We start from the raw sequence: 57,671 nt of genomic DNA, 5'->3' as shown, positions 1-57,671 counted from the left end.
GCTGCATCCGCAGGCCCGCGTACAGGGAGCGGCCTGGTCCCGGCTCGTAGTACCGGCCGCCGAAGGCGTTGATGACCACGGACGTGTTGTAGGCTCGATCCAGCAGGTTCGTTACGCCGGCGAACGGGGAGAACTCCACGCTGGCGACGCGGGCACCCTCCCATCCCCCGCGCACGTCCACCAGCGCGTACGCGGGCGACGCGAACCGCGCGTCGGTATCCGTATCCGCCACCGGCGTGGACGACACGTACCGCGCGTCGATCCCGGCGAACGGGCCGCGCGGGGGCGAGGCGAGCAGCGACAGCTCCCACCGGTGCGGCGCGATGCCGGGAACGCGGTTGCCGGCGCGGTCGTCCGCGCCCACCACGTAGCGGCCGAAGCGCGCGTCGGTGTGCGTGTAGGCCGCGCGCGCCGTCCATCCCGCGCGGGGCGTCAGCACGGCGGCGGCTTCGATGCCGCGGTGGTTCGCCTGGCCCGCGTTGCGAAAGAAGGTGCGCCCCGGCGCGCCCGGCACCTCGAACGGGATCAGCGCGTCGTCGATCCGGGCGCGATACGCCGCCGCCTCTACCCACACGCCGGGCGCCACGCGTGCCTTGCCGCCCACCTCCAGCGATACGGTGCGCTGCGGGTTCAGCTCGGGGTTGAAGCCGCCCGCGCCGCTGGGCCGGTTGGCCAGCTCCGTGGTCGTGGGCGTCTCGAAGGCGGTCGCCAGGTTCGCGTACACGGTGGCGGATGGCGTGACCGCCACCGATACGCCAAGCGCCGGGCTCACCTGGTCCATCGTCCGCGCGCCGGAGTCGTCCGGGTTGGCGGCGGATACCAGGCGGTCGTTCACCCCGAAGCGGAAGCGGTCGTAGCGCACGGCGGCCAGCACGTCCACCCGCGCGAGCGGCGTCGCCGTCGCCTGGGCGAACACGCTGGACGAGGTGACGCGCTCCCGCTGGTCCAGCGTCAGGCTCCCTCGAGTCCCCGCCGTGTTGGCGAAGTTGCGGCGCTGGTCGCGCTGCCCCTCCATCTCGCCGCCCACCGTCCAGCGGAGCCTCCCCACGCCGCCGTTCCACGCGGCGCGCGCGCCCCGGACGCTGCGGTCCAGGTCGATGATGGACGTGGGGATGGGATTGTCGATGGACCGCATCAGCCCGTACGCCGACACCTCCAGCGCGCCGGGGCCCATCGCGCGCCGCCACCACACCCCCAGCTGCCCCTGCCGCCCCTCCTCGCCCGTGGCCTGCTGCACGTTGCGCGCGAACGCCCGCCGCCGGTCCACGCGCAGCAGGGAGTCGGACAGGGAGCCGGGATTGAGCGCGTCGTAGTTCACCAGGCTGAACGTGAGCCGCGCCTCGTTCGCCCCGCGCGCCATCGACACGCTGCCGCCGGCCAGCGTGTTGCGCGCCCTGGAGTGCTCGCGATAACCGCCGTATCGCAGGTGCGACACCCAAGCGCGGTACCCTAGCGCGCCCATGCGGCCACCGGCGCTCGTCTCGCCGCGCAGCAGCCCGTCGCCGCCGGCCAGCACGCGGTGCTCCGTCGCGAACGGCGCATCGGGCGGGGGGGCGCTGCTGAAGCGGATCACCCCGCCTGACGCGTTGCCGTACAGCGCCGACGCGGGGCCGCGGATGACCTCGGCACGGCCCAGCTGCGAGGGATCCACGTGGTTCAGCGTGGTCTGCCCGTCCGGCAGCGTGGCCGGAATGCCGTCCACCAGCACCCGCACGCCGCGCACGCCGAACTGCGCCCGCGCGCCGAAGCCGCGGATGGAGATGCGCTCCCCCAGCGCGTAGTTGAAGCGGTTGTCCACCTGCACGCCAGGGATGGCAGACAGCGCGTCGGTGAGCGCCAGCCCGGGGCGACCCTGCCGGATCTCGGCCTCGCGCACCGCGGTGACGGCAAAGGGCGCGCGCAGCTGGGGAACGCTGCCGCCCAGCACCTGCACGGTGACGGTATCGAGCGGGACGGTCGTCGTATCGGTCTGCCCGGCGGCGGGCGCGGCGGCGCACAGGCACGCAAGCGAAAAGGCGGCGCGCAGGGGCACGGCCGTGATCGGCTTCATCTGCAACGGCTTTTCTGGAACGGAGTTAGGCTATGCTCTCGCGCTCCGAAGCCGCAGAAAACGGTCCATGGCGGGAATCGGCCTCACACGGTTTCGCCGCGTCAGGGTTGCAGCGCGAACGCCACGATGGCGTCGCTCCGCCCGAACGCGCCTCCGTCGCCACCCGCCGCCACCACCACGAACTGCCGTCCGCCCACCGCGTACGTCATAGGCGTGGCCTTGCCGCCCGCGGGGCAGCTCGCCCCGCCACACTTCGCGCCCGTTCCGTGTGTCGAACGCGCGAAGAAAGCGGTCCAGCGTGCCCGCCATGAACACCAGCCCTCCCGCGGTCGCGATGGGGCCGCCCAGGTTGGGCGAGCCCATCCCCGCCCCGCCGTCCGGGAGCGCCGCGCCCAGCGGCCCCGGCGAGCCCAGCGGCACCTCCCACACCTTTTCGCCCGTCCGCAGGCTCAGCGCTACCAACGCGCCGAACGGCGGAGGCGTGCACGGCGTCATGCCGGGCCCCAGCAGCAGGCGCCGCCGCATCACGTACGGCGTGCCCCGCATGTCGGTGATCTCCCAGTCCACGGACGCGCGCTGGGCTGCCTCCCGCTCCCGCACGGCGCTCACCTGCTCGCGCGGAATCAGCTGCACGATGGCGCCGATGCGGTTCACGGGGACGATGGCCACCTCGTCCGTGCGGTCGAACGCCACGCCGCCCCAGTGCGCCCCGCCGATGTTGGACGGCACCGCCAGCGTGCCCTCCAGGCTGGGCGGCGTGAAGATCCCCTCGTTGCGCAGCCCGGCGATGATGGCCCGGCATGCCGCGCGGCCCTCGGGCGTGGGAGCCCACGCGTCGTCCGCCGTGATGCGGTGAGGCGAGAGGGGCGGAAGCGCGCTGAAGGGCTGCGTGGGGGAGGCCTGCTCGCCGGGGACGGTGCTGGCGGGGACGGGCCGCTCGGTGACGGGAAACAGCGGCTCCCCCGTTTCCCGATGGAGCACGAACAGCTGCCCCGTCTTGGTGGCCTGGATCACGGCCGGGATGGCGCGTCCGCCGCGGTGGATGGTGACCAGCGCCGGGGGCGACGCGTTGTCGTAGTCCCACAGGTCGTGATGCACCGTCTGGAAGTGCCACACCACCTCGCCCGTCCGGGCCCGCAGGGCCACGATGGAGTTGGCGTAGCGGTTGTCGCCCGGCCGCGCGCCGCCGAAGTAGTCGGGGCTGGGGCTGCTGGTGGGGACGAACACCAGCCCCCGCTCCGCGTCCGCCGCGATCACGGACCACGCGTTTGCGCCGCCCGTCCGGTGCGACTCGGGCGTCTGCCAGGTGGCGTACGCGGGGTCCGCCGGGTCCTGCGGAACGGGGTCCCACGCCCATAGAAGCGCGCCGCTGCGGGCGTCGAAGCCGCGCACCTCGCCGCTGGCGGCCTCCACCCGGTTGTTGTCGGCGACGGCGGAGCCTACCACCACCACGTCACCCACGATGGCGGGTGGAGAGGTCACCTGGTACTCCGCCGCCTCGAACGGAGCGTTCCGCAGCCCGCGGCGCAGGTCCACCGTGCCCGCCGCGCCGAAGCTGGCGCAGGGCCGGCCGTCGCGGGCGTCCAGGGCGATCAGCCGTGCGTCGATGGTGGCGACGTAGATGCGGCGGCGGCACGCGGCGTCACCAGCGGTTCGCCCGTCCACCCAGGTGGAAACGCCGCGGCTGGTGAAGTCGCCCCAGCGGACGGAGCGGTCGACGCGCGGGTCGAACACCCACCGCTCGGTGCCGTCCGCGGGGTCCAGCGCGATCACCCGGCCCAGGGGCGTGCTCAGGTACAGCGTTCCGTCCACCATCAGCGGCGTCGCCTCGAGTGCAGTGGGGCGGGCGGTGGCGTATTCGGGCGCGGTCTCCCCCGTGTGGTAGGTCCACGCCACCGCGAGCGCGCCCACGTTGCCGCGGTTCACCTGGTCCAGCGCCGACCAGCGGCTTCCCCCCGCGTCGCCGCCGTACGCCGGCCACTCCACGGCATCGTTCGGCGAGGGAAGCGGCGGACCGGACGTCGGAATGCAGGCCGCGAGGGTGAAAACGCCTGCGTACAGCCACCCGCTATGAATCGTCATGGTCGGGTTCTGGTGGATCGGGTGAGACGGCCGGGTGCCGCGGGGCGCGAGGGAGGGGCGCTCCGCCACGAAAGGGTGCGGCTCAGGGCGTCGGAAGCGCCACGAGCACCGCGGTGACCAGCAGGACGGCGGCGGCGATGGCCAGCTCCACCCGCGCGGAGCGCTGCAGCCGGCGCGTGCCCGCGTCGTCCGCCCCCAGGCCGGGGAGCACGCGCCGCCAGTTGTAGAAGCCCGTGGCCCCGACGAGCGTCAGCAGCGCCACCTTCAGCAGCAGCGCGCGCCCGTAGCCCGTGCCCCACAGGTTGTCGACCGCGCCGATGTGAAGGAGCGCGCTGACGACGCCCGTGGCGCCCACCACGGCGCCGGAGATGAGCGCCATCGGCGAAAAGGCGCGCACCATCATCGCGACGGCCCCGTACGCCGCGGCCGTCGTCCCCAGCGTGGCCGGAATGCCGATGGCCAGCACCATCAGCAGGCTGCCGATCCACGCGCCAGCCGCCAGCACGTGCAGCGCATCGCTGACGATGGCCACCGCGGTCAGCCCCTCGACGCCCGCCGCGTGGCCGGAGAGCCCAGGAACCGCGGCCAGCAGCACCACGCTTCCCGCGGCGCCCATCCACCCCGCGGTCCGTCCGTGCGGCGCCCGGGCGATCAGCATTCCCATCACGAACGCGCAGGTGGCGATGGCCTGCAGCAGCCAGCCCAGCCCCCACACCGTTCCCGTCACCAGCGCCGTCAGCTGCTCCCCGCTCCAGTCCTCCGTCCGCATGCCCAGCGCGGCCGCCTGCAGCCACAGCCGCCCCGCCAGCGTCAGCATGGAGAGCGACGCGGCACCCAGGGCAATGGTCCACGCGCCTGCCTCCGCCCGCGCCGCCACGGGACGGAATGCTTCGTCCTTAGCCAGCCGCGCCAGCACGCCGAAGCGGAAGGCCACCACGCCGATCATCGCCAGCAGCGCGGCGAACCATCCCCAGCGCACGGCGACGGAAAGCGGGCTCGCCGCGGCCGACGTGGTGGTGCCGACCGCGTCGGGGTCGCCCGGAACGCCCGCCGCCAGGCTGGAGTCCACCCGCGCGGAGTCTTTTGCTGCCTCCGTGGGCAGCGGTCCGCTCGTCACGGGAGTCGCGGGTGCGGCGACGACGAAGCGGAACGTGCCCCGCAGCACGTGTCCATCCGCCCCGGCCGTGGTCCACTGCGCCTCGTACGCGCCGGGGGCGAGCGGCTGCGCCAGTTGTAGGACGTACTCGCGGTTGCCCTCTCCATCCACGGGTGCGCCGCCGGTGAGGACGGTGCGCCCGCCCTGCCGCAGCTCGATGCGCGTGAGCCCGGGCGCGACAGCGGTGCTGAACCGGACGCGCACCTCCGCCAGGACGCTCGCGACCGTGTCGCCGTTGGCGGGCTGCGTCGACTGGATCTTGGTGTGCGCGGCCGCCGGAGCCGCCAGCAGCGCGCAGGCCAGCACCGGAAGCAGGGCGCGGCGGGCCAGCAGGGCGATCAGAGAAAGGATCGAAGGCATCCGTGTGAGTTCCAGGGCCGCCGGGGAGCATGCCGCGGTTTTCATCCATCCAGCACGCCGCCACGCGCGCGTGTCCGGTCGATGCGGGGAAGATACGGCGGACAGGCGCCAGTCTCCAGAAGCGGACCCGTAGGGCAGCAGGGAGCCCTGGACGGACACGCACCCTCCCGCCGCCGCACGCCGCGGCGCCGAAGTGGAGAGTAAACGCCGTTCCTTCATCTACTTCCACGTCCGCGCCAGCCCTCGCGCGGAGCGCCGTGGGGGTGCATCTTTCCCGCTCGTCGCCGAGAGCGGAATCGTGAGAAGGAGAATGGATGGCGCAGGGCGGATCGGGGGAGCGGCTGATGGCGGACCGCGTGTTCGGGATCGTCGGGGGGGTGATGGTGCTGCTGGGGCTGGTGTTCCTGGTGAGGTCGTTCATGGAGGGCGGATCCGACACGGGCTCCGGGCCCGCGTCCGCCGTGCCGCAGATCCGGATCGTGAGCCCCGCCGCCGGGGCCGCGCTCCCGCAGCCGGCCTCGGTGGAGTTCGACGCGGGCGCCCCGCTGGTGCTGGGCCCCACCGGGTGGACGGCGGCGGGGCGGCACCTTCACCTGTTCGCCGGAGGCACGGAGCTGATGGCGTCCGCCACCGAGATCACCGCCCTTCAGGGCACCCGCTACCGCTGGGCGCTCCCCCGCCTGCCCGCGGGCTCCACCACCCTGCGCATGACCTGGTCGGGAGAGAACCACCAGTCCATCCCGCAGGGCGCGTCGCAGACCATTCCCGTCACCCTGCGGTAAATCCCGCTCCGGTCCTCTGGCGCCAAAACAGGCGTTGCACGTAACGTGGCAGATCAGTACCTTGTGCTAGCCCGAGGACTTCCCCGCCGTACCTCCATCCCACGCGACCGCTCACCATGCCTGTTCCCAACCTCCGGCCCCTGGGCTTCGGCGAGATCCTGGACGGCGCGTTTTCCCTGTATCGGCGCAACCTGACGAGGTTCATCCTCACCGCGCTTCTGCCGCTGGCGGGGCTGGCCGTAGGCGGCGTGCTGATGCTCATGCTCGTCGGCAGCGGAAACGAGGCCCTTGCGGGGATCGGGGGATTCGGGCTGATGATCCTGCTCGCCCTTTCGGTGATGGTGCAATGGGGCGCGCTCGTGCACCAGGCGTCGCAGTCGTTCATCGCGCAGCCCGTCGGTCTCAAGGAGGCGCTGCGCACCGGGATGCGCTCCATGTTCACGCTGCTCGGGTCCGCCTTCGTGAACAACGTCGGGATGTCGCTGGTGATGTTGGGCGGCATCCTGCTGATGGCGCTGGTCGGAACCGTCGTGGGCGCGCTGGGCGTTCCGGCGTTTTCCCTCGTGCTGGGCGCGGGAGTGATCTTCGGCTTCGTCTTCGTGTACGTGGGCGGCGCGGCGGTGCTGGCCGGCGCGGGCCCCGCGGTGATCGTGGAGGGCAAGGGGCCGGTGGAGGCGCTGAGCCGCTCGGTGGAGCTGCTGCGCGGGGTCTTCTGGCGCACGGTGGGGCTGGTGACGGCGACCATCGTGTACCTTCCGATCGTCGCCGTGGTGTGGGTCTCCGGTCTTTCCGAGGGAGTCTCGGGCGCCGAGGGAGGCGCCGCGGAGGCCTGGGCCGGGTTCGCGATCCTGGCGGGGGGCATCGCCGCCGCGCCGTTCATCGCCTCCGTGTTCGTGCTGGCCTACTACGACCGCCGCGTGCGCACCGAGGCGCTGGACGTGCAGCTGATGACCGAGTCACTGGCGCTGGCCGGCGACTGACCCGCCCCGGCGCCCCGATTGCGCCGCGAACCATCGTTGACGCGCCGGTGGCCGGCGGGTACGTTGTCCGCGCCTCTCCGGCTGTTTCCCCTCGCTTTCCACGTCCTCCCCCAAGCCATGCCCATTCCCAGCCTTCGCCCCCTCGGCTTCGGCGAGATTCTCGATGGCGCCTTTTCGCTGTATCGCCGCAACTTCACGACGTTCGTCCTGACTGCCCTGGTCCCCTCCATCGGGTTGCTGGCGGGCGGGCTGATCTATGCCGTCGCCCTGGGCGGGTACCTTCGCGAGGGGGGGGACCCGACGACCGCGGGGGCGGCCATCGCGGGCCCGTTCCTGCTGTACATCGTCCTTACCGGCCTGGCGACGTTCGTATCCTGGGGCGCGCTGACGCGCCAGGCGACGCAGGCGTTCACCGGCGCGCCCGTGTCCGTGCCCGACGGCCTCAAGGTGGGGCTTCGCGCCCTGCTGCCGATGCTGGGGGCCGGTTTCCTGGCCGGCCTGGTGATCGGGGCCATCTCCATTGCCGCGGGCATCCTCGGGGGCATCTTCGCCGTGGTCCTGGGCGTGACCGGTGCGATCGTGGTGGGCATCGGCTTGCTGCTGGTGTCCATGCTGGCGATCACGATCTTTGCCGGCGTGGCGCCCGCGATCGTGGTCGAGCGGAAGGGCCCGATGTCGGCGCTCAGCCGCTCGTGGGACCTGGTGAACGGCGCGCTCTGGCGGACGATGGGGCTGGTGGTGGTGTCGGTGCTGATCGGCTACCTGCCGGTAGTCGCCGTGGCGTTCGTCACCGGGAGCACCGGGATGATGACGAACCCCACCTCGGCCGCGGCGATGCCCGGCGCGAACGCGCTGATCGCCCAGCAGGTGCTGGCGTGGATCGCCGGCGTGCTGACCACGCCGTTCATGGTGTCGGTGTTCGTGCTGACCTACTTCGACCGCCGCGTGCGCACCGAAGCGCTCGACGTGCAGGTGATGACCGACTCGCTGGCGCCCGCCGCCCAGTAACCGCCCGCGCCGACCGTTGCAATCCACCACCCTGCCTTCTGCCCCCGACGTAGCCCGGGCGGTGGAAAAGGTGTACGCCCGCCCGGAGCTGGCGCCCCCGCCCAAGGGGCCGCTGGCCCCGGTGTGGGAGGCCATCGGCCGGTTCTTCTCGCGCATCGGCCAGGCGCTGGACCGGCTGTTCGGAGGGGTGGCGTCGGAAAGCCCCGTCCTGTTCTGGATCCTCGTCGCCATTTTGGCCGCGCTGGGGCTGGCGCTGATCGTGGCCCTGCTCTACACCATCCTGGGCCGCCTTTCCGCCGCGGACGCCGCGCCCGCTCGACAGGCGGCCGGCGCGGCCCAGGCGGCGCGCCGCCCCCGCGACGCCACGGGATGGGAAGAAGAGGCCCGGCGCCTGGCCGCCGGGGGCCAGTACCGCGACGCGGCGGTGGCGCTGTACCAGGCCCTGCTGCTGCGCATGGAAGCCGCGGGCGCCGTGCGCTACGATCCCGCCAAGACGCCCGGCGACTACCGCATGGAGGCCCGCCCCCACGCGCTTTCGCGGCCCCTCGCCGCGTTCCTGCGTGCCTTCGAGCCCGCCGTGTTCGGCGGGCGCTCGCTCGACGCGGGCGTGTACGAGCGCCTGCGCGGCGCCGCGGCCGAGGCGGGTGCCCATGGGTAGGCGCGAGTCCGGGATGCTGGTGGCACTGGTGCTGGTGCTGCTCATCCTTTCCACCCTGGTGGGCACGCAGGCCCCGGACGACCGCGAAGACCCGCGCGCCTCCACCTTCCTCACCTCCACCGGCGGGCTGCAGGCGCTGTACTGGACGCTGGAAGAGGTGAAGGTGCCCGTGGCCCGGCGCACCGCGCCGCTGGTGGACGCAGGCGGCACCGACTCGCTTCCCCGCGCCCTCGCCATCATCTCCCCCGCCGAGCAGCCCACCCCCGCCGAGATGCACGCACTGGCGGAGCACGTTCGCGGGGGCGGAACGCTGGTGTTCGCCGTGAGCCCGTGGGGGACGGCGGGGCCGGCGTACGACACGCTGGGGCTGGACGTCAGCCGCCTGTCCGGCGCGGTGGGCGGTGACTTCGGCGAAGGGGTGGCGGCCACCGCCCGACCGCATCGCTGGACGGAGGGCACGGGCACGGTGAAGGGTTTCCGCCGCGGGTTCGACGACAGCTCGCGCGTGGTCCGCGAGCGCCGCGCGACCGTGCTCCTGGAAGCGGGGGGAAAGCCGGTCGCCATCGCGTACAAGATGGGCCGGGGGAGGGTCGTGGCGTTCAGCGATGCGCGGCCGCTGACCAACGAGCGGCTGCGCACCAGCGGCGCCGCCCCCCTGTTCGCCCGGGCCGCGGCGGAGCTGGCCGCGGGCGGGCCGCTTACGTTCGACGAGTACCACCACGGCTTTCAGGGCGACGGAAGCGTGTGGAAGGCGCTGCGGCGGTTCCTGGGCGAGCACCCGGCGGGGCACGCCTCGCTGCAGCTGTTCGCCGTGCTGCTGCTGCTGATGCTGGCGGCCGGACGGCGCTTCGGCGCGCCGCTGCCGCCCCCGCCGGCGCGGCGGCGGTCGCCGCTGGAGCACGTGGAGGCGCTGGCTGGCGCGTACCGGCAGGCGGGGGCCAAGCGCACGGCCAGGCGGCTGCTGGTGGCGGGGATGGCGCGGCGGCTGGGGAAGCGCGCGCCGGCCGACGAGGCGGGCGCGGCGGAGTTGCTGGGCCGCATGGCCACCGCCAGCCCCGTGGGCCGCGATGCCGCGGCGGCGCTGCAAACGGAATGGAAGCGCGGGACCGACGCCGAGCTGGTGTCGGTGGCCCGTCGCGTCGACGATCTACTGGACGAGGTAAAACGGTGAGCGAGCTGACGACGAACGGGGTGGCGGCCGAGCGGGCCCAGCGGGTGCTGGACGAGCTGGGCACGGTGGTGCTGGGCCAGGAAGACCTGCTCAGGCAGATGATGGTGGCGCTGCTGGCGGGGGGGCACGCGCTGCTCGAGGGGGTGCCGGGCACCGCCAAGACGCTTTCCATCCGCTCGCTGGCGATGGCGCTGGAGCTTCGCTTCGGCCGGGTGCAGTTCACCCCCGACCTGATGCCGACGGACCTGATCGGCGTGAACGTGCTGGACCAGATGAAGCGCGAGTTCTCCTTCCACTCCGGGCCGGTGTTCACCGACCTGCTGCTGGCCGACGAGATCAACCGCGCCCCCGCCAAGACGCAGGCGGCGCTGCTGGAAGCCATGCAGGAGCGGCAGGTGACGGTGGACGGGCAGACGCGCCCGCTGCCCGCCGGCTTCACCGTCTTCGCCTCGCAGAACCCGGTGGAGTACGAGGGCACCTATCCCCTCCCCGAGGCCCAGCTCGACCGCTTCCTGCTCAAGATCACCATCGGCTACCCGGGCGCCGAGGCCGAGCGCGCCATCCTGGACCGCTACGTCGCGGGCTTCAGCGCCGACCGGGCGGAAACGTACGGCATCAAGCCCGTCCTTTCGTCCGGCGAGCTCGTCGCGCTGCGGCAGTCGGTAGCCACGGTGCACGTGGAGCCCACGGTGCGCGACTACATCACCCGGATCGTCCGCGCCACCCGCGAGGAGCCCAGCCTGGCGCTGGGCGCGTCGCCCCGGGCGGGCGTGTCGCTGTTCCTGGCCAGCCGCGCCGAGGCGTTCCTGGCCGGGCGCGACTTCGTGACGCCGGACGACGTGAAGATGCTCGTCCTCCCCGTGCTGCGGCACCGCGTGGTGCTGACCCCCGAGGCCGAGGTAGAGGGGCAGACGGTGGACCAGCGCCTGGCCGGACTGCTCACCACCATCCCCGCCCCGCGCGGCGCCGAGGCTTGAGCCTGCTTCCCTCGCGCCTGTTCCTGGCGCTGCTGGCGGGGGCGTCCGCGCTCTTCCTGGTGCACCCCGTCCTGGCGCTGCTGGCCGACGCCGTGCTGCTGGTGGCGTTCGGGCTGGACGCGTGGTACGTCCCCGGCCCCGCGCAGCTCACGGTGTCGCGCCGCTCGCCCCCGCGCATCTCCCTCGGCGCGCGGGCCGAGGTGGCGTGGCTGCTCGACAACCGCGCCGGCCGGCGGGTGCGGGTGCGGGTGACGGACGACCTGCCGCCCATTTTGCGGCGCGAGGGCGGCGACGAGCACGAGCTGTGGCTGGACGCGCGGCGGGAGACGCGGCTGGGGTACGCCGTGGCCACGGTGCGCCGCGGCGACGCCGTGTTCGGCGACGTGCACCTGCGCATCGCCGGGCCGCTGGGGCTGGCGTGGCAGCAGCGGCGCGTGCCGCGGGCTGACGCGGTGCGGGTGGTGCCCGGCGTGCTCGAGGTCAAGCAGTTCCGCCTGCTGGGGCTGCGCAACCGGCTGCGCGAGGCGGGCTTCCGCAACATCCGGCAGCGCGGCGAGGGCGGGCAGTTCGAGAGCCTGCGCGAGTACGCGCGCGGCGACGATCCGCGCACGGTAGACTGGAAGGCCTCCGCGCGGCGCGGCGGGCTGATCGTGCGGCAGTACGAGATGGAGCGCCGGCAGAACGTGATGATCTGCATCGACGCCGGCCGGCTGATGACGCAGAAGGTGGGCGAGCGCGAGCGGCTGGACTACGCGCTGACGGCCGCGCTGCTGCTCGCCGACGTGGCGGGGGTGCACGACGACGCGGTGGGGCTTCTGGTGTTCGCCGACCGGGTGACGCGCTTCATTCCGCCCGCCCGCAACTCGCTGGCGCGCCTGTCCGACGCGCTGGGCGAGGTGCACGCGAAGATGGTGGAGCCCAACTACCCGGCGGCGTTCACCTACCTGGCCAAGCAGGTGCGCAAGCGCTCGCTGCTGGTGCTGTTCACCGACATCATCGACCCGCTGGCCTCGGCGGCGCTGGTGTCGCAGCTGGGGCGCGCGGCGGAGCGGCACCTGCCCCTGGCCGTCGCCATCCGCAACCCCGACCTGGAAGCCGTGGCCGAGACGGCGCCCGTCGACGAGGCCGCGGTGTACCGCCGCGCCGCCGCCGAAGAGCTGCTGCAGGCCCGCGCCGCCGCCCTGGCCGCCATGCAGCGCTCCGGCGTGCTGGTGGCCGACACCCGCCCCGGCGACGCGGTACCGGCGGTGGTGAACCGCTACCTGGACGTGAAGCGCCGGGGAATGCTGTGACCTCTACGGCGCTCCATGGACCATTGCCGATCTCCGCGGGGTAATGGTCCCGCACCCACCCGGTTGAAGGAAGAGCCTCGCCGCACCCTCGCGGCGGCACTGAGCGTCCGGGCCTGCGTTCTCCACCCCCACGCAACGAGCTGAACGTGTTCACCTGTCTGCCCCTGCGCGGCGCGGCCCTGGCGGGCGCGCTGCTCACGACGCTGCTCGCGCCCGTGGCTGCGCGGGCCCAGGTGCCGGGCGAGTCCGGGCGAGTCGACATGGCGCGGGAGCGCCAGGCCTACACCGCCGACGCGCTGCGCGACTTCAACCGCTTCATCAACGGCTGGAGCGAGGCCTGGGCAGGCCACGACGAGCGGCGCCTGGCCGGGCTCTACTCGGCCGGCCCGACGGTGGCGTTCTCGCCCACGAGGGTCATCAACGGGCACACCGCGCTTGTCGCGTTCCTGAACGACTCGCTCCCCGAGGGCTCGCAGCTCCGCACGGGCATCGCCGATTTCGTGGCTGGCGAAGACCTGTACTCGGCGACCGGCCCCTACATGTACCAGGCGTCTCCGGACGCGGAGCCGGTGTCGGGAACCCACTTCACGGTGCTGTACCGCGAGCGCGGGCGCTGGAAGATCCGGTCGCAGGCGTTCCTTCCCGGGCTGCCCTTCTAAGCGGGACGCGCTCCCCAATCCGGAAGTGGCTTCGCAGGGGCGGGGGAGAGACCTGAATCGCGCTTCGGCTGGCCTTGGCGCACTCCACAGGGAGCGGGTGAGGAACGGTGCGCTTCGGGGAACTCGGCGCATGCCCCTGGCCGCCCTCTCTCCCCGGCCCTCTCCCCCGCAAGCGGGGGAAAGGGAGAATCCGGTCGCGCTCGGGCTGGCCTTGCGCACCCGACTGCGCGTGCAGTCCGCGAAGGCGGACTTTGGGCCGTTGTTGCCGCGACTTTAGTCGCCCCAGCAAGGCCGGGCTCCGCCACTGTGCTTCCCGCGGCACCCAACCCCGATGCGTCGTTTGTGCTACGGGTGAATGCGGCGCGCCTGGGCCTCAGGAAGACAGGCCTGGGTGGATGTGCGAGCGTTGTGGTGGCCCGGACGGGCACGAGAAAGCCCGCCGCGATCTGCGAGATCGCGGCGGGCTTCGTCCATCTTCCCGCTCAGTGCTACAGCAGGAAGTGCGAAAGCAGGTCCGGCGTGATGACGGTGCGCTCGTCCACCTCGTCCCACAGGTCCTTGTGGGGCTGCTGGGGGCCGGTGCCGTGGAACAGGTGCACCAGCACGCCTTCGTTCTTGGCGGCGCGGATGGCGGGAAGGAAGTCGCTGTCTCCCGTCACCAGGATGGCGCGGTGGATCCGCTGCTTCACCGCCAGCATGGCCAGGTCTACGCCCAGGTAGATGTCGACCCGCTTCTGCTCGAAAATGGGCCGCTCCGATTCGCGGTCCGTTCCGCGGTACTCCAGCTTGCCCTCGCGCACCTCGAAGCGGTTGAGCCGCGTGAGCGCGTTGAAGAAGCGCTGCTTGTTGTCGTACCGGGCCTGGTCCTCTTCCGAGGGGTTGGGGCCCATGTACGGCAGGCAGTGGTAGTAGTAGGTGCGAAGCAGTTCGTGCGGCCGCGCGAGTTCCGAAGACAGCTTGCCGAAGTCGATCCGCGGCGATCCGCAGTCGCGGGACACGCGGTCGAAATATCCGCCGTCAATGAAGATGGCTGCGTTCATCTGGTGCCGTCCAAGTAAAAACAAGACCCGCCGCACGGTGCGGCGGGAGCCGTAGCGAAGGATGCGCGGCCGGGGGGCCGCGGCGCCCACGGCCCAGTGCCGCGCGGCGCCCCGTGCGTCTTGGAATTACCGCCCAAGACCCCGCTTGTCAAGCACCTTACAATCGCGCCATTCCATTGCGGTGCACGGATTTGCGCCGCCCGTGGCGGCTTCCGCTGCTCCCGTTTTTAGGAGCAGCACGATCGGGAGCACCTGCTGCCGCCACTCCTTGTCGTTCGTCCAGGCTGGCCCTGCCGACGGTCGTCCGCACATTGGCGAGTGAAGTATGGAGGTCGCCGCGGGCCCTAGTTCTCCCCCCCGGCGTTCTCCTCGGCCGATTCCAGCAGCGCCGCTTCGGCCGCCTCGCCCGAGATCAGCAGGGCCACCTGGTCGGGAAGCGATTCGCGCAGCGCCGCCTGGATTTCGGTGCGCTCCTGCGGGGTGACGGCGGGCGGGCGCCGATCCGGAAGGGTGGCCAGGGCCAGGCCGGCGACCCCCGCGGCGGCGGCCAGGGGGAGCAGGGCGCGCAGGCGCACGGCCGGGCGCCGCGACGGGCGGCGGCGGGCCAGCGGCATCCGCGCGTCGGCCGAAATGCGCGCGCGCAGGGCATCCCAGTCCACCTCGGGCGCGGGTGCTCCCGCGTCGTGGAGCGCGGCGGCCAGCGCGGGGTCGCGCGAAAGTTCGTCCATCATCCTCCCTCCTTGCGGTCGTAGGCGGCCAGTTCCCGCCGCAGCGCCTGGCGTGCCTCGTGAAGGTGCCAGCGCACGGTGCCGTCGGAAATCTCCAGGATCTCCGCGATCTCGGGGCCGGCGAACCCTTCCAGCTCGAACAGTTCCACGATCACCCGCTGCCGCTCGGGAAGCCCCGCCATCGCGGCGAAAAGGCGCCCCCGAAGCTCCGCCCGCTCGGCGCTGCGCTCCGGCGAGCACCCGCCCGCGGCGGTGCCGTCGGGGATCTCTTCCGTGGTCCGCACCGCGCGGGCCTTGCGGGCGTTCAGGCCGCGGTTGACCAGGATGCGAAAGAACCAGGGCGAAAAGGCGCGGCCGGGCTGAAAGGCGTCGATCTTCTGCAGCACGGCCATGAAGGTTTCCTGCACCAGGTCTTCCGCGTCTTCGCGGTTGCCCAGCAGCCGGTACGCCACGGCGAAGGCGCGGCGCATGTACCGCGTGACCAGCGTGTCGAAGGCGCCCGCGTCACCCTGGCGCACCTGCTCCACCAGCGCGGATTCGTCCTCCGCCACCAGGGCGGAGGACGCCGGGCCGGCCTGCGCCGGCGCAAGCGGCACGGCCGCGAGCGCCGGGTTCACGGCTGCCGGGGAGCGGCTTCCACGCGCGGGCGGTGACGCCGCCCCTCGCGGGGGGGCCGGCGGCGCATCTCGGGATGCCGCGCCCGCATCTCTTCGTGGCGTGCGCGCGCCTCCTCGCGCAGCACCCGACGCGCCTGGGTCCGCTGCTCGTCGGAAAGCACGCCGTGGGCGTCGCGCACGGCGGCCGTGATGTTCTCCCGCATCTCCCGCATCAGCGGCCGCATCGGCTCGGGCACCTGCCGCTCCTGCCGCATCCGGCGCATCTCGGCGCGGCGCCGCTCGGCGTCCATCCGCTCCAGCTCGCCCTGGCGCTGGGCCATCCACCGCTGCCGCTCCTGGGCCAGCCGCTGCCGCAGGGGGGCGTTGCGTGCCTCCAGCCCCCGGCCGATCTCCTGGATGCGCCGCACCTGTTCCTCGTTCAGCCGCAGCTGCTCGCGGTGGCGCAGCAGCACCTCGAACGGGCGGCGGCCCTCGTCGGGAGAAAGCGCCCCGGCGCGCGGGCGCTCGGGATGCCGGCCTCCGGGCTGCGCGGCGGCGGGGGTGGCCACGGACGCCGCCAGGGCGATCAACAGGACGCGGACGGACATGCTCATGGGACACTGCTTTCGTGTGGGCGGATCGTGTGCGACTCTATACAGAATACAGCGGAGCGCGCGCGAACGTTGGGGGAAGGCCGGACGCGCGGGTTGCGAATCGCGGAATACAAGAATATTCTCCTGGCGTGCGCACGAATTTCGTCCGTTGCCGCACACCCGCCCGCGAATCACTCCCCGAAAGTTTTCCGATGCGATTTTCCCGCAGCCACCTGGCGCTGTTCGCCGCCGCCGTGTTCCTGGCCACCTCGGCCAGTGCCCAGCGCGCGCCCCGCCGGCCCGCGCTTCCCGCGGCGGCCGACACCAACGACGCACGCGCCTACTACGAGCTGGGTGTCCGCAGCATGGCCCGCCGCCCGGAGCTGGCCGCCGACGCCTTCTACTGGGCCGTCGAGCTGAGGCCGGGGTGGGCCGACGCGCTGTACGGACGCCACACGGCGATGCTGCTGCGCGATCCGCGCCGGATGATCCAGTACCAGAGCAGCGGGCGCGCCCGGTCGTCGGCCGAGGCGCGGCAGATCGACTCGTTGTACCTGCGCGCGCTGCGCAGCGATCCCTTCGTGCAGCGGCGCTTCGAGCCGGAGCTGACGCGCATGTGGGTGGGCGCCCTGATCGTGGGCGGCGACCCCACCCGGGTAGACGACCAGACGCTGCTCTCGTACTACACCGACCAGGTGATGGCCGACCTGCCTCCCGTCATGCGCGCGCGGGTGAAGGCGGCGCAGGGAAAGGTTCCCGAGGCGGCGCAGGCCTTCAGCGAGGCCCTGCGCAGCCGCCGCAACAACAGCGAAACCCGCGGGTGGATCCTGCAGGAGCGCGCGCGGATGTTCGCGCTGGTGGGCAACGACGAACGGGCGCTGGCGGACCTGGATTCGGCGGTGAACCTGCAGGTGGAGCGCGACGAGCGCGAGCTGGTGCGCTTCTACGAGAGCAAGGCGGTGCTCCACCACAGCCGCGGGCTGATCTTCGAGCGCGCGGGGAAGACCGACCAGGCGCGCGAGGCGTATTCCCGCGCCCTGGAAGAAGACCTGTCGTACGCGCCGGCGCACCTGCGGCTGGGGTTGCTGGCGCTGGCCGCGGGCGACACCGCCACCGGCGAGGGCGAGATGAGGCTGGCGGCCGAGACGGCTCCGGACGACGCCATGCTGCGCATTCTGTACGGCACCCTGCTTTCGCGCCTGCGCAGGCTCGACGAAGCCGCCACGCAGCTGGAAGCCGCCACCATGCTGGCGCCCCACCACGCGGACGGCTGGCTGGTGCTGGCCATGGTGAGGCAGCTGCAGGGCCAGGACGAGGCAACGCTGAGGGCGTGCCGCGAGTACCTGGCCCGCACGCCCAGGGACGACCCGCGCCGCGCCCAGGTGGAAGCGCTCGTGGCCACCGCGCCGGAGGGCCAGTGAGCGCCCGCCGCCTGCGCGCCGCCCTGGCCCTGGCCGCGGCGCTGCTTCCCGCGGCGCTGGCCGCGCAGCCCACGGGGGCCACCCGCGCCCGCACCACCTACGACGACCTGCAGATGTTCAGCCAGGTGCTCAACCAGATCCGGGTGAACCACCCGGACTCGGTAGACACGCACCGGCTGTTCATGTCCGCCATCCAGGGAATGGTCAGCGCCACCGATCCGCACTCGTACGTGATTTCCGCGGCGCGGCTGTCGCCCGAAAAGGAGCAGCAGCTGCGCGCCGGGCGCCTTCACCCCGTGCCGATCGACTTTCAGTACGCCGGAGGGATGCCCGTGGTGGTCAGCGTGTCGCCGGGCACCCAGGCCGCGCGCCAGGACATCCTTCACGGCGACGTGCTGGTGGCGGTGGACGGCAAGCCCGTGCTGGCCGAAAGCGCCATGGAGCTCGACGTCTTCCTGGCCGGCGCGCGGGGCTCGTCGGTGAACCTGCGCTTCGAGCGCGAGCGCTCCGACGGCACGCGGGTGAGCCTGGACCGCACCGTCCGCCGCGAGCGGGGCGACGACGAGACGGCGGTGCCGGTGTCGGAGATGCTGGACGCGCAGACGGGGTACGTGCGCCTGACCACCTTCTCCAACGAGCGCGCGGCCGAGGACCTGCGCGCAGCGCTTGGACGGCTGGAGGGGCAGGGAATGCAGCGGCTGCTGCTGGACCTGCGCGGCAACGGCGGCGGCCTGGTGAGCGAGGCGGCGGGCATCGCGGGGATGTTCCTTCCCGCCGGGGCCACGGTGTACGTGTCGGAGGGCCGCAAGGCCGCGGTGCACGACAGCGTGGTGGTGCGGCGCTCCCTGTTCCGGCGCGAGCGCCAGTACCCCATCGTGGTGCTGGTGGACGAGGGGACGGCCAGCGCCTCGGAGCTGGTGTCGGGCGCGCTGCAGGACCACGACCGCGCGCTGATCGTGGGCCGCCCCACCTTCGGCAAGGCGCTGATGATGCAGGGCTTTCCGCTTTCCGACGGCTCGATAATGATGCTGGTGATCGGCCACATCAAGACGCCGTGCGGGCGGGTGGTGCAGCGGCAGTACCGCGAGGTGCGGGCGGCCGACTACTACCGGATGGCGCGCGCGGAGCGCGACACGGCGGGGCTGCCGTCCTGCAGCACCGCGGGGGGGCGCAAGGTGTACGGCGGCGGCGGCATCTACCCCGACGTGGTGCTCGACGAGCCGGAGGCCGCCCCGGCGTGGCTGTCGCGCCTGGCGGAAACCGCGGTGCACACGCGCTGGATCGGCGGGTACCTGACGGAGAACGCTGGCGCCTTCACCACCGCCGCGGCGCTGGCCGCCAACCCGCGGCTTCCCGCGGGGGCCCTGGCCTCGTTCCGCGCCTTTGCCGGCCAGCAGGGGCACACGGTTCCCGCCGGCGACGAGGCCGACCGCGCGCTGGAGCGCATGCTGCTGCGCCAGATCGCCGGCACCCGATGGGGGAGCGCGGGCTTCTACCGCGTGGATGCGGCCCTGGACCCACAGATCGCCCGCGCGGTGGCCGAGTTCGCCCGCGCACAGCAGATCCTGGGAACCGGCCAGTAGAGCGGTTGCGAGCAGTGAAGTGAAAGCCGGCCCTCTCCCGACCTGATCGGGGGAGGGCCGGTTCCGTTGGGGCCTACTCGGGCTGCCCGCTGCATCGCCGACCCCGGCACGGGCGACTGAAGTCGCTGCAACGAACACACGAAGTCCGCCTGCGCGGACTGGCTTGCTTGGGTGTGTGGGAGGTCGATGTGGCTCGTCCCAACTTCGCGCGGCAGGCCCGGCGTGCGGGACGGGCCGGTGCACACTGCGCCGACCCCGGCACGGGCGACTGAAGTCGCTGCAATAACACACGAAGTCCGCCTGCGCGGACTGGCTTGCTTGGTGTGTGGGAGGTCGATGTGGCTCGTCCCAACTTCGCGCGGCAGGCCCGGACGTCCTACGCCCGCTGGCCCCTGCGTGATGTCATCCCGATGGAGCGGCCACGATCAATCCAGCCCACACGTCGTGGACAGCAGCGACTGAGGGATCCGCCACACATTTCGGGAAACGCTCCGCTCCGTCCGTCGCACCGACGCCAACGCCCCTGCGGCGTCCTCGAGAGAAAGAGGAACAGGCTTTGGGCGCATCCGGTAGCCACCGATGGGAAGAGCGCGGTGTGTGGCGGATCCCTCAGTCGCTGCGTAGTTCGTGGCTGGCAGGGTATCGGGAGGTCGCTCCCTCGGGATGACAGGCGCGCACGGCGGGTTCTGCGTGCACACGCGATGTCATCCCGATGAAACGGCCACGATCAACCCAGCCCGCACGTCGTGGACAGCAGCGACTGAGGGATCCGCCACACATTTTGGCAAACGCTCCGCTCCATACGTCTCATCGACGCCAACGCCCCTGCTGCGTCCTCGAGAGAAGGAGGAACAGGCTTTGGCGCATCCAGCGTCTGCGGATGGAGTAAGCGCAGTGTGTGGCGGATCCCTCAGTCGCTGCGGAGTTCGTCGCTGGGCAGGGTACCGGGAGGGCGCTCCATCGGGATGACAGGCGCGCGACGCGGGGTTTGATAGAAGGGTGGGATCTGACGAAGAAGCCCTCTCCCGGGTGCCGGGAGAGGGCTTCTTTCGCATCGTTCCACTCGCGCTTCAGAGCCCGAGCATCCGGTCCACGCGGGCTTCCAGCGACGGCTTCGTCGATCCCGCGAGGGCGCTTTCCAGCAGGTCCGCCAGTTCCTCGGCGAAGTCGTCGGGGCGGCGGCGGGCGATGCGCACCAGGGGCGCGAACGCCAGCAGGATGGTGCGCGGCGTGTCTTCGTCGTCGTCGTCGCCCTTCCACGAGTCGGACTGCCACGCCTCGCCCCCCTGCTGCCACGGCTCCAGGCTGGGCTCAGCGTCCTCGATCTCGTTGGGCACCATGCCCTCGGGCAGGGCCTCGACGGGAATGGTCAGCCCCACCATCGCCTGGATTTCCTGCGACGGGTCTTCCGGCTCCTCGGCCATCAGCCCCAGCCGCACGGGGCCGGTGATCACCTGGTGAAGGATGTTCACCGTCTCAGGGGGCAGAAAGGCGCGAAACGACGGGCGATCGTTGCCCTGGGCGAAGAACGCCATGGGAATCAGCCCCGAGTCGTCGGAAACCAGCCCCTCGGCCTCCACTTCCTTCATCTCCAGCTCGATGGGTTCTTCCCGCAGATAGACGTGCATGGTGGTTCAACCTCTAATGGGGGCCGTGTGTCCCGTCCGTGGCGGATTCGGCATTGTACCTGGTTTCCGGATAGCCTCTGGTACACTCCACCCCGCGCAGGTTCCGGTCCCCGCCGGGGTCAATCGGCGGCGGGCGCGGCCACGGGGGACGGGGTCGGCTGGATTCCGAAGGTAAGGAACAGCGTCCCCAGCACCAGCACGGCGCTCGTCCAGAAAGGTGCGGCGGTGTTCACGTGGTCCCACGCCCACCCCGCCCACAGCGGCGCCAGCACGCGCGCCGCCCCGCCGAAGCTCTGCTGCACGCCCATCATCACCCCGCGCTCCCGCGGGTCGATCACCTGCGACAACAGCGCCGTCACGCAGGGAAAGGTGAACGCCGTCCCCAGCGGCATGAGCGTGATCACCATCACCAGCACCACGTAGCGGAACTCCAGCGGATACACGGCGGGGATGGAGATGCGCAGCGGCCCCGGCGCCCCCCGGACCACGGCGGCGATGGCCGCCGCGCCGGGGACTGCGATGAAGGCCAGCAGCTTCAGCCGGTCTGCGCCGCGCACCCTGCGCGTACCCCACGCGACGGCGGCCAGGAGCAGGGCCACGAGCCCGCCGACCAGCGCCAGCGGATCCAGCCCCCCGCGCCACCCGGAGCCGGGCAGGTTCACCGTCGCCCTGCCGCCCACGCGCCAGGTGAGGGGGAGAAGGAAGAGCCCGGCCCCAAGCAGCATCTGCCCCAGCCGCGCCAGGCGGGCCTCGCCGAGCGCATCCACCATCCTGCCGAGCAGCAGCGCGCGGATGATCACCGACACCACGCCGGTCCACATGAACACGTACCCGATGGACTGTTCCGTCACCTCGAAGTGGTGGGACAGGAACAGGGCCAGGGTAGAGGTGAACCCGGCGAAGGCGCCCATGCCGACGGCGTAGATCCAGATCAGCCGGGGCGCGGGTTCGGTGGGGTTGGCCATCACGTGGCGCAGCATCTCGCGCGAGCGCGCCGGCTTTCGCGCCGACCCGTCGCGCGCGCTGCCGACGTGCGATTCGGTGAGGAACATCCACGCGAACGCCATGTTCACCAGGCACAGCCCCGCCGCCAGCAGCCCCGGCGTCGCGCGGCCGAACCCCAGGCTGGCCGAGCCCATCACCGGGCCGATCGCCACGCCGGCGTTGGTGGCGGCGCTCAGCCATCCCAGGCTCTTGGCGCGGTCCTTGGGCTCCGTCGCATCCGCCACGTACGCCTGTACCACGCCCACGGTGCCGCCGCCCGCGCCCTGAACGAGGCGGGAGAGAAGCAGAAGCCAGAGCGAGGAGGCGTAGGCGAAAACGACGTACGAGATAGCCGCCGCGCCCAAGCCCACGAGGAGCGCCGGGCGCCGGCCGTAGCGGTCGGAGACGCGCCCCCAGAGCGGGGCGCTGACGAGCTGGGCGAAGGAGAAGGCGGAGACCAGGATGCCCACCCACAGGCCGCCGCCGCCCAGGTCTTCGGCGAAGAACGGCAGCAGCGGGATCACCATCAGGAGCCCCACCATGTCGACGAACGCCGTGATCATCAGTACGGCGAGCTTGCTCACGGGCCTCTTCGTCGATCGGTGCGGATGGGACTGCTACGGGCTCAGGACCCGGCCAACGTACCCGCGGGGCGCGGCAGCGTCAACGACGGCGGGCCACTCTTCAGTGCTCCACCGCGAGGGCGGGGTGCTCCGCGCCCGGACGCAGCCAGGGATCGAAGATGTTCCAGGTGGTCAGCCCGTCGTCGCTCTCGGGGTCCAGCAGATAGACGGCCAGCGTGCCCAGCGGCTGCGCAGTACGGACGAGAAACGATCCCGCGGGCGCCGTCCGCTCCACCGGCTGCCAGCTGCCGCGGACGCTCACCTCGTTGTGCCCCTGGAACGGGCGGGGCGCACGGGCGACGGAATCCACCACGAACGCCTGGCCGCGCACCCGCCGCTCCGTGGAAAGCGCTTCGACCTCGATGCCGTGCCGGCGCAGCAAGGCGACGGCATCCGTCTGCGACGCATCCAGCAGGTACGCGGCGGGCGGGGTGCGCTGCAGCGTGGGATCGAAGCGGTCGTATACGGGCATGCGCAGCGCGCGGAAGCGGCCCGTGCGCCGGATTCCAGGGTGCACCCCCGGCTCGTCCGGGACGGAGTCGGAATCGGCTTCCAGGATCTCGGCCAGCACCTCGCCCACGTACGGCGACCGGGTCAACTCGCTGCGCACGGGCACCGCCGCCCCGGCGGGCGCACTCCCCGTGTACGCCATCACCTCGCCCGACCGTTCCGCCACCAGCGAGAGCAGTTCCGCAACGAAGGCGTACGTCGACTTGACGCGCCGTTCGAAGGGGTCGTGCGAAAAGGCCTCGCCCAGCACCGACAATCCGCCGCGCAGCCCGTAGTAGTTGGTTCCGAAGCGGGGCCGGTGGTCATACGTAAACCAGCCCTCGCGCGTGCTGTCGGTGTTGACGTCCGCGCCGTATCGCAGCGAGAAGTTGCCGTAGTCGAACGTCTCATACCGGCGGCGCTCGCGGACGCGGCGGCGCAGCTCCGGGAGCAGCCGGTCGCGCGTGTACGCCCCCGCCGCGCCCGACGCCGGGTTCAACGAGGGAGAGTAGGTCAGCGCGTAGCCGTGATAGCTGCCGTTCGTCGTGTGAAGGTCCACGATCAGCTCCGGCGCCCACTCGCGGAACAGCGCCAGCGCGCCCCGCGTTTCCGGCGCCTCGGCCTTCATGTAGTCGCGGTTCAGGTCCAGCCCCTGCGCGTTGGGCCGCTGGCCCACCAGCGCCGGGCCGTTCTGCTCCGAACGCTGCCGCTCCTGCGGGCCCATCGCCTCGTTGCCGTCGGCGTTGTAGATGGGCACCACTACGAGCACCAGCGAATCGAGCACGTTGGGCCCGGGCGACATCGTCAAATCCCGCAGCAGTGCCTGCAGCGCCTCCTTCCCCTCCACCTCGCCCGCGTGGATGTTGCCCTGGAGATAGACCACGGGACGTCCCAGCCGCCGCGCCTCCTCCGCGGTGCGCACCAGCGGGCGAGACGCGACCACGTACGGGATCACCCGTCCCTCCGTGGACGTGCCCAGCGTATCCACGTGGATCGCGGCACCGCGGGCTCGCAGCGTATCCAGGAAGCCGACGACGTCCGCGTAGCTGGAGGTCTGCGTGTACCCGCTGCGCTCCGGCCGGGTGAGGGGACCGGCGGTTGGAGCGGGGCTGGCCGCCGGAGCGGGCGCGCAGCCAGCCGCGAGTGCCAGCAGGGCGAGCGGAGCGAATCGGCGGAGGGTCATCGGCGCGATGGGGATGGGGATCATGCGGCGGCGGACGGGACGACGTCCCAGGTGATGAGCTCGAAGCGCGAGCCGGTGAAACGCTCGCGGAGAACGCGGAGCGCCGACTTGCGCGCCTCGTCCTCCGTGGGGGCGGTGACGGCTACGGTGCCCTGCACGCGGTAGCGGATGCGGAACTCCTCCACGATCCGCGAGCCGCCCTCCGAACGCGCCACGTCGAGCACGGCGACGGCGGCCTCGGGCCAGAGGGCGCGGAGTTCCTTTTCCACCTGGTGCTCCGCGTCCGCCAGCCCGTAGGCGGCGAGTTCCACCCGCCCCGCGCCGCGGAGGGCGACGAGGTGCTGCACCGTCAGCCCGGGTCCCTGATGACGATGGTGTCGCGCGGCGCCGGCCGGGTGCGCCCCGTGTCGGGCTGCGGCTGGGGCTGCGGCGGCTCCGGGAAGGGGATGGACGGCGTGGTGTCGAGCGGCCCCGGCACCGGCTGCACCTGCGCGGTGGAGGCCTCCTTCAGCTGGTCCAGCAGCGCGCTGGCCTGGTCGCGCTCCCCGCCCGCCTGGGTGACCTCGATGAAGCCTTCCAGCGCCTTGATGGCGTTCAGCGTGTCGGCCATGCGCAGGCGCGCCTCGGCCAAGTGGCTGTATGCCAGGTCGTACCGCCGGTCCATGCGGATGGCGCCCTCCAGCAGCGGCACCGCGTCGGCGTAGCGGCCCAGGCGCATGAGCGCGGCGCCCGCCTGGTCGCGATACTCCGCCTTGTTGGGCGCGAGGTCGATGGCCCGCTGCGCGTACACGAGGGACGAATCGAACTGGCCGATGCGGTAGTGCCGCTGCGCCTCCAGGCTCATCGCCAGCGGATCGGTGGCGTCTACCGAGTCGGGCCGGACGCTGTCGCCCTGGATGCTGTCCGCGGCCAGCGGGCGGTCGCCCCCTCCGCCGCCCTGTGACAGCGCGAAGAACGCGGCCGCGCCCAGCACCGCCACCAGGAGCACCCACACCATCGGATGCACCCCGCGTCGGCCGACCGGCTCGGCGGCGGGGCGGCCACGCGGGCGGTTGATCACCGGCTGCGCGTATCCCGGCTCGGGCGTGGGCTCGGGGCGGGGAACGGCCGCGTGCCGCGGCGGCGACATCATCGTACGGTCGTCCGCCATCCCGCCGCCGATCCCGGCGACCATGGTGCGGTCGTCATCCATCGGCACGCCGTCGAGCATGGTGCGGTCGTCGTCCGCCGCCAGGGCTCCCGCGCCGGGGAGGAGGGCGGCGGCGGGCGTTTCGCCCAGGCGCCGCAGCGGGCCCTCGAGCGCGTCGGCCATGGCGCCCGCGTGGGGAAAGCGGTCCGCCGGGTTGGAGGCCAGGGCGCGGCGGATGATGGCCTCCACCTCTTCCGGCACCCCCGGGTTGCGGGCGCGCAGCGAGGGCGTGGGCACGTCCATGCCCGCGCCCATCCGGCTGCGGTCGATCTCGGTGTAGGGGCGGTCGCCGGACAGCAGCTGAAAGCCTACGGCGCCCAGGCTGAACACGTCGGACGCGGGGGTCAGCCGCGGCTCGTTGCGGATCTGCTCGGGCGAGGCGAAGGCGGGCGAAAGGGGCGCGCGGCCGTCCTGGGTGAGGCCGCTGGTGTTGTCTTCCTCGGCCATTGCCTTGGCGATGCCGAAGTCCAGCACGCGCACCTGCGTCTCTTCGCCGGCGTGCTCGGCTTCGACGAGGAAGATGTTGCCCGGCTTGACGTCGCGGTGGATGAGCCCGGAGCGGTGCCCCACGGCCACGCCCCTCGCCGCGTGCTGCAGGATGCGCAGGGCCTCGGCCAGGGGCGGCGGGCCGCCGCGCTGGAACCGCGAGGCGAGGTCGTGGCCCCGCAGCAGCTCCATGACGATGTAGTCCAGCCCCAGGTCTTCGTCGGTGCCGTAGTCGTAGACGGGAACGACGTTTGGGTGATGCGGAAGCTTGGCGGCGGCCGAGGCCTCGTGGCGAAAGCGCGCGCGGATGCGGTCGCGCAGCTCGGGGTCGTTGCCGCTGGAGGCGGTGATCACCTTGACGGCGATGGGCCGGCCCAGCCGCAGGTCCGTTCCGCGGTACACGGCACCCATTCCGCCCCGCCCGATCACCTCTTCGATGCGGTACCGGCCAGCCAGCTCCCGCCCCTTCAGCAGTGATTCCAATCCCGCCATGTGGTTCCCTGACCCTGTGCTCTAGCGACGTCCGTTGCTGCCGTGGCGGCGGTTACCGCAGATAGCGTACTTGCCCGGGCCCCTCCCCCGGCAGCCCCCTCTCCCGGCCTCTCCCCCGCAAACTGCGCGGGAGAGAGGAGAACTTCGAGCGCGATCCGTTTTGTTCGACGCGCGAAACTCTGTCATCCTGAGGCCCAGGCGCACCGCACCGGCCCGCAGCACATCCGTCGCGGGCCGAAGGATCTAGCCGGCGCCACTTCTCAGCCGGGGCGCGGCAGCGGGCGCCAATCCTTGAGACGCGTCCCCGGCCGTGGGCCCCTCCCCCGGCCCCTCCCCGCACGGTACTGCTGTGCGGAGAGGGGAGAACTTCGGTCGGAGTTCGACCGGCTGCCTCGCATGCCCTGGGAGCCCCCTCCCCCCGGCCCCCGTCCCCCGCTTCGCAGGGGAGGGGGAGACCTGAACCCCGCTTGGGCTGGGCTCGCGCACTCGACTGGCCCTCACAACCCTTCCCCCGAAGTTGGGGGGGTCGGCCCCGCTACGGCGTGCCGACGCGCAGGGTCTCGCCCGGCTCGGCGCGGAACACGATGGTGTCGCGCCAGCGGCCGCCCGAGTACGTCCGGCGGCGGATGGCGCCGCGGGTCCCGAGACGGCTTTCGGCCGCGGTGGTGGTCGTCACGTGAGTCGTCGTGTCCATCGTCGGCACGAGGTTCTCCGCGGGGGCATCGGTCCACGGGTCACCGGCCTCGGACGGGATGTCCACCGTTTCCGCCTGCTGCACGTCGTCCCACTCCGCCGTGTCCCACGAATCGCCACCCAGCCGTCGCAAGAAGATCTCGGCCTCGCGGCGGCGCCCCTGCGACGGATTCGTCGCGAGCAGCGCGTTCAGCGTGGTGATGGCGCCCGCCGTGTCGGCCAGGGCGAGCTGCGCCTCGGCCAGGTTGCTGTAGGCCACCTCGCGCTCGGGATGCTGCGCGATCACGTCCTGCAGCTCGGTCACCGCCTCCTGCGGACGCCCCGCCCGCAGCAGCGCGTAGGCATGGTTGTTCATGTACTCGGCCTGGCCCGGCGCCTTTTCCATCGCGCGGCGGAAGTGGCCCAGCGACACCCCGTACTCGCCCGCCCGGAACCGGCGCAGCCCCTCTTCGTTCTCTTCCACCGCCGTCAGCACGCGGGCCGGCGCGGCGGGCGCGCCCTCGTACTCGCGGTTGGCCGCCAGCGCGATGCCGCCCATCACCCCGCCGCTCGCCAGGACCGCCACCACCGCGGCGCGTGCCGCCAGCGTCCTCATCCGCCGCCAGCGCACCTTTTCCATCTCGGCGGAGAGCGGATCGTCCGCCAGGTCAACCTTCCGCCGGGCGAATGCGAAGAAGCCCGCCTGCGCGGCCGGTGCGACGGCGACGGTGGCTTCGTCCGGCTCCACCGACACGGCGCGCCGGTCCTGCGCCGGGACGGCCACAGTCTCGGCGGCCTCCACCGGCTGGTCGGCGGCGCGGCGGAGGCTGGAGATGGCCCGGTGCAGTTCGGCCGCCATCTCCCCCGCGTTGGCGAAGCGCTGGGTTGCGTCGTCCAGCAGCGCGCGGCGGACGATCCACTCCACGTCGCGCGGCACCTGCGGGTTGCGGGCGACCAGGGACGGGATCGGCACGGGCAGCCCCGCGCGGCGGCGGTTCTGGTCTTCGCGCGTGAACAGGCGCGTGCGCGTGAGCACCTCGAAGGCCACCACGCCCAGGCTGAAGACGTCGGCCGTGCGGGTGACGGGCTCGCGGCGAAGGTGCTCGGGCGCGCAGTAGAACTCGCTGCCGAACCACTCGCCGGGCATGGTCAGGTGCGTGCGCGTCTCCTCGTCTTCCTCGTCGTCCAGCACCTTGGCGATGCCGAAGTCCAGCACGCGGACGGAGGGCTCCGGCCCGTCGCCCTCCAAAAAGATGTTGGCGGGCTTCAGGTCGCGGTGCACCAGGCCGATCTCGTGCCCGGCGGCCACGCCGCGCGCGGTTTCGCGCAGGATGTGGAGTGCGGTGCGCAGCCCCAGGGGCTCCTCGCGGGCCAGCCGCTCGCGCAGGCTTTCGCCCTGGAGCAGCTGCATGACCAGGAAATCCACCCGCGCGTCGGAGCCCACGTCCAGCACGGGCACCAAGTTGGGGTGCATGGGCAGGCGCGCGGCGACGGCCGCCTCGCGCTGAAAGCGCTGGCGCATCCGCTCCGTTTCGGCGGGCCCCATTCCGCGCGGCGGATCCATCACCTTCACCGCCACCTCGCGGTCGCGCTGAAGGTCCGCGGCGCGGAACACCACGCCGAACCCGCCCTGCCCGAGCACCGAATCCAGCCGGTATCGCTCGTTCAGGACGTGGCCTACAAGAAACTGCGCCAAGCCCGACATCAGTGCCCTCTCAGGCGATGGGGTGACCCCAACCCCCCTTCGTCCCCTCACTCCGCACAATTCCACAAAGGTAAGGGGAAGTGCGTTAGTGCGTTAGTGCGTGAGTGCGTTCCTACGAGGCGAGCCCGCCGCTTGTTTCCGCCAACTGGCTCCGCTACACCGAACTGCGGGTCTCACGCAGAGACGCAGAGTCGCAGAGAGAGGTCGCAGCGCAGCGTAGCGACACTCAGACCCGTGTCGCTACGGCGAAGCTCGCCAACCGCGCCGGACTGGCTCCTCTCCCCCGCGCAGTTTGCGGGGGAGAGGTTGGGAGAGGGGGGCCTCAGCCCTGACGCCGAACTCAGCCGATCCCGGTCGAAGTTACTTCCGCACTCACGCACTCACGCACTAACGCACTGCAGTTTCACCCGAACTGCGTCTTGTCCGGGTCCTCGGCGATCTCCGGCACCTCGGCATCCGCATCCGCGCCCTTTTCAAGGATCCGCACCACCGGGCCGTGGCCGCCAATGCGCAGGGCGTCGCCGGGGGTCAGCCAGATGCTGTGCGCGTCCAGCCCGTCGAGCTTCATCTCACCCTTGCCCGTGTTGGCGCCCGACACCTCGCGGCTGCCCACGTGGATGTCGTTCAGCCCCAGGTTGTACACCAGGAACCCGGGCTTTCCATCGCGCTCCTCCCACACCAGCGCCAGCTGCCGCCGGCTGACGTTGGGCGCGCCGGTGAGCTGGATGTCGCTGCGCAGCGCCGGGTCGTCCGTGTGCCGGCCCACGCTGACCGTCGCACCCGGGATGGGCAGGCGCTCGCGCTCGGTGCCGTCCTCGTCCTCCACCCGCAGCTCGTAGCGCCCCGCGGGAAAGTTGGACCGCGGCTTGGGCGCGGGGGCGGGTGCGGAGGGGATGCCCTCCACGCGCGTGGCGTCGGGGTCCACCGAGGGCGGCGGGCCGGGAGCCACCCACGCCGGCACGGAGGGCGGGGGCGAGGCGGCCGCGTGCTCGTGCCGGGGCGCCGCCATCGTGGGCTCCGGGTCCGGCGCGCGGGGCGGCGGAGGGGGAGGCGGCGGCGGCGGCGCGGCGACGATGGGCGGCGGCTCGGGCTGGCCGGCCGGCTGCGTCGATACGCGGAAGAGCGGCGCCCCGCGCGAGCCGGCTTCCTTGAGGCGCACCTTGTAGTCGCGGTCGTACAGCGAGCCGTGCCGCATCACCGAGTCCGTCAGGTCCTCTTCCAGGTCCGCCGCCATGTCGGCGATGGCCTGGGCGGCGTCGGGACGCAGGGTGACGACCAGCGTCGTCAGCGGCAGCATCTTCACGTACTTGTCGGGAATCGCCCGCGAGTTGTCGCGGTCGATCAGGTCGCCCAGCGCCAGCTTGATCTCGGGGATGGCTTCGCGCAGGAACGAATCGAGCAGCGGCTCCCCGTCGATGTTCTCGTGCGGGCGCGACGCGGGGGTAAAGTCGGTCATGGGCGTACGGTCTGGTTGGCCGGCGCTTGCCCGGCGGGGGCGGATGGCACCGGGGCGGCTGCGGCGGCCGGCGCCGCCGTATCGGTGCCGCCGATCAGCGACAGGCTGTCGCGCGGCGTGGCCACGCGGCTGCTGAGCCCGCGCACCTCGGCGCGCAGGCTGTCGATCTGCGCCGCGACGGCGGGATCGGTGCCGCGGCCGGCCTGCATGGCCGTCCACAGCGCGAACCCGCCCACCGCCAGCGCAAGCAGCGACAGCAGCGTCGGAAGGATGGACCCTCGTCTGCCGTTCACGTCGTCGTTCCTCTCGTGCACCAGGTTGGCGTGCTCGCGGTGCGGCGACTCCGACACCGCGGCGGCGATCTGCGCGCCTCCGCGCGGCGGGGGCGAGGGTATGGTGGCGCCGCCCCCGTCGCCCAGCACGCGCACCGCGACCGCCGTGTAGTTGTCGTCGGGCCCGCGCTCCTCGACCTTGCGGGTGATGGCCGAGCAGATCTGCTCCGACGACGGCAGGGCCATGGCCTCGCCCAGCTCGTCGAGCCGCATGGCCTTGGTCACCCCGTCGCTGATCAGCAGGTACGTCCAGTTTGGGCGCACCGGGATCCACACCGCGTCGGCCTCGCCCCCGCGTCCCACGGCGCGCTGCAGGCGGTTGCTGCCGGGGCTGTCGGGCACCTCGTCCAGCGCGATCTCCCCCGCTTCCCACCGCGCGTACGCCGGGGTGTGGTCGCGTGTCTCCAGCCGCACGGTGCCGTCCGGGCCCCGGCTGATGATCCGCACGTCACCCACGTGGGCGCCCACCCAGCCGGGGTTCCCCGCGCGGTCCGTGGCCAGGGCCAGCAGCGCCAGCGCGCACCCCATTCCCCCGCGGTCCCCCGGCGACTGCTGGGCCAGGCGCGCCACCGTCTCGTCCGCGTGGCGCAGGGCGTAGCGGGCCGCGTCCAGGCTGCGGATGTCGCCGCCCTGCATCAGCGCCGTCAGGGCGGTGTCGGCGGCCACGCGGCCGGCGCGCTCGCCGCCCATGCCGTCCGCCACCGCGACGAACATCCGCTGGGTGAAGGTGTCGACGCTGAACGCGTCCTGGTTCTCCGCCCGCGGCCCCTGCGCGCTGGCCCCCGCGATGTCGAAGAGCATCCCGTGCATGGGCACCATCCCCAGCGCGCGGGTTTCGGGGAGCGCCGGCGCGGGCGGGCGGGGCGCGGCGGGCGTGGGCTGCGTGTCGTCGCTCATCGGATGCGGATCCCCTTGGCGCGCGGCTCGGCGGTGCCGGGCGCGGCGAGTGCCTCGTCGAACATCTCTTCCCGTGCCCTGCGATGGCTGACCCCCGCCGCCAGCCCCACCGCCAGTGCCGAGGCCAGCAGCTTGGCGCCGCCGTGCGCGGCGAAGGCCGTGGCCACGCCGGTCAGCGGGATCAGCCGGATGCCGCCCAGCGTCGCCAGCCAGAAGGGGATGCCGATGAGCATGGCCACGCCGGTGAGGAGCGTGCGCTCGAAGGCGCCCGTCTCGCGTGCCGCGGCGCTCAGCAATTGGACGATGAACAGCGTGTACACCAGCACGATGGACACCGCGCCGGCCCACCCCCAGTGCGTGGCGATGGCGGTGATGTAGCCGTCGTCGGCCGCGTTGGGCGCCGTCTCCGCATGGCCGCGGCCGGGCCCTTCGCCCAGCAGCCCGCCGGTGGTGACGTTGGCGTCGAACAGCTTCATCTGGTGAAGCTTGGCCCCCCACCGCTCGGCTTCCTCGTCGCTCATCGACGACGCGTCCTTGTACGGGTCGTACGCCAGCTCCAGGCGGGTGGCCGAGCGCTCGTCCACCCGGAAGGCGGCGAACACCAGCACCGCCCACACGGCCAGCATCAGCCCCGCCCACCATCCGCGCCGCGTGCCCACCAGCAGCATGGCGGCCATGGACCCCGCCAGCACGATGGAAAGGCCCAGCTCGCGGATGATCAGGAAGGGGATCACCGGCATGGCGCCGTACAAAAACAGGTTCAGCAGGCGCCGCGGGTCCATCACCGCGCCGGGCCGGGCCAGGTTGTAGGCGTCCTCGGCCAGCGTGGCCGCCCAGATGACGATGAAGACGGGGAGGAACAGTTCCCACGGCGTCATTCCCCCCACCTTGCCCAGCTTGGTGAAGCCGATGGTGAGGACGAAGAACACGGCCAGCGTGGGGAGGAACGGGATCAGCCTTCGATCGCGCACCCACCGCATCACCCGCGGCTCGCGGGACAGGAGAAAGCCCACCAGCAGCGCGAACGGCGCCACGAACACCGTAAAGTGCGCGGCACTGCGCGAGATGAAGCCGCGCCCCTGCGCCTCCTGCTGCACGGCCTTGGCGAACGGGTCCGGCAGCGGAGGCGGCGGGCCCTGGTAGACGATCTGCTTGCGCTCGTCGTCGTACGTGCGCTCGATGGTGCTCAGCCGCGCCCGGGTGGCCTTGGCGTCGTTGGCGGCGCCGCGCACCTTGCCGGCGGCCTGGTACGACGGGTCGCTGAACAGCTGGAACTGCGTGGGCCGCGTCAGGCAGAAGATCAGGATGGGGAACACCACGATGGCCCAGCTGCCGCGGTACCCCAGCTTGCGCAGCGCCACCAGCACGGCGATCCACGCGCCCAGGGCGATGCCGTCGCGGATGAGCGTGCCTCCCGAGCCGGTGGAGGTGCCGTGGATGGGCCACACCGCGGCCACGATGGAGAAGTGGGCGGCGATGTAGAAGAGCGAGGCCAGCAGCAGCCCCCACCAGAGCGGCCCCGGCATCACCCGTCCGCTGCGCTGCTCGACGGGGCGGTTGTGGGCCTTCAGTGCGATGGTGACGCCCTCGGGGCCGCCGCCCCCGGTGCCGCCGCGCCGCTTGAACAGGTCGCGAAGCGCCATCAGTCCTCCTTCCGCGCGGTGGCCTGGTCTTCGCCCCGGTCCTGGGCGCGCGCCTGGCTGGCCATGAAGCGCGTCATCTCGGCCCCGATGGCGGCGGGAATGCGCCCGCCCGGCGCGCCGCTCTGCAGGTAGACGACGACGGTGTAGCGGGGGCGCCGCTCGGGATCGAACATCAGCCCGGCGAACCAGCCGTCGGCGCGCGCCCGCCCGGCCACGTCGGCCGAGCCCGTCTTGCCGCCCATGTCCCATCCCGTTCCCGCCAGCCGCGGCTGCGCAGAGGCGGCGGTGCCGGAGTCCACGACGAGAAGCATGGACTGCATCAGCTTCTGCGAGGTGGTCTCCTTCATCACCCGCGTGCCTTCGGGCAGGTTGTTCAGCCGGTCGGCCTCGATGGTCGGCGGCAGCATCATCCCCCCGTTGCCGATGGCCTGCACGAAGCGGGAGACGGCCAGCGGCGTCACGTCCACCGGCCCCTGCCCGATGGCGATCTGCCCCCACTCGTGCTGGTTGAAGCGGCGCAGGAGGCGAACGCGCGAGGGCGGCGGCGTCATGCGCTCGGCCCAGGCCTCGTTCTCCGTGTTCCAGAAGGCTTTCTCCGCCGCGGAGGGCGGGCCCTCGGAGTAGGTGAGGAAGCCGAACCGCTTGTAGGCATCGTGAAAGGCCTCGGCGCCCAGCCGCTGGCGCGCGTAGTTGGCCATCTGCACGGCGGCCGTGTTGCACGAGTAGCGCAGCATCTCGCGCGGCACTTCGAGCGACGGGTACGACGTGCTTTCGAAGTTGCGGATGCGCGCGCGCCCCACCTGGATTTCCGGCGGGCAGCCCATCTCCATGTCCGGCAGGTTGTTTTCCCACCAGAGCGCGGCGAGGGCCAGCTTGAAGACGGAGCCCGGGGGCGCGTACCGCTTGATGCCGAAGGGCGGCTCGTCGGCCTTGCCCGTGGCGGCGTACGCCACCAGCGCGCCGGTGTTGACGTCCTGCACGATGATGGCGCCGTTGAGCCCCGTCTGCTGCAGCAGCGACCAGGCGCGCTGCATGGGGGCACTGCAGATGGTGAGCTGAAGGTCCGTCCCCACGGGGTGCAGCTGGCCCTGCTCGGCAAAGCTCAGCGGCTTGCGCAGGTGGCGGGCGAACACCCGCTCCACGGTGTAGTCGCGGTCGTCGTCGCCCCCCGCGCCGATCAGGTTGGCGCCGCCCTCGCCCAAGGGATACACACGCTGCACCTCGCCGTCGCGCACGCCGTAGCGGGCCAGGGCGTTGGCGGGCTCGTTGGTGCAGTCCATGATCCACCCGCGCACCTCGCCCCGGTTGCGCTCGCTTTCCCGCGGGTCGCCGAAGCGGCGCCAGGCCATGCGGCCCTCCTCCAGCTCGTCGGCCTGCATGAGCATGCGCGCGTGCCCGAAGGCATAGATGGCCGCGAACATCAGCATGCCGATGGCCAGGCGGATGGCCCAGCGCTCGCGCCGTTCGCGGATGGCCTGGCTCATCCAGCGGAGCAGCGCGATCAGCGCGCCGGCGCCAAAGGCCAGCAGGGCGGCGCGCAGCACCCAGTTGAGAGCGGTTTCCAGCACGGTGGGTTCAGCCGGCGTGGGTCAGGCGCAGCACGGTGTTTCCCATCCGCACGGTGTCGCCCGGGTTCAGCGGGCGCTCCTCGTGCGGGGGAATCGGCTGCTCGTTGACGTAGGTGCGGTTCTTGGAATCCAGGTCGCTCACGGTCACCCGCCCGCCCTGGCTGCGGAAGCGGGCGTGCCGGCCCGACATGTAGCGGTCGCCCGTGGCGAAGACGCCGGGCTCGGGCTTGCGGCCCAGCGTCACCTCGCCCTCCACGCGCACCGGCTCGCGCAGGGTTTCGGAGCTCACCACCTCGAGCACGGCCCCGCGTCCCCCGGCGGGCGCGCCGCCTCCGTACGCGGGTGCGCCGCCGTACGCAGGCGCGGCGGGTGGGGCCACGTACGCCGGGGCGGCCGCGCGCGGCGGCTCGGGCACCAGGGCGCGGTCGGGGCGCGGGGCGTTGCTGGCCCCGGCCGGGTCGGCCTTGGGCTCGTCGAGCCCCAGCGGCTTGACGTGAGCGAACTCGCGCTTGGTGTCCAGGAGCACGATCTCGATGCGCAGGCCGGCGCGGGCGATGCCGTTGTCCTGGGCCCACTGGGCGGCGAAGCGCCGCAGGTGGTCGGCCTCGTCGCGCGCCCACATGGGCGGGCCCATGCCCGTGGGCACCAGGTCGGTGGATACGTACACGCGCAGGTCGGGCGCGGTGCGGCGGTCGGCGTAGCGCCGGAGCGCTTCGCGAACTCCGTCCTCGAGCTGGTTGCGCAGCGTGGGGCGAAGCAGCTTGCGGAAAGCGTTGATCATCGCGGGTCCGGTTTGTTCTGACGGGTCAGCGGTGCGGCCTAGCCGCAATATCAGGACCGGAGCGGTGGAGGGGTGGAATGCGGAGTGGTTCGGGGTGTGGTGGACCTCGGGCTTGAGGTGGAGGCCCGCCGTTTCATTGGAGGGCCCGGCCTCGCTGGGGCGAATGAATTCGCGGCAACAACCACACGAAGTCCGCCTGCGCGGACTGGCTTGTTGTGGGGCTGCCTCGGCTGTCGGGCGCGCCCTTGCTCCGCCGTTAAGCCGCGGGTTTACCTGGCCCCCGCCCGCTCCTGCGTTCGGGCCAGACCTGATCCCCGACTCGCCGTTGCGCCACAGTTGCCGGTATTTCCACCGACGTACTCACGTACTTGCCACGCCGTCGAAGAGCAGGCCCAGTTTCTCGGCGACAAGGTCCGCAAGGCCGAATCGCCGGTCCGCGGCGATCCATGCACGGAGCGTGGCGAACCACACGTCCATGATCACCGTCGCCAGCAGGGCCGAGTCGGCGCCGGGGCTGAGCTCGCCGCGCTGCTTTGCCTCTTCGAACCACTGCACCCACCGCTCGAACACCCGCGCCTCGGTTCCGGCGTCGGCCGCCACCACCTCGGGTTCCCTGAACGCCTGGTGGTAGATGACGGACGCGAAGTCGCCCTCCCGCCGCAACAGGGCCTCGGCTCCCCGGAACAGCGAAGCCAGCTTCTCGCGTGCCGTGCCCTGCACCGAAGCGTCGTGCAGCGCGACGAATTCCTCGGCCAGCCGCTGGTACTGCTCGGCGAGAACGGCCGCCTTCGACGGGAAGTAGTTGAAGAACGTTCCGCGCGCCACGCCCGCCACCGCCGCGATGTCGTCCAGGCTGGTGGCGTCGTAGCCACGGTCGACGAACAGCGCTCGCGCCGCGGCGTGGATGCGCTCCCGCCTCGCCGCCTTCTGTTCCGCGCGGCGGCCTCTCGCCGGATCGGCTGCGCTACGCTCCATCATCTGCCTTGCGCAAAGTTGTACTCCAGTACAAGTTTATGGCGCTGCAATCTGCTACCTGGCCTGGAGGTCGGAAATGGGTGCTTCCCGAAACACGATGACAACGTTTCTCGCGTTCAGCCGGCGCGCCGCGCTCCTGCTCGCCGGTACCGCGTTTCTGGGCGCCTGTGCCGCGGCCGCTTCGCCACGGACGACGCGCTGGGCCGGTGTGCTGGGCCCCGGACCGGGAACGCGCATCGAGGTCGAGGAGCGGGGCAGCCAGGATCGTACCGCGCGGTTCATGGACCTGGGCCAGGCCGGCATGCCCGTTCTGGACTGGGTGCGGACCCCGGATTCCCTGTCGTTCCGCATCCCCACCCCGTCGGGGCAGTTCACGTTTTCCGGGGCGATCTCGGCCGGGCTCGCCTCGGGGCGGTACGCGTTCGGGCCGCTGGAGGGAGCGTTCACTCTCGAGCGCGCCGCATCCCGCCCGCCGCGCTTCACCGAACATGCACTTACGATCGTGAGCGACACCGTACGCCTCGCGGCGACGCTCCTCATGCCGAACGGCCGCGGCCCCTTCGCCGCGGCGGTCGGCCTGCACGGGTCCGGGCCCGAGACGCGGGCCGGCGCTGGCCGCTACCTGGCCGAGGAACTGGCATCGCTCGGAGTCGCGGTCCTGCTGTACGACAAGCGGGGAAGTGGAGGGTCGACCGGCGATTGGCGGAGCGCCACTCCGGCAGACCTTGCGACGGACGCGGTGGCCGCGTTCCAGGTGCTGCGGGCGCGCCCTGGCGTGGATGCGGGGCGGATCGGACTCGTGGGGGCGAGCCAGGCGAGCTGGATCGCGGCCGTGGCGGGTGAACGGCTGGCGCGGAACGGCACGCCTCCGGGGTTCTTGATCATCCGTTCCGGGCCGCTGACCACGCCCGCCGAAGAGGGCAACTACGACTACGAGGTGCGGCTGCGGGGCGCAGGGTTCGGCGAGCGCGAGATGGAGGAAGCGCGTGCCCTGCTCCTGGCTGATGATGAAGTCACGCGGAGCGGCGGCGGAGACGAGCGGCTGCGCGTCCTGGTCGACGCGGCGGCCGGGACGGCGTGGTTCCGCGCCATGGAATACGCGCCGGAGCCGGGCGGGTCACCGGGGCGAATCCGCTTCCGTCCCTGGCTGGACCTCGATCCGGCGCCACTCCTCCGCCAGTTGCCGGCGCCGGGCCTGTGGCTGTACGGAAGCGGCGACGCGACGGTGCCGGCACTTGCCAGTTCGCGGATCGCCGAGCAGCTGCGCAGTGCGGGAAGGGACTACGACATCGTGGTGATCGGGGGAGCCGACCACGCCCTGATGCGTCCGAACCCGGAGGGAGGCCCCTGGCCGGTCCTGGCGCCCGAGTATCTGCAGCACGTCCGCGCCTGGGTGTGCGGCCGCGGAATCGCCCTCGTGGAGGCGTGCGCTACTCCCCCTCCGCCGCGGCCGGCGTCTCCCACCTGAGCTCCCACTCGCAGAAGGCGTCGCCCTCCAGCGAGCAGCGGACGTGGCGCACCGTGCACGATGTGCCGCCCGCGAACTCCATGGAGCGCAGCAGGCCGCCCGTCTGGCGGCGGCAGAAGGTGCGCTCGCCGGGGTCGAAGCCCACCAGCCGCAGCACCGCGCGGCCCTGCTCCGCCTCTACCACCTCCATGTTGCCGGGGTGGTAGTACAGGCGAAAGAGCGACACGCGCTGGGTCAGGAACTCCATCGGCGACTTCTTGCGCAGGATGCCGCCGTACAGCTGCTGCCCCGTGCCTTCGATGGCGAACGCGCCCGACTGCTCCGGCCAGTCCGGATGCTCCGCGCCGATCTCCGCCTCCACGGCTCCCCACAACGCGTGCAGCAGCGCCAGCGGGATCTCGTCCGTGGGCGCCGCCGCGTCGATGCGCGCCCGGTCGTCGGGCGCCAGGCCGTCGCGGATGCGCGCCACGCTGTCGTCGCCCGCGATGCGCTGCACGAAGGCGAGCGTGGAGCGCAGGGTGGAGCCCCTGGCGCCCGGGGCCATCGTCGTGATCGGGTTCATCTCACGCCTCCACGAGGGCCGGCTGCAATGCGGCGAGGGCGCGGCGGTCCGGCTTGCCGCTCCCCAGGCGCGGGATCTCGGGGACGATGAAGACGGAGCGCGGCACCTTGTAGCCCGCCAGCCGCCCCCGCGCATGGGAAACCACGTCCGTTTCCGTCAGCGTGGAGTCCGCGCGGGGGACGACGAAGGCGCGGCCCACTTCGCCCCACTTGTCGTCCGGCACGCCGACGACGACCGCCTCCACCACGCCGGGGCACTCGGAGAGCGCAGCCTCGACCTCGGCGGGAAAGACGTTTTCGCCGCCCGAGATGTACATCTCCTTGCGCCGCCCGCAGATGCGGTACGCCCCGTCCTCGTCCCGCACGGCCAGGTCTCCCGTGCGGAGCCATCCGTCCGCCGAAAGCACCTCCGCCGTGCGCTCCGGGCTGCGCAGGTATCCTCCGAAGATCTGCGGGCCACGCAGCAGCAGCTCGCCCGCCTCGCCCGTCCTCGCCTCGCGCTCGTCCTCCGCCTCCAGCCGCATCTCCAGGTACGGCACCGGCCAGCCGACGTGCCCCGGACGGCGGACCGCCTCCTCGTCGGAGATGGCGAAGCAGTTGGGGCCGCACTCCGTCAGCCCGTAGCCCTCGCGGAAGGTGTATCCCGCCGCGCGGACCTTTGCCGCCAGCGCCGCGGGGCAGGGCGCGCCGCCGGAGACGAAGCGCCGCAGCCGGGGCAGGGGACGGCCCCAGCGCGGGCTTTCGGCCATCATCATCAGCTGCGTGGGGACGGTCAGAGCCACGGTGCACCCCTCCTCCTCGATGGCCTGCAGAAAGCCGTCGGCATCGAACGCATCCAGCAGCACCACCGTGCCGCCGCGGTGCCACAGCGACGTGGCGAACACGTTCCATCCGCCCGTGTGAAAGAGCGGCGTGCTCACCGGCGCCACGTCGTCGGCGCCCAGCTCCCACGCGGTCGTGGTGGCGACGGCATTCCAGAAGATTTGCCGATGCGGCAGGACGGCGCCCTTGGGCGTGCCCGTGCTTCCGGACGTGTACAGAATCAGCAGCGGCTCGTCGCCGGAGATGGCGATGTCTTCGGTGGATGGATGTGCCGCGGCGAGCAGGGCGGGGGCGTCGGCGTCCAGGTCCATCCACGCCGGATGCCCCTCCGCCCGGTCGCGGAAGCGCGCCTCGCCGATCAGCAGGTCGGGGCGCGCGTCGGCCAGGATGGGCTTCAGCTCGGCGGCGGAGAGGCGCCAGTTGAGGGGCAGCAGCGCCGCGCCGATCCGTCCGCAGGCAAAGAACAGTTCCGGCAGCTCGCGCCGGTTGCCGGCCAGCGCCGCCACGATCGCCCCCGGGCCGATGCCGCGCGCCCGCAGCAGCCCCGCCCAGCGGTCCGCCGCCGCGTCCAGCTCCGCGTACGTCAGCCGCTCGCCGCGTGGGCGGTCCACCAGCGCGACGCGGTCGGGCGAGATCCGCCGCCAGAAGCGCAGGGGATCGGGCTGGCGAGGAAAGCGGGGAAAGGCGTCCATCATCGAACCGGGTGCTGCAGGAAGAAGCGCAGCATCTCGCGGCTGGCGTCCGGCCCCGCCGCGGAGGTGTAGGTGCCCGCGGGCGAGCCGCCGGACCAGGCGTGGCCCAGCTCCTCGACCATCCACAGCTCCACGAACGGACCCGAGACGTCGCGTGTCGCGCGCAGCCCGCCTGCATCCACCTGGTGGCGGGTGAAGTCCTTGGCTCCGACGGCGCGCCGCCACTGGTCAGCCAGGCGGCGGCCGTTTTCCGCGTTTACGACGACGTCGGACGTGCCGTGGAACACGATCAGCGGAACCGGTGTGACGCCCGGGGCGAAGGGGGCGGGGAGCGCGTCGGGGTTGACCGGCCCGGAGCGCATGGCCGAAACCGCCGATGCCACGTCGGTCGCGGCGCGGTACGGGATGGCGGAGTGCGCACCGGCAGCGGCGTACAGCTCGGGATAGGCGACGGCGGTGTTCACGGCCATCGCCCCGCCCGCGCTGACCCCGGCGATGTAGACGCGCGCGGGATCGACGGCGAAGCGGCTCATCATTTCGCGGGTGATGCCCGCGATGATGGCGGGCTCGCCCGCGCCTCGCGCCTGGTTGGCGGGATCGTACCAGTTCCAGCACTTCTGCGGATTGTACACCGCAGTCTGCTCGGGATAGACGACGATGACGCCCGCGCGCTCGGCGTGCGCGCTGAACTGCGTTCCGCGCGCGAAATCCTCCGGGTCCTGCGTGCAGCCGTGCAGCATGATGACCAGCGGGGCCGGGCGGGCGGGATCGTGCCGCGCGGGCACGTACACCCAGTACCGTCGCGTGCCGCCCTCACCCTGGTACGTGTTCCAACCGATGAGCGCCTGCGCCGTTCCGCGCGGCGCGGCGACGGTGTCGTAGCCGGCGGGCCCGGGCGACGGTGGCTGCGCGGGCGGAGTGCAGCCCGAGGTGGAGAGGGTGCCTGCCATCGTCAGGGCGAACAGGGTGCGGGTCAGGTGGTGCATTGTGTGCCTGGCAGAGGTGCGTTGCGCTTGGGGGCCCCTCCCCCGGCCCCTCCCCGCACAAACTGCGTGCGGAGAGGGGAGAACTTCGGTGGGTGAGCGGCTGGTCCGGCGCGACGGCGGGCACCCCCCATCCCCAGCCCTTCCCCCGCAAACTGCGCGGGGGAAGGGAGCCAGCCCGGTGCGCTCGGCCGTCTGCCGTGCGTCGGCTGGGGACACTGGCGAGCGGGCTCCCGCAAGCGGGAGAGGGGGAGAACTGCACCACGTTCCGGTCGCGCCACACAGCCGGCACCGCACCCCGGCAAGCCAGTCCACGAAGGTGGACTTCGTGTGGTCGTTGCAGCGAATTCAAATTCATTCGCCCGTGCAGTGCCGAGGCCTCGACTTCCGTGACCGCTGCCGCGCCCAGGCTGGTTCGTACCCCAGGCTGGATCCTTTGGCCCGCGACGGGTGTGCTGCGGGCCAGTCCGGTGCGCCTGGGCCTCAGGATGACAGGCTTTCGTGCGCACCAGAGGCTGAAGTGTACCCCCTCTCCCACGCTGTTTGTGGGAGAGGGTGGCACGCGTGTCAGCGCGGCCGGGTGAGGGCCCCGCGGCCGGGTGAGGGCCTCAACGCGTCTGGTACTTGATGCCCAGGAAGACCATCGTGCCGATCTCCGGCATGTTGATCATCTCCGTGTGCTTCTGCCCGAACCCGCAGCCGCGGTTCTCCTTCGTGGGCGTTGCGCGCAGCAGGTCGGTGTCGGCGTATTCGAACTCGCCGCCGCACCCGAAGAGGTTGCTCACGCCCAGGTTCACCGTGGTGTTGAAGCGGTCGATCCGGTAGCCCAGGTTGGCGTCGAGCGTGGTGAACCCCGAGATGAAGCCGCGGTTGACGCCCGAGCGGAAGTAGTACTCGTCCACGTGGCGCAGCGTCAGCCCGCCGGTCAGCCGCCCGAAGTCCTGGAAGCTGCCGCCCAGCGTCCACTTCATCTCCGGCGAGTTGAGCGCGGTGCTCTCCTCGCGCCCCGCGTCCACCTCCACGTCGCTGATGTCGATCAGCGAAAGCGTGCCGCGCACGTTGATCTTGGGCGTCACCACGAAGTTGATCCCCGCATCGGTGCCCTGGATCCGGGCCGCGCCCAGGTTGTAGTACGTCAGCGCCAGGGCCGGGCCGCCAGCCGCCGTGTTCAGCCGGTTTCCATCGGCGTCGTACGCCCACACCGAGGTGCCGGCGGGCTGTCCGCCCAGGCCCGCGTTCAGCGGGTCGCCGATCACGGCCAGCGGGCTCATGAAGTTCTCGTACGCCGAGCGGTAGTGGGCCACGTCCACGAACAGCCGGTCCCACAGCACGCCCTTGTAGCCGAACTCCCAGGTAGTGTTCTCTTCCGGCTGCAGCGGCGCGTACTCCCGGAACACCGTGCCGTCGGGCCGCTTGACGGTAAAGCCGCGCGTGTTGCCGTAGATGACGGTGATGGCGTTCCAGTCGGGGATGTGGAAGTTGGTCTGCAGGATGGTGGGCGACTTGAACGCGCGGTTGTAGGTCACGCGGAAGTTCTGCCCCGCCACCGGCCGCACCACCACGCCCGCCTTGGGGCTGAACTGGGCGTCGTAGTTCTCGTGGATGTCGTACCGGCCGGCCAGCACCACGTCCATCCACGGCATCACCGGCGTGGTGACCTGCCCGAAGCCGGCGTACTGGTCGATGGAGATGTCCTCGCCCGTCAGCCGGTCCGTCAGCCACTGGCGGTCGCTGCTCACCACGTCGCGCCGGTAGCTCGTTCCCAGCACCACCGCGCTGTTCAGCAGCAGGGGCACGCGCGAGTTGTACTGCACCTCGCCGGCGTACATCCGCCCGTCGCTGGGCCAGTCCGAGGCGGCGACGAGCTGCTCGTCCGTCATCCGCGTGGCGTCGGGGCGCGTGAGGTTGGGATAGTAGGCCTGGCTGTAGCGGTTGGTGGCCCACGACTCGCCCGACTGGCTCTGCGCGCGGTACACGTTGGCGTACCAGCGGGGGCTGCTGAACCGCAGCTGCCCGAAGTTGTACTGCCAGCCCTCCAGCTGGTTGCGGCCCACGCTGGTCTGACCCACGCCGTCGGTGACGCTGCCGCCGCCCGAAAGCTCCAGCCGGCTGTTGCCGAAGTAGCGCACGACCGCCGCGGTGCCGCGGGCCACGCTGGCGTCCCAGTTCAGCCCGCTTACGCCGCCGGGGCTTACCTCGGGCGCCACCGTGGCCGAGCCGACGTCGGTGGAGCGCCACGCGCGGGCGATCCCCGACACCAGCGTCAGGCGGTTGCTCCAGTCGTCGGCCGCCTGGTACTCGCCCGACACCTTGTAGCCCCAGTCGCCCAGCACGCCGGCGTAGCGAGCCTGCACGTCGCGGTAGTTCCGGTTGCCGCCGGTGACCTCCATCGTCAGCCCCGGGAAGGCGCGCGGGTCCTTGGTCTCCATGCTGATCACGCCGCTGCTGGCGTCGGCGCCGTACAGCGCGGCGCCGGGGCCCACCAGCACCTCGATGCTGGCCAGGTCTACCTTGGGGGTGGCGGTGAACTGGCCCACGGGGAGGCCGTTCTCGGGCAGCACCATGATGCGGCCGTCTTCCACCATCAGCATGCGGTTGTTGAACGACGAGTTGAAGCCGCGGGCGTTGATGCCCACGCTCGTCATTCCCACCTGCACGAAGTCCAGCCCCTTCACCTCTTTGAGCGCGCCGGCGAAGGTGTTGCCCACCGCCGCGTCCAGCTGGTCGGTGCCGATGCGGGTGATGGTGGCCGGCGCCTCGGTGACGCGCTCCGACTGGCGCGAGGCCGAGATCACCACGGCATCCAGCTCGTACGGCTTGTCCTCGAGCTGAATGGCCACCAGCGTCTCTTCGCCGGGGCGGATGGAGGCCTCGCTGGTCTCGTCGCGGAACCCGGCGGCCGAGACGCGAAGCTGCTGCGTGCCCGAGGGAACGCCGCGCAGGGTGAACGCGCCCTGCACGCTGGTGGTGGTGACCAGCCGGGTGCCGATGACGGTCACCCGCGCGCCGGACAGGGCTTCGCCGTCGCGGCCTGCGACGGTGCCGCGGAGCGTGCCGGACTGCGCGTGGGCCATTGCCGGCCACAGGGCCAGCGCAAGGACCAGCAGAATGCTGCGCCAGGCGAGGCGCGGGGAACCGCTGCTGCTCATGGAAGGATCTCCACGTTGGAGGACAGGGGGCGCGCCCCATGGTGGAACGCGCGGTTGGACTACCTACCTCATCTGCACTTCCGCACTAACGCACTTCCCCTCACACCGACATCACCAGCCGTACGTCCGCGTCCAGCGCCGCCGCCGCCCGGTCGCGCGTCACCCAGCTGACGGCGAAGAACACCAGGATGGAGAGCACCAGCGACAGCCCGCTCACCGTCACACCGGCGGGGAACGAGTAGACCTTGAAGAAGGCCATCGTCTCGAACCCCAGCGTGATCACCAGGCCGGTGCAGATGGAAGCGATGGCGCCTTCCTTGGTAGCGCCCTCCCAGTTGAGCCCGATGGCCAGCGCGGGAACCAGGGTCGAGGCGAACAGCCCCCATCCGAAGATCCCCAGGAACGCCACCAGCGCGCCCGGCAGCAGGGCCAGCCACGCAGCCAGGAGGGAGACGACCACGGTGCTGATGCGGCCCCACTTCAGCTCGTTCTTCACCTTGATCCCCAGCGCCACGGGAATGTCGTGGGTGATGGCCGCCGCGCCGATGTTCATGAAGCTGTTGACCGTGCTCATGATGGCCGCGGCCACGCCGGAGAAGACGAGGGCGGCGAGGAGCACGGGGGTGAAGCGCAGGAGGAAGAACGGCGTGGCGTCGTCCGGGCGGGCCAAGGGCTCCATGCGGCCTTCCACCACCAGCGCCTTCACCGCCACGCCTACGCCGAAGTACAGCAGCATGGTGACGATCAGCGCCAAGGTGACGAGCAGCGGATACCACTTCAGCTTCCGCGGGTCGCGCAGCATGTAGAACTTGTGGATCACGTGCGGCTGGCCCATCGACCCCACGCCGAACACGAAGAACAGCGACAGCGCGGCAACGGCGCCCATCGACCCGAACGGGCCCATGAACGCCGCGTCCGCCGACAGGATCGTGCGGCTGATCCCCTCCATCCCCCCGCCCGTCTTGAGCGTGTAGATGAAGACGAGTACGGAGGCCACGGCCATCAAGGAGCCCTGGAAGACGTCGGTGTACACGCCGGCCAGAATGCCGCCCGCCACCGAGTAGCCGAGCACGATCGCCATCCCGATCCACACGCCCCACGTGAGCCCGGTGCCGAAGATGGCGTCGATCACCAGTCCCAGGGCCAGGATGTTCGTCGCCATGTAGCCGACGACCGCGACCAGGATGGCGACCGCGGACAATCCCTGGGCGGCGGGCGACCGGTAGCGCGCACCGATGGCGTCGGGCACGGTGATCAGCCCGCGCACCTCGGCCAGCAGCCGCATGCGCTTCGCCAGCGCCCACGACGTCATGGACGAGGTGACCGAGGCTGGGAGGATGAGGAACATCGCCCCCAGCCCGGTCGCGTAGACCAGGCCGGGACCGCCGATGAATGCGAAGCCCGAGAGCGTGGCGCTCATGGCCGCCAGCGTCAGCGCCGCCAGGCCGATGCCCTCGCCCGCGACGAAGAAGTCGCTGGCCGTGCGCGTCTTGCGCGTGGCCCACACGCCGATGGCTGCCACGATGGCGAAGTAGACGACGGCGACGGCGATGATCGTAGGCTGCGCCAGGCGCGGCAGCTCGGACGTCTGCAGGATGGCGAGCATCATACGGGCTCCACCTCGGGCGCGGGGCGGGGAGTTGGGGCGGCGTGGGCGGAATGCGCCGATGCGGACTGCGAGGCCTGGTAGACGCGGGCGGCCTCGCGAATGCGCTCCCAGTCGGCCTCGTTCAGCGTCATCTCGTCGAACGTCAGCGCGTAGGCGATGGGGAGGACGAGAAGCGGCAGCAGGCCGATGCCCAGCAGCACCACCGCGGCGCGCGGCGGCAGCCCCAGGAAGAGCGTGGGATCGGCCGGGTCTACCGGCGGCAGCGCCAGCACCAGGGCGAATCCCCCGGCCAGGATCAGGAAGACGAGCGCGAACGGCAGCTTCAGCCGGCCCAGCCCGCCGTCCCTGCGCGCCGCGCCCAGGGCGGAGGCGGCCACCATCACCACCGCCGTGCCGATCCCCAGCGCCCACGGCGCCCACGACGTGGGGGGACCAGGGAGGAAGGCGGAGCCGTATGCGGCGGCGATGGCCACGGTGCCCGCCAGAAGGGCCAGGAGTGCATTGCGTCGTGCCATCAGGCGTCCACGTAAAGGGCTTCCAAATGCGCCCGGTAGCGCTGCTCCACGACGGGGCGGCGCAGCTTGAGCGTAGGGGTCAAGTCGTCGCCGCTGAATCCGTTTCCGAGGAGCGCGAAGCGGCGGACGCGCTCGGGATTGCTGAGGCGGGCGTTCACCCGGTCGACTGCGGCCTGCACGGCGGCGCGCAGCCCGGGATCGTCCAGCAGGCGGGGGTCATCGGCGTCGCGGGCGTGCTCGGCGGCCCAGGCTTCCAGGGCGGGGCGGCGGATGACCAGCAGCGCGCTGACGAAGTTGCGCCCTTCGCCGTACAGCATCGCCTGCTCGATCCACGGCTCGCCGGTGAGCGCGGCCTCGATGCCCAGCGGCGCCACCTTCTTGCCGTTGGAGAGCGCGATCAGCTCCTTCTTGCGGCCGATGACCCGCAGCGCGCCATCTTCCCCCACGCGCCCCAGGTCGCCCGTCCGCAGCCACTCGCCGTCGGCGCTGAACGCCTCCGCCGTCTCGGCTGGACGCCCGTGGTAGCCGCTGAAGGTCAGCGGCCCGCGACGCAGCAGGATTTCCCCGTCTTCCGCCAGGCGCAGGGTGGTGCCGGGCATCGGCGGGCCGGCGGAGTCGAACGTGTAGTGGTCCGGCCGGTTGAAGGCCGCGCACAGGTGCTCCGTCAGCCCGTAGGCGCCCAGGACGGTGATCCCCAGCGCGTCCAGGTACTCGGACACGTCCGCGGGCAGGGCGGCGCCGCCGGAGGTGGCCACCCGCACCCGTCCGCCGAACAGCTCGCGCGCGCGCTCCAGCAGCGGCTCACCCGTTCGCAGCCACTCTGTCTCCAGTTCGACGGAGACGGGCTGTCCCGCGCGCTTGCGCCGCGAGCGTTCCATGCCGAGCTCAAGCGTCCGCTCCCAGCGCGAGCGCTCGTCCCCGCTCGCCGCGGCCTGCTGGGCGCGGAGGGTGGCCACGGCCTTTTCGTAGAAGCGCGGCAGCCCGCCGAAGAGGGTCGGCGCGAACTCGCGAGCCGCATCCCAGACGCGGTTGTGGTCCGCGACGAGCCCCGCCTGCATGCCGCAGACGATGCGCGTGTACAGGCCGAAGATGCGCTCGGCGGCGTGGCAGAAGGGGAGGAACGAGAGCGATCGATCGCCTTCCACCAGGCCCAGCGTATCGCGGATGGACGCGGCCGACGCGAGCAGGGTGCGGTGGGTGAGGGCGGCGCCCTTGGGCTCGCCGGTGCTGCCGGAGGTGTAGATGAGGATGGCCGTGGTGTCGGGCCGCAGTGCGTCCATCCGCCGGGCCAGCTCGGCGCGGGTCTGCACCGATTCGCCCAGCGCACGGCCGCGCTGCATCCATCCCGCCCACGACACCGCGTCGCCGCCGCCGTCGTGGTCCACCGCGATGATGGTGCGCAGCTCGGGAAGGGTGGAGCGGACGGCGCGCACCTTTTCCATCTGCGCGGGCGAATCCACCACCACCGCCACGGCCGCGCAGTCCGCCAGCAGTTGCCGCACCTGCGCGGGGGCGCTGGTCGGATACACGCCGACGGAGATGCCGCCCGCCATCAGCACGCCCAGGTCGGCGATGGGCCAGGCGGCCGCGTTGCCGGCGAGGATGGCCACGTGCTGCCCCGGCCGGTGCCCGGCGGCGATCAACGACGCGGCAAAGGCGCGCGACTGGCCGGCCCACTCGCCCCAGGTGATCGTCTCGTCGCGCGCCGCGCCCCCGGCGGCGAGAACGCGAAGCGCGGGAAGAGCGGCGTCGGCGCGGGCGCGCGCGACGAAGGCGGAGACGGCGGTTTCAGCCATGTTGCCCCTCCCCCGGCCCCTCCCCGCGCAAACTACGCGCGGAGAGGGGAGATCCATCACGAGTCCATCGCAGCGCTACGCAGCCCATCGACAGCCCCGCGCCCGATCCCGTGAGCACGATGAGGTCGCCGGGCTTCAAGCGCCCGCTCTTCGCCGCGTCGTCCAGCGCCATCGGCAGGCAGGCGGAGCCGGTGTAGCCCCACTTGCCCATCACCGTGTGCGCCTTGTCCATCGGCTCGCCCAGGCGATCCATCACCGCTTCGATCGTGGAGCGGTTCACTTGCGTCCACAGCCACAGGTCCACCTCCGGCACCGTCTGCCCGATGCGCCCCAGCACCGATCGGACGATGCGCGGCCAGCCTTCCTCGTTGACTTCCTTGGGATACTTGCGGACGAACCGCAGCCGGTTGCGCGTGCCGTCCTCGAGCACGTCGGCGGTGATGGGTTCCGCCGTGCCGCCGGCGAACACGCCCATCCCGTCGCTGAACGACCCGTCCGCCGCCAGCTCCGAGGCCAGGATCCCCGCCTGCTCCGACGCCTGCAGGACGACGGCGCCGGCCCCGTCGGCGAAGATGGTGACCGTCTTCTTGTCTGCCGGGTCCAGGAACTTCGACATCGCGTAGACCGCGACCACGAGCACGCACCCGTACCGCTCGTCGGCGCGCAGGTACTTCCACGCCACGTCCAGCGCCGTGGCGAATCCCGCGCAGGCGCTGTTCACGTCGAACGTTCCCGCGTCCGACCGCATCCCCAGGCGTCCGTGCAGGACGGAGGCGGTGGCGGGGGATACGTACTCGGGCGTGTCGGTGGATACGATCAGCAGGTCGACGTCGGAGGGCTGCAGGCCGGCGTCGTCCAGGGCGCGGCGGGCGGCGCTCTCGGCCAGATCGGCGGTGGATTCGTCGTCGCGGCACCAGCGGCGCTCGCGGATGCCCAGCGTGTTGCTCACGAAGCCGTCCACGTCCTCGCCCAGCGTGGCGGACAGCTCCGCGTTGGTGACGACGCGCTCGGGGACGTAGGACCCCGTTCCGGTGATGACGGCCTGGCGCATGTAGGAAGTGCGAAAGTGCGAAAGTGCGAAAGTAACGGCTGGCGATTGCCGGCTATTCCCTACTGACGGGCCGTGCGGTTGTCCCTCGCGCCACCAGTTTCACGGGCAGCGGCTTGGTGGGGCGGGGAACCCAGGACTCGTCTTCCAGCTGCTTCAGCAGCAGTCGGGCGGCGCGGGCTCCCAGTTCTCGGGCGGGGACGCGGATGGTCGTCAGCTCGGGCGTGAGGACGCGCGCCAACTCCACGTCGTCGCATCCCACGATGCTCATCTCCCCCGGCACACGCACCCCGGCGGTGAGGCAGGCCTTTAGCGCGCCCGCTGCGACCAGGTCGTTCGCGCAGAACACGGCTGTCGGACGTTCGGTTGGACCCAGCGCGAGCAGCGCCTTCATCGCCTGCAGCCCGCCCGCCACGTCCGGCGTCACCCTGCGCAGCCGCGCGGACGAGAGGCCGAGCCCCTGCGCCTGCAGCACCTGGAAGAAGCCGCGCTCGCGCATCCTGAAGCCGTGCACGTCGGTGGCGGGTCCCGCGAACGCCAGCCGGGTGTGGCCCAGCCCCACCAGGTGCTCGGCCGCCATCCGTCCCGCGCCCAGCGCGTCGCTGGCGACCCCCGGCCAGCGTTCCGACGGCTCGTCCACCAGCACCACCTTCAGGTCGGTCAGCGCGCTCTCCGGCAGAGCCAGCGCGCCGAAGCCGTCCAGGATCAGTCCGTCCACCTGCCGGGCGCGCAGGGCATCCAGGTGCCGCGCGGCGTTGGTTTCGCGGACGTCTCCGGGTAGCACCGCGTATCCCGCCTCTGCCGCCACGCGCTGAACGCCGGTGACCACGTCCAGGAAGAACGGGTTGCTCAGGTCCGGCACCATCACGCCCAGCGCGTACGACTTCCGCTGCACCAGCCCGCGCGCCAGCATGTTGGGCCGGTAGCCCAGCTCCCCCGCCGCCAGCACCACCCGCTCCCGCGTGGTCGCCGACACCCGCGCCCTGGGGTTCCCGCCCAGCACCAGCGAGACGGTGGCCTGCGACACGCCGGCGCGTCGGGCAACGTCGTGCGTCGTAACGCGGCGGGCGGGGGAGGGATGGGGTGTCGTCATTGTCGATACGTATTTGGTAATACGTATTGGCAGATCGATTGTCAAGAGTTTTGTCGTGGGCGACGACGAGCACAATGGTCGGAGCCCCGCCCGCTGGTGCGACTGAAGTCGCGGGCAACAACGGCCCAAAGTCCGCCTCCGCGGACTGCACGCGCAGCCGAGGCGCCGAGCCGAGCCGAAGCGCGATTCAGGTCTCCCCCTCCCCTGCGAAGCGGGGGACGGGGGCCGGGGGGAGGGGGCTCCCACGGAATGCGAAGCACCCTGTCGAACCCCGATCGACGTTCTCCCCTCTCCCGGCGCAGTTTGCCGGGGGAGGGGCCGGGGGAGGGGCCACCCGCGGCATGCGCCCGGGCCTGTCGAGGCGGACCCAAAGTCCTCGGCCGGCGCGGTTCGGGCTTCTGGATGACAGCCGACGTGTCCTCTGCACCGCACATCAACCAAACCTTTGACGCATCCCGCTCGCGCCGCTAGCATCCGATGAAGGTCCATCTTCCAGCACCATCCGCCCCCGAACCGCGCACATGAGCGACCGCGAGACGCAGCAGCCCTGGGTGGTGGTCGCCACGTTCGGCGCCGTGTGGGAAGCCGACTTCGCGGCCGAAACGCTGCGCGAGGCCGGAATCCCCGCCCACGTGGACGGCGGCTCGCACGTGGGCATCTTCGGCGCGGGCTACCAGGGCCCGTCGCAGTTCGGCGTGAAGGTGCGCGTGCCCTGGCATCGCGAGCGCGACGCGCGCGAGCTGCTGGAGTCCGATGCCCTGGACGACGACACCCCGCACGGCCATCCTCCACCCCCCGAGGCACCATGACCCCGCGCATCCTGCTTCCCGCCCTGCTGGTGCTGGCCGCCTGCTCCGGCTCCGAGCCCGGCGACCCGGGTGAAACGCCGGGACAGCCGGCGCTGCGGCTGGTGGAGGTCGCCAGCGGTCTGCAGTCGCCCGTGCACCTGACCGCTCCCGCGTCGGATGCGCGGCTGTTCATCGTGGAGCAGCCCGGGCGCATCCGCATCGTGGAGAACGGGCACCTGCTTCCCACGCCGTTCCTGGACATCGCCGCCAAGGTGTCCAGCGGCGGCGAGCGCGGCCTGCTGAGCGTGGCATTCCACCCGCAGTACGCGCAGAACGGCCAGTTCTACGTCAACTACACCGACCGGGCGGGCGACACGCGCATCGAGCGCTACCGCGTGTCCGCGAATCGGAACGTGGCGGATCCGGCGTCGGCCTCGCTAGTGCTGCACGTCCGCCAGCCGTACAGCAACCACAACGGCGGCCTGGTGGTGTTCGGGCCCGACGGCATGCTGTACATCGGCATGGGCGACGGGGGCGGCGGCGGCGACCCGGAAGAAGCCGGGCAGGACCCGCTGCAGCTGCTGGGCAAGCTGCTGCGCATCGACGTCGACGCCGCCCAGCCCTACGGAATGCCCGCCGGCAACCCGTACGCAGGGAAATCCGGCGGGCGCGGCGAGATCTGGGCGTTGGGGATGCGCAACCCGTGGCGCTTTTCGTTCGATCACACGGCCAAGCTGCTGTACGTGGCCGACGTGGGGCAGAACCGGCTGGAGGAGGTGAACGTGGTGCCGGCGGGGCAGGCGGGGGTCAACTACGGGTGGGACGTGATGGAGGCATCGGACTGCTTCGAGCCCAGCAGCGGGTGTCCGCGCACGGGGCTGACCCTTCCCGTGCTGGAGTACACGCACGACGACGGCTGCTCGATCACCGGCGGGTTCGTGTACCGCGGCCAGGCCATCCCCGGGCTGCAGGGCCACTACCTGTACGCCGACTACTGCGAGGGGTGGGTCCGCAGCTTCCGCTACGCCGACGGGCAGGCAGCCGACAAGCGCTCGTATCCTCTCCCGGACGTCGGAAACATCTCGTCGTTCGGCGAAGATTCGCAGCGCGAGCTGTACGTGATCTCACACCGGGGGACGGTCCACCGGATCGCCCCGGCTACCTGAGCGCGAGGCGCGTTCTAGGCGTAGAAGAGGACGAGCGCGGCAACGGCTACGTCGAACGCGGCGCAGAACGGCGGAAACCAGCGGCGGATGCCCAGGCCCGGCGGGCGCGCGTGATGTGCCACGTCCCACACGGCATGTGCGCCGAAGCCCGCCGCCAGCCAGATGGGAGACCACCAGAAGCTCAGTGCCGCGATGATGACGAGGAGCGCGCCGAACCCCCACTCGATGGCCAGCTTCCGGGTCGCGACCTCCGCCCGCAGCGCCGATCCCGTGTAGACGCCGCCCGTGAACGCCAGGATCAACGCGAGCAGGTCGTACGCGCCATCGGGGTGATACATGAGGATGGCGATGAACGGCAGCGCCAGCACCACCCCGATCAGGGCCGGGATGGCGGGCGAGCGGCGGTGGGTGGGATCAGGATGGGCGTGCATCCGCGGTTCTGTTCGTTGTTTGTAGGCCAACTTGAAGGAGCTCGCCGGACGCGCCCAGACCCTGTCATCCTGAGGCCCAGTCGCAGCCAACCTGTACGTAGCACACCCTCCGCGGGCCGAAGGATCTAGCCTGCGGCCCACTTCTCAGCCCGGGCGCGACAGCGGCACGAATACTTGAGGCGCGTCTTCTCGGGCCCGGCGCATGCCGCGGTGCCCCCCATCCCCAGCCCTTCCCCCACAAACTGCGTGGGGGAAGGGAGCCAGTCTGGTGCGCGTCCGCGGGTGCCGAGTTCGGGCCGGCTACGCTGGCGGGTTTTGGTGTGGTTCGATGGCTCCGTCGCATGCCCCGGCTGCCCTCTCCCCCGGCCCTCTCCCGCAAGCGGGAGGGGAGAATTCGTGTGCGTCTCGACTGGCTCCGTGCACTCGGCTTCGCGTGCAGTCCGCGAAGGCGGACTTTGGGCAGTTGTTGCCGCGACTTTAGTCGCCCCAGCAGGGCCGAGGCCTCGACCCCGGTGCTCGCCGTAGCACGCTATGCTGGTGTGTCCCCGCCCTCTTCTACGATGACAAATGGCGCGCGTGTGACCCCCATCGGCGCTCCCGCGGGAGGGCCCACGGCAGCAGCAGCGCCGCCGCGAGGGCGAAGGCCGCGCCCGCCGCGAACGCCACCTGCGCCCCGAACACCTGCCAGAGCACCCCGAAGAGCACGCTCGCCGGCAGCGCCGCGATGCCGATGGCCGCGTGGTAGGCGCCGAACGCGCTGCCCCGGCGGCCGTCCGGAGCCAGCGCCGCGACGAGCGCCTTTTCCGGCGCCTCCGTCAGCCCGAAGTACAGGCCGTACACCAGGAACAGCGCCCATACCTGCCACGCCGCGCCCACCACGGCGAACCCCGCGTAGACCGCCGCGTACACCATCCACCCCGCCACGATCGCCCGCCGCGCGCCGATGCGGTCGCTCAGCCGCCCGCCCCAGACGCTGAACACCGCCTTGCTGACGTGCAGCACGCTCCACAGCAGCGGAATGGCGGCGACCGGCACCCCAGCTTCGGCCGCGCGCAGAAGGAGAAAGGCGTCCGACGCGTTGCCCAGCGTGAACAGCGCCAGCACGGCCAGGTAGCGCGGAAGCGTCGGCCCTAGCTCGCTCCAGCGCGGCAGCGGCGGGGCGGACGTGGCCGGGGACACGGGCGCGGTTTCGCGCACCTTCCACAGCACCGCGCCCACCGTCAGCACGCCGGGGATGATGGCGAGCGCGAACACCGTACGCAGGTCGCCCGGCCACGCCAGCAGCAGCGCCGAGGCGATCAGCGGGCCGGCGACGGCGCCCGCGTGGTCCGCCGCGCGATGAAGCCCGAATGCTGCTCCCCGGTGCTCGGCTGGCACCGACTCCGCCAGGAGCGCATCTCGCGGCGCGGTGCGGATGCCCTTGCCCACCCGGTCGGCCAGGCGCACGGCGAGCACCTGCCACCCCACCGTCGTCATCGCGATCAGCGGACGGCCGAGCGCCGCGATGGCGTAGCCCAGGGCCGTGGGCGCCTTGCGGCGTCCGGTACGGTCCGCAAGCCAGCCGCTGGCCAGCTTCAGCAGGCTCGAGGCGCTCTCGGCCACGCCCTCCACGACGCCCACGAACGCGGCGCCCACCCCCAGCGTGCCGGTAAGGAACAGCGGCAGCAGGGGATAGATCATCTCGCTGGCAGCATCGTTCAGGAACGACGCCACGCTCAGCCACAGCACGTTTCCGCGCATCAGCCCGCGCGGGCGGGCCTCCGGCGCCGGGGCTCCGGGCGCGTCATGGCCGTTCATCCGCGCATGATCCTACACCGGCGCCTGGCGGGCAAGGTGCGCGAGGGGTTCCCGGACGCGCGAAGCCCCGCCGGAAGGGTGCCCGGCGGGGCTTCGCGAGCGAGCGGGTCCGCGGCTCAGTTGTTGTTCAGCAGCAGGCTGGCGATGATGATGCCCAGCGCGATGGCGGCAACGGTGTACCAGAAGTTGCTGCCCATCTGGGCGCCTTCGCGCTGCGCCTCGGCGGCGGCCACGCGCTGGCGGATTTCGTCCTGGGACACGAACAGGCTGGGGGCAACCGTCTGCGCGGCCGGAGCGGTCGTCGCTGGCGTGGTCTCGGCGGGCGCGTCCATCGTCTGCTGCGCGGCGGCGGGCGCGGCAGAAAGCAGCGCAGCGGCCGCAAGAACCAGGAGCTTCTTCATCGGATGTTCCTTCCAACCCAGGTGATGTTGTCCGTCTCCCTCGACGGCTCGTCCGGGCGCATCCGCAAGTACCGTGCAGAAGCGATCACGTCAGGCGCGTAGCAGGCGCTGAGAGAGTTGTCATCCTGACGAGCGGCGCACCCGGGTAGCAGCGACGGAGGTACCCGTCGCACCCGCCGAAGCGCACCTGTCATCCCGATGGAGCGGTCACCCCGAAGCTGTCGGTACACCGTAGACGGCAGCGACTGAGGGATCCGCCACACAGCCAGGGTGACGCTCCTCGGTCGCGGAATCGTCGATCCGGTTCTTTTCGCCGATGGTGAGCCGCGAACAGCACCGACTGCTCTGTGACCGCGGAGTCCGGTACGCTTCGCGAAAGGTGTGGCGGATCCCTCAATCGCTGCGGTCTGTGGAGCAGGGGCAAGTGTGGCTTGGCCGCTCCGTCGAGATGACATCGTGATCGGGCGAGCTGTGTGCAGTTCTCCCCCTCCCCTGCGAAGCGGGGGACGGGGGCCGGGGGGAGGGGGCTCCCGAAGCGTGAGCGGCAGCCCATCGAACCTCGTAAGAAGTGCTCCTCTCTCCCGCGCAGTTTGCGGGGGAGAGGCCGGGAGAGGGGGGTCAGTCCTCCAGCGCGAACTCGCGGACCACGCGCAGCAGGCGCTTCTGGTCGCCCTTGAACTGGTGGCCGCCGCGCAGCTGCACCTCGCGCATGGGCGCCGTGCGCATCAGCGGGCACGCCGCCTTGTCGTCTCCCACGCCCCAGACGCAGAGCACGCGAAGGCCGGCCAGCTTTTCCACCTCGGGCCGTGTGGCGAAGCGCGGGGCGCTGGAGGTGCCCCACCACTGTTCGAAGCGGAACTCGAACACGGCATCGTGCGCCAGCGCCAGCAGGGCCATCCCCGCCACGCGGTGCCGCGAATCGTCGGGGAGGCGGTTCACCAGGAACGGCAGCACGTCGGCGCCCATGGAGTAGCCCACCAGCACCACGCGGTCGCGGCCCCATGCCGACGCGTAGTGGCGGATCACCGCGTCCAGGTCGCGCGCGGACTGCTCGGGGCTCTGGGGATTCCAGTAGTACCGCAGCGTGTGCCAGACCACCGACGGCACCCCCGCAGACTGCAGATCGCTGCCGATCTCCTTCCCGAGTCCCCCCGTGGGCCCGTCGCCCGTGAGCACGATGGCGAACACGCGGCCCGTATCGCCCCGCACCGGAAAGGGGCGCAGGGGGAGCGCGCGCGCCCTGCCGCCCGCCGATCCCGCCGCGGCGGGAATGCGCACGTGGCTGCACCCGGCAACCACGCCCAGGCCCAGCAGCACCGCGCCCGCGAGCAGGGCGCGGATCACGCGGCGCGCCCGCGGCGGAAGATGGCGCGGTAGCCCCCCGCGATCAGCGCCGACACGTCCGCGGTGATCCGCGGCAGCGCCAGGCCGCCGGGGTACGCCAGGTAGCGCGGCTCCCACGCGGGATCGAACTTGTCCTTGTACTGCCGCAGCCCCTGGAAGTTGTACAGCGCCTCGCCGCGCTGGAACAAAAAGCTGCCGATGCGCGTCCACGCGGGCGCCACCGCCGACACCTCCAGCCCCGACAGCGGGGCCATCCCCAGGTTGAATCGCCGGTAGCCCTCCGCCTTGCCCCACAGCATCAGGTTCAGCATCAGCGCCTCCATCACGCTGCGCGGCGCGTCGCGGCGGTACCGCATCAGGTCCACCGAAAGCTCCACGCCGTCGGACCCGGGCCACACCGTGGCGAAGGCCAGCAGGCGCCCGTCCTGCTCCACCACCGCGGCCGGAAAGCGAAGCACGTACGCGGGGGAAAAGAAGCCGAGGGAGAAGCCCTTCTCGGCCGCGCGCTTCCCCTCCATCCACTCGTGCGAAACCTCCTCCATCTGCGGCAGCAGGGCGGGGATCTCCTCCGGCGGCACCACGCGGAACGTCATGCCGCTGCGCCCGAAGCGGTTGGTCACCAGGCGGAAGGGCTTGCGATCCGCCCCGTCCAGGTGAAAGGAGGGAAGGTCCACGAACGCCTCTTCGCCCAGCTTGGCGAAGGTCAGCCCGAAGTCGGCGTACTGGTGAAGCCGGTCCTTGCCCACCTGGTAGAAGACGGGAATGCCGCCGTAGTCGTCGCAGCGCTCGAAGAAGCGCCGGATGAGCCCCGGCACCGAGCGCGGGTCGCCCACGGGGTCGCCCATGGCCACCCAGGTGTTCCCCTGCACGGCGTACATCAAAAACGCGCGGCCGTCCTCACTGAACAGAAGCGTCTTGTCCAGCAGGTAGACGAGGTAGGGCACGGTGGAGGGCTGCGCGCGGATCAGCTCCTCGGCGCGGCGCAGCTCCTCGTCCGTGGGCAGGTGGATCTGCGGGGGGGCGGGCCTCAGCAGGCGGGCCACGCCGAAGGCCAGCATCAGGATGGTGGCCAGCATCGTCGCCCGCAGCGCGCGCGGGGCGTCCTGCCGCAGTGCGAAGCGCCACCACAGGTCGCTGCTGTACTCCACGTGCTTGAAGGCGAAGAAGCCCAGCCAGATGGTGGCGCCGATCACCGCGGTGAGCCCGAACACCCAGCCGGGCGAAAAGCGCGCGGCCCAGAAATCCGCCTTGCGGTCGAAGGCCGGGCGGCTGACGACCAGCGCGGCCAGCACGCCGGCCAGCAGCACCGCCTCTTCGTAGTCGGCGCCCTTCAGCAGCGACGCGCCGATGCCCACCGCCAGGCTGGCCGCGCCCAGGAAGAAGGCCATGTCCAGCCGCCGCGCCACCGCCTGCGACACGATCAGCATGGCCACGCCCGCCACGCTACCGATCAGGTACCCCGCCTCCACCATCACCAGCGGCAGGTTCCGGTCGATCCACGCCAGGCGCTGGGGCTCGGTGGGCGTAGCGCCGGAAAGGAGGAGGAGTGCGCCGCACAGGAACAGGAACATCCCCAGCACCCGCGGCGCCAGCTGCTGCGACAGGCTCCCCACCCAGCTTCCCAGCTTGGCCAGGTGGTGCCGCCGCTGGCGGACCTCGTCCACCACCAGGATCAGCAGCGCGACCGCGAGGGGGATGATGTAGTAGATCAGCCGGTAGATGACGAGCGACGAGACGATTTGCCCCAGTGACAGGTATTGCCCCAGCAG

The 57,671-nt window shown here is 71.8% G+C and carries 46 protein-coding genes (2 of these 46 only partly in view); 13 read left to right on the top strand and 33 right to left on the bottom strand.

Annotated elements, in window-relative coordinates; genetic code table 11:
* The 3 genes from VF632_RS01515 to VF632_RS01505 all read right to left on the bottom strand — a co-directional run.
* On the bottom strand, positions 1 to 2,050 hold the 5' portion of the coding sequence (locus VF632_RS01515) for a TonB-dependent receptor (protein WP_331021071.1). 17 nt of this gene lie to the left of the window's left edge; only the first 2,050 of its 2,067 coding nucleotides appear in the window; its start codon is at positions 2,048 to 2,050; its stop codon lies beyond the left edge, outside the window.
* A 30-nt stretch (positions 2,051 to 2,080) separates the two neighbouring features.
* Positions 2,081 to 4,132: a pyrroloquinoline quinone-dependent dehydrogenase gene (locus tag VF632_RS01510; protein ID WP_331021070.1), complete on the bottom strand. Its 2,052-nt coding sequence runs from the start codon at positions 4,130 to 4,132 to the stop codon at positions 2,081 to 2,083.
* 82 nt (positions 4,133 to 4,214) lie between these two features.
* Positions 4,215 to 5,648: a copper resistance CopC/CopD family protein gene (locus VF632_RS01505; protein ID WP_331021069.1), complete on the bottom strand. Its 1,434-nt coding sequence runs from the start codon at positions 5,646 to 5,648 to the stop codon at positions 4,215 to 4,217.
* Positions 5,649 to 5,962: 314 nt separating this feature from the next.
* Here VF632_RS01505 and VF632_RS01500 point away from each other — a divergent pair, with 314 nt between their 5' ends.
* The 8 genes from VF632_RS01500 to VF632_RS01465 all read left to right on the top strand — a co-directional run bounded on the left by VF632_RS01500 (position 5,963) and on the right by VF632_RS01465 (position 13,175).
* Positions 5,963 to 6,430 (top strand): hypothetical protein, encoded by a 468-nt coding sequence (locus tag VF632_RS01500; protein ID WP_331021068.1) that lies wholly within the window; start codon positions 5,963 to 5,965, stop codon positions 6,428 to 6,430.
* 116 nt (positions 6,431 to 6,546) lie between these two features.
* Complete coding sequence (locus tag VF632_RS01495) at positions 6,547 to 7,410, top strand: hypothetical protein (RefSeq protein ID WP_331021067.1); 864 nt, start codon at positions 6,547 to 6,549, stop codon at positions 7,408 to 7,410.
* Between the two features lie 117 nt (positions 7,411 to 7,527).
* Positions 7,528 to 8,418, top strand: a complete 891-nt coding sequence (locus tag VF632_RS01490; RefSeq protein WP_331021066.1) for a hypothetical protein — start codon at positions 7,528 to 7,530, stop codon at positions 8,416 to 8,418.
* A 16-nt stretch (positions 8,419 to 8,434) separates the two neighbouring features.
* On the top strand, positions 8,435 to 9,076 hold the full coding sequence (locus tag VF632_RS01485) for a DUF4129 domain-containing protein (RefSeq protein ID WP_331021065.1): 642 nt from the start codon (positions 8,435 to 8,437) through the stop codon (positions 9,074 to 9,076).
* Positions 9,069 to 10,247, top strand: coding sequence for a DUF4350 domain-containing protein (locus VF632_RS01480; protein WP_331021064.1), 1,179 nt, complete (start codon positions 9,069 to 9,071; stop codon positions 10,245 to 10,247). The genes VF632_RS01485 and VF632_RS01480 overlap by 8 nt, the downstream gene beginning before the upstream one ends.
* Positions 10,244 to 11,224 (top strand): MoxR family ATPase, encoded by a 981-nt coding sequence (locus VF632_RS01475; RefSeq protein ID WP_331021063.1) that lies wholly within the window; start codon positions 10,244 to 10,246, stop codon positions 11,222 to 11,224. The genes VF632_RS01480 and VF632_RS01475 overlap by 4 nt, the downstream gene beginning before the upstream one ends.
* A complete protein-coding gene (locus tag VF632_RS01470) occupies positions 11,221 to 12,516 on the top strand; it encodes a DUF58 domain-containing protein (RefSeq protein ID WP_331021062.1) in 1,296 nt (431 codons plus the stop codon). The genes VF632_RS01475 and VF632_RS01470 overlap by 4 nt, the downstream gene beginning before the upstream one ends.
* A 146-nt stretch (positions 12,517 to 12,662) precedes the next feature.
* Positions 12,663 to 13,175, top strand: coding sequence for a hypothetical protein (locus VF632_RS01465; RefSeq protein ID WP_331021061.1), 513 nt, complete (start codon positions 12,663 to 12,665; stop codon positions 13,173 to 13,175).
* A gap of 488 nt (positions 13,176 to 13,663) precedes the next feature.
* Here the strand turns inward: VF632_RS01465 and VF632_RS01460 are convergent, their stop codons facing one another.
* From VF632_RS01460 to VF632_RS01445, 4 genes are all read right to left on the bottom strand, one after another.
* A complete protein-coding gene (locus VF632_RS01460) occupies positions 13,664 to 14,215 on the bottom strand; it encodes an NYN domain-containing protein (protein ID WP_331021060.1) in 552 nt (183 codons plus the stop codon).
* 344 nt (positions 14,216 to 14,559) lie between these two features.
* Positions 14,560 to 14,946: a hypothetical protein gene (locus VF632_RS01455; RefSeq protein ID WP_331021059.1), complete on the bottom strand. Its 387-nt coding sequence runs from the start codon at positions 14,944 to 14,946 to the stop codon at positions 14,560 to 14,562.
* Entirely contained in the window at positions 14,943 to 15,560 is a 618-nt protein-coding gene (locus VF632_RS01450; RefSeq protein WP_331021058.1) for an RNA polymerase sigma factor, read from the bottom strand. Before VF632_RS01450 ends, VF632_RS01455 begins: the two co-directional genes overlap by 4 nt.
* Entirely contained in the window at positions 15,557 to 16,153 is a 597-nt protein-coding gene (locus tag VF632_RS01445) for a hypothetical protein (protein WP_331021057.1), read from the bottom strand. The genes VF632_RS01450 and VF632_RS01445 overlap by 4 nt, the downstream gene beginning before the upstream one ends.
* Before the next feature lie 191 nt (positions 16,154 to 16,344).
* Between VF632_RS01445 and VF632_RS01440 the strand changes: the two genes are divergently transcribed.
* Both VF632_RS01440 and VF632_RS01435 read left to right on the top strand, forming a co-directional pair.
* The gene (locus VF632_RS01440) at positions 16,345 to 17,553 is read left to right on the top strand and encodes a tetratricopeptide repeat protein (RefSeq protein WP_331021056.1); all 1,209 of its coding nucleotides are present in this window, start codon (positions 16,345 to 16,347) and stop codon (positions 17,551 to 17,553) included.
* Positions 17,550 to 19,136, top strand: coding sequence for a S41 family peptidase (locus tag VF632_RS01435; RefSeq protein ID WP_331021055.1), 1,587 nt, complete (start codon positions 17,550 to 17,552; stop codon positions 19,134 to 19,136). Before VF632_RS01440 ends, VF632_RS01435 begins: the two co-directional genes overlap by 4 nt.
* A gap of 1,070 nt (positions 19,137 to 20,206) precedes the next feature.
* Here the strand turns inward: VF632_RS01435 and VF632_RS01430 are convergent.
* The 12 genes from VF632_RS01430 to VF632_RS01375 all read right to left on the bottom strand — a co-directional run bounded on the left by VF632_RS01430 (position 20,207) and on the right by VF632_RS01375 (position 36,242).
* Complete coding sequence (locus VF632_RS01430; RefSeq protein WP_331021054.1) at positions 20,207 to 20,764, bottom strand: hypothetical protein; 558 nt, start codon at positions 20,762 to 20,764, stop codon at positions 20,207 to 20,209.
* 119 nt (positions 20,765 to 20,883) lie between these two features.
* On the bottom strand, positions 20,884 to 22,332 hold the full coding sequence (locus VF632_RS01425; RefSeq protein WP_331021053.1) for an MFS transporter: 1,449 nt from the start codon (positions 22,330 to 22,332) through the stop codon (positions 20,884 to 20,886).
* A gap of 100 nt (positions 22,333 to 22,432) precedes the next feature.
* A complete protein-coding gene (locus VF632_RS01420) occupies positions 22,433 to 24,043 on the bottom strand; it encodes a M14 family metallopeptidase (protein WP_331021052.1) in 1,611 nt (536 codons plus the stop codon).
* Between the two features lie 20 nt (positions 24,044 to 24,063).
* Positions 24,064 to 24,390 carry a hypothetical protein gene (locus VF632_RS01415; protein ID WP_331021051.1) on the bottom strand — a complete coding sequence of 109 codons (327 nt, stop codon included), beginning with the start codon at positions 24,388 to 24,390 and terminating at the stop codon, positions 24,064 to 24,066.
* Positions 24,391 to 24,392: 2 nt separating this feature from the next.
* Entirely contained in the window at positions 24,393 to 26,210 is a 1,818-nt protein-coding gene (locus VF632_RS01410) for a serine/threonine-protein kinase (RefSeq protein ID WP_331021050.1), read from the bottom strand.
* 535 nt (positions 26,211 to 26,745) lie between these two features.
* Entirely contained in the window at positions 26,746 to 28,587 is a 1,842-nt protein-coding gene (locus VF632_RS01405; RefSeq protein ID WP_331021049.1) for a protein kinase domain-containing protein, read from the bottom strand.
* Positions 28,588 to 28,990: 403 nt separating this feature from the next.
* Positions 28,991 to 30,043, bottom strand: a complete 1,053-nt coding sequence (locus VF632_RS01400; protein ID WP_331021048.1) for an FHA domain-containing protein — start codon at positions 30,041 to 30,043, stop codon at positions 28,991 to 28,993.
* Positions 30,040 to 31,272: a PP2C family protein-serine/threonine phosphatase gene (locus VF632_RS01395; protein WP_331021047.1), complete on the bottom strand. Its 1,233-nt coding sequence runs from the start codon at positions 31,270 to 31,272 to the stop codon at positions 30,040 to 30,042. Before VF632_RS01395 ends, VF632_RS01400 begins: the two co-directional genes overlap by 4 nt.
* Positions 31,269 to 32,915: an FtsW/RodA/SpoVE family cell cycle protein gene (locus VF632_RS01390; protein ID WP_331021046.1), complete on the bottom strand. Its 1,647-nt coding sequence runs from the start codon at positions 32,913 to 32,915 to the stop codon at positions 31,269 to 31,271. Before VF632_RS01390 ends, VF632_RS01395 begins: the two co-directional genes overlap by 4 nt.
* Positions 32,915 to 34,483, bottom strand: coding sequence for a penicillin-binding transpeptidase domain-containing protein (locus VF632_RS01385; protein ID WP_331021045.1), 1,569 nt, complete (start codon positions 34,481 to 34,483; stop codon positions 32,915 to 32,917). Before VF632_RS01385 ends, VF632_RS01390 begins: the two co-directional genes overlap by 1 nt.
* Before the next feature lie 7 nt (positions 34,484 to 34,490).
* Positions 34,491 to 35,264 carry an FHA domain-containing protein gene (locus tag VF632_RS01380; protein ID WP_331021044.1) on the bottom strand — a complete coding sequence of 258 codons (774 nt, stop codon included), beginning with the start codon at positions 35,262 to 35,264 and terminating at the stop codon, positions 34,491 to 34,493.
* A 360-nt stretch (positions 35,265 to 35,624) separates the two neighbouring features.
* Complete coding sequence (locus VF632_RS01375) at positions 35,625 to 36,242, bottom strand: TetR/AcrR family transcriptional regulator (protein WP_331021043.1); 618 nt, start codon at positions 36,240 to 36,242, stop codon at positions 35,625 to 35,627.
* Between the two features lie 94 nt (positions 36,243 to 36,336).
* Here VF632_RS01375 and VF632_RS01370 point away from each other — a divergent pair, with 94 nt between their 5' ends.
* Positions 36,337 to 37,707 (top strand): alpha/beta hydrolase family protein, encoded by a 1,371-nt coding sequence (locus VF632_RS01370; RefSeq protein ID WP_331021042.1) that lies wholly within the window; start codon positions 36,337 to 36,339, stop codon positions 37,705 to 37,707.
* Here VF632_RS01370 and VF632_RS01365 read toward each other — a convergent pair.
* The 9 genes from VF632_RS01365 to VF632_RS01325 all read right to left on the bottom strand — a co-directional run bounded on the left by VF632_RS01365 (position 37,670) and on the right by VF632_RS01325 (position 49,975).
* Positions 37,670 to 38,269, bottom strand: coding sequence for a hypothetical protein (locus VF632_RS01365; protein WP_331021041.1), 600 nt, complete (start codon positions 38,267 to 38,269; stop codon positions 37,670 to 37,672). The two genes, VF632_RS01370 and VF632_RS01365, sit on opposite strands and share 38 nt — an antisense overlap.
* Position 38,270: 1 nt before the next feature.
* Entirely contained in the window at positions 38,271 to 39,785 is a 1,515-nt protein-coding gene (locus VF632_RS01360; protein WP_331021040.1) for a class I adenylate-forming enzyme family protein, read from the bottom strand.
* Positions 39,782 to 40,768, bottom strand: a complete 987-nt coding sequence (locus VF632_RS01355) for a PHB depolymerase family esterase (RefSeq protein ID WP_331021039.1) — start codon at positions 40,766 to 40,768, stop codon at positions 39,782 to 39,784. The genes VF632_RS01360 and VF632_RS01355 overlap by 4 nt, the downstream gene beginning before the upstream one ends.
* A gap of 605 nt (positions 40,769 to 41,373) precedes the next feature.
* On the bottom strand, positions 41,374 to 43,914 hold the full coding sequence (locus VF632_RS01350) for a TonB-dependent receptor (protein ID WP_331021038.1): 2,541 nt from the start codon (positions 43,912 to 43,914) through the stop codon (positions 41,374 to 41,376).
* A 100-nt stretch (positions 43,915 to 44,014) separates the two neighbouring features.
* Entirely contained in the window at positions 44,015 to 45,523 is a 1,509-nt protein-coding gene (locus VF632_RS01345) for a sodium:solute symporter family transporter (RefSeq protein WP_331021037.1), read from the bottom strand.
* Positions 45,520 to 46,038, bottom strand: a complete 519-nt coding sequence (locus VF632_RS01340) for a hypothetical protein (RefSeq protein WP_331021036.1) — start codon at positions 46,036 to 46,038, stop codon at positions 45,520 to 45,522. Before VF632_RS01340 ends, VF632_RS01345 begins: the two co-directional genes overlap by 4 nt.
* Complete coding sequence (locus VF632_RS01335) at positions 46,038 to 47,834, bottom strand: long-chain fatty acid--CoA ligase (protein WP_331021035.1); 1,797 nt, start codon at positions 47,832 to 47,834, stop codon at positions 46,038 to 46,040. The genes VF632_RS01340 and VF632_RS01335 overlap by 1 nt, the downstream gene beginning before the upstream one ends.
* Entirely contained in the window at positions 47,827 to 48,885 is a 1,059-nt protein-coding gene (locus tag VF632_RS01330) for a ketoacyl-ACP synthase III (protein ID WP_331021034.1), read from the bottom strand. Before VF632_RS01330 ends, VF632_RS01335 begins: the two co-directional genes overlap by 8 nt.
* Positions 48,886 to 48,937: 52 nt before the next feature.
* The gene (locus VF632_RS01325) at positions 48,938 to 49,975 is read right to left on the bottom strand and encodes a LacI family DNA-binding transcriptional regulator (protein ID WP_331021033.1); all 1,038 of its coding nucleotides are present in this window, start codon (positions 49,973 to 49,975) and stop codon (positions 48,938 to 48,940) included.
* A gap of 521 nt (positions 49,976 to 50,496) precedes the next feature.
* Here VF632_RS01325 and VF632_RS01320 point away from each other — a divergent pair.
* Both VF632_RS01320 and VF632_RS01315 read left to right on the top strand, forming a co-directional pair.
* Positions 50,497 to 50,784, top strand: a complete 288-nt coding sequence (locus VF632_RS01320) for a hypothetical protein (RefSeq protein ID WP_331021032.1) — start codon at positions 50,497 to 50,499, stop codon at positions 50,782 to 50,784.
* On the top strand, positions 50,781 to 51,929 hold the full coding sequence (locus VF632_RS01315; RefSeq protein WP_331021031.1) for a PQQ-dependent sugar dehydrogenase: 1,149 nt from the start codon (positions 50,781 to 50,783) through the stop codon (positions 51,927 to 51,929). Before VF632_RS01320 ends, VF632_RS01315 begins: the two co-directional genes overlap by 4 nt.
* A gap of 14 nt (positions 51,930 to 51,943) precedes the next feature.
* Here VF632_RS01315 and VF632_RS01310 read toward each other — a convergent pair whose 3' ends face one another.
* From VF632_RS01310 to mprF, 5 genes are all read right to left on the bottom strand, one after another.
* On the bottom strand, positions 51,944 to 52,360 hold the full coding sequence (locus tag VF632_RS01310) for a hypothetical protein (protein WP_331021030.1): 417 nt from the start codon (positions 52,358 to 52,360) through the stop codon (positions 51,944 to 51,946).
* 555 nt (positions 52,361 to 52,915) lie between these two features.
* The gene (locus VF632_RS01305) at positions 52,916 to 54,157 is read right to left on the bottom strand and encodes an MFS transporter (RefSeq protein ID WP_331021029.1); all 1,242 of its coding nucleotides are present in this window, start codon (positions 54,155 to 54,157) and stop codon (positions 52,916 to 52,918) included.
* Between the two features lie 116 nt (positions 54,158 to 54,273).
* Positions 54,274 to 54,558 carry a hypothetical protein gene (locus VF632_RS01300; RefSeq protein WP_331021028.1) on the bottom strand — a complete coding sequence of 95 codons (285 nt, stop codon included), beginning with the start codon at positions 54,556 to 54,558 and terminating at the stop codon, positions 54,274 to 54,276.
* A 618-nt stretch (positions 54,559 to 55,176) separates the two neighbouring features.
* On the bottom strand, positions 55,177 to 55,902 hold the full coding sequence (locus VF632_RS01295) for an AcvB/VirJ family lysyl-phosphatidylglycerol hydrolase (RefSeq protein ID WP_331021027.1): 726 nt from the start codon (positions 55,900 to 55,902) through the stop codon (positions 55,177 to 55,179).
* Positions 55,899 to 57,671 carry the 3' portion of a bifunctional lysylphosphatidylglycerol flippase/synthetase MprF gene (mprF, locus tag VF632_RS01290; protein ID WP_331021026.1) on the bottom strand. It continues 849 nt past the right edge of the window, so only the last 1,773 of its 2,622 coding nucleotides appear in the window; the start codon falls outside the window, past its right edge — the gene reads right to left on this strand; its stop codon occupies positions 55,899 to 55,901. The genes VF632_RS01295 and mprF overlap by 4 nt, the downstream gene beginning before the upstream one ends.

The sequence above is a fragment of the Longimicrobium sp. genome (assembly GCF_036388275.1).
Lineage (GTDB): Bacteria > Gemmatimonadota > Gemmatimonadetes > Longimicrobiales > Longimicrobiaceae > Longimicrobium.
The sequence above is the reverse complement of the archived record's forward strand: the minus strand, read 5'-3'. Positions and strand labels throughout refer to the sequence as shown.

Excerpts from the sequence above, each read along its gene's own strand:
- VF632_RS01510 (WP_331021070.1), bottom strand. The coding sequence starts at position 4,132 with ATGACGATTCATAGCGGGTGGCTGTACGCAGGCGTTTTCACCCTCGCG.
- VF632_RS01505 (WP_331021069.1), bottom strand. The coding sequence starts at position 5,648 with ATGCCTTCGATCCTTTCTCTGATCGCCCTGCTGGCCCGCCGCGCCCTG.
- VF632_RS01500 (WP_331021068.1), top strand. The coding sequence starts at position 5,963 with ATGGCGCAGGGCGGATCGGGGGAGCGGCTGATGGCGGACCGCGTGTTC.
- VF632_RS01495 (WP_331021067.1), top strand. The coding sequence starts at position 6,547 with ATGCCTGTTCCCAACCTCCGGCCCCTGGGCTTCGGCGAGATCCTGGAC.
- VF632_RS01490 (WP_331021066.1), top strand. The coding sequence starts at position 7,528 with ATGCCCATTCCCAGCCTTCGCCCCCTCGGCTTCGGCGAGATTCTCGAT.
- VF632_RS01480 (WP_331021064.1), top strand. The coding sequence starts at position 9,069 with ATGGGTAGGCGCGAGTCCGGGATGCTGGTGGCACTGGTGCTGGTGCTG.
- VF632_RS01460 (WP_331021060.1), bottom strand. The coding sequence starts at position 14,215 with ATGAACGCAGCCATCTTCATTGACGGCGGATATTTCGACCGCGTGTCC.
- VF632_RS01455 (WP_331021059.1), bottom strand. The coding sequence starts at position 14,946 with ATGATGGACGAACTTTCGCGCGACCCCGCGCTGGCCGCCGCGCTCCAC.
- VF632_RS01445 (WP_331021057.1), bottom strand. The coding sequence starts at position 16,153 with ATGAGCATGTCCGTCCGCGTCCTGTTGATCGCCCTGGCGGCGTCCGTG.
- VF632_RS01440 (WP_331021056.1), top strand. The coding sequence starts at position 16,345 with ATGCGATTTTCCCGCAGCCACCTGGCGCTGTTCGCCGCCGCCGTGTTC.
- VF632_RS01430 (WP_331021054.1), bottom strand. The coding sequence starts at position 20,764 with ATGCACGTCTATCTGCGGGAAGAACCCATCGAGCTGGAGATGAAGGAA.
- VF632_RS01420 (WP_331021052.1), bottom strand. The coding sequence starts at position 24,043 with ATGACCCTCCGCCGATTCGCTCCGCTCGCCCTGCTGGCACTCGCGGCT.
- VF632_RS01410 (WP_331021050.1), bottom strand. The coding sequence starts at position 26,210 with ATGGCGGGATTGGAATCACTGCTGAAGGGGCGGGAGCTGGCTGGCCGG.
- VF632_RS01405 (WP_331021049.1), bottom strand. The coding sequence starts at position 28,587 with ATGTCGGGCTTGGCGCAGTTTCTTGTAGGCCACGTCCTGAACGAGCGA.
- VF632_RS01400 (WP_331021048.1), bottom strand. The coding sequence starts at position 30,043 with ATGACCGACTTTACCCCCGCGTCGCGCCCGCACGAGAACATCGACGGG.
- VF632_RS01395 (WP_331021047.1), bottom strand. The coding sequence starts at position 31,272 with ATGAGCGACGACACGCAGCCCACGCCCGCCGCGCCCCGCCCGCCCGCG.
- VF632_RS01390 (WP_331021046.1), bottom strand. The coding sequence starts at position 32,915 with ATGGCGCTTCGCGACCTGTTCAAGCGGCGCGGCGGCACCGGGGGCGGC.
- VF632_RS01380 (WP_331021044.1), bottom strand. The coding sequence starts at position 35,264 with ATGATCAACGCTTTCCGCAAGCTGCTTCGCCCCACGCTGCGCAACCAG.
- VF632_RS01375 (WP_331021043.1), bottom strand. The coding sequence starts at position 36,242 with ATGATGGAGCGTAGCGCAGCCGATCCGGCGAGAGGCCGCCGCGCGGAA.
- VF632_RS01370 (WP_331021042.1), top strand. The coding sequence starts at position 36,337 with ATGACAACGTTTCTCGCGTTCAGCCGGCGCGCCGCGCTCCTGCTCGCC.
- VF632_RS01365 (WP_331021041.1), bottom strand. The coding sequence starts at position 38,269 with ATGAACCCGATCACGACGATGGCCCCGGGCGCCAGGGGCTCCACCCTG.
- VF632_RS01360 (WP_331021040.1), bottom strand. The coding sequence starts at position 39,785 with ATGATGGACGCCTTTCCCCGCTTTCCTCGCCAGCCCGATCCCCTGCGC.
- VF632_RS01355 (WP_331021039.1), bottom strand. The coding sequence starts at position 40,768 with ATGCACCACCTGACCCGCACCCTGTTCGCCCTGACGATGGCAGGCACC.
- VF632_RS01350 (WP_331021038.1), bottom strand. The coding sequence starts at position 43,914 with ATGAGCAGCAGCGGTTCCCCGCGCCTCGCCTGGCGCAGCATTCTGCTG.
- VF632_RS01345 (WP_331021037.1), bottom strand. The coding sequence starts at position 45,523 with ATGATGCTCGCCATCCTGCAGACGTCCGAGCTGCCGCGCCTGGCGCAG.
- VF632_RS01340 (WP_331021036.1), bottom strand. The coding sequence starts at position 46,038 with ATGGCACGACGCAATGCACTCCTGGCCCTTCTGGCGGGCACCGTGGCC.
- VF632_RS01335 (WP_331021035.1), bottom strand. The coding sequence starts at position 47,834 with ATGGCTGAAACCGCCGTCTCCGCCTTCGTCGCGCGCGCCCGCGCCGAC.
- VF632_RS01330 (WP_331021034.1), bottom strand. The coding sequence starts at position 48,885 with ATGCGCCAGGCCGTCATCACCGGAACGGGGTCCTACGTCCCCGAGCGC.
- VF632_RS01325 (WP_331021033.1), bottom strand. The coding sequence starts at position 49,975 with ATGACGACACCCCATCCCTCCCCCGCCCGCCGCGTTACGACGCACGAC.
- VF632_RS01320 (WP_331021032.1), top strand. The coding sequence starts at position 50,497 with ATGAGCGACCGCGAGACGCAGCAGCCCTGGGTGGTGGTCGCCACGTTC.
- VF632_RS01315 (WP_331021031.1), top strand. The coding sequence starts at position 50,781 with ATGACCCCGCGCATCCTGCTTCCCGCCCTGCTGGTGCTGGCCGCCTGC.
- VF632_RS01310 (WP_331021030.1), bottom strand. The coding sequence starts at position 52,360 with ATGCACGCCCATCCTGATCCCACCCACCGCCGCTCGCCCGCCATCCCG.
- VF632_RS01305 (WP_331021029.1), bottom strand. The coding sequence starts at position 54,157 with ATGAACGGCCATGACGCGCCCGGAGCCCCGGCGCCGGAGGCCCGCCCG.
- VF632_RS01300 (WP_331021028.1), bottom strand. The coding sequence starts at position 54,558 with ATGAAGAAGCTCCTGGTTCTTGCGGCCGCTGCGCTGCTTTCTGCCGCG.